Below are 54,881 nucleotides of genomic sequence, written 5' to 3'. Positions count from 1 at the left end.
GATCGACTTCCTGCAGGGCGCGCAGGATCGGCGGCCCTTCCCCCCATCCCGTGGCCTGGCCGATGCGTTGCCACAGCGTGGCCGGGCGGCCGAATTCCTTGCTGACACCGCGCAAAGAGACAATGGCATTCATGCCGCGCCCTCCGCCCAGGGTAAAAGCGGGTGGTTGCAGCGCAGGCTGCGTCCCCCCTGTTCCATGAGAGGCGGCGCGTGCTGGTGGCAGTCTTCCCGCACGGCCGCGCAGCGGGCCGCGAAGGGGCATCCCGGTGGAAGCGCCAGCAGGGAAGGCGTCGCGCCCGGAATCTGCCGCAGATCCTGCCCTGGCTCCGCGCGCGAGGGCAGCGAGTCCAGAAGGCCGCGCGTGTAGGGATGGCGCGGCATGGCAAGAACCTCGCGCGTCGGCCCGGATTCGACAATGCGGCCGGCATACATCACCGCGATCCGGTCAGCCAGGGCGGAGACGGTGGCCAGGTCGTGGCTGATCCAGATCATCGCCGTGCCTGTCTCCCGCACGAGCTGCTGCATTTCCGCGAGGATCTGCGCCTGGATCGAGACATCGAGCGCGGTGGTCGGTTCATCGGCGATGATCATGGCCGGGCTGTGCAGGAGAGCGATGGCCAGGGCCACGCGCTGGCGCATGCCGCCGGAGAATTCATGCGGATAGGATTCCAACCGGCGGGCCGGATCGGGGATTCCGACGCGCTCCAGCGCGGCGATGCAGCGGCGCACGGCCTCGCTGGTGGAGAGGCGTTCATGCGCCGCCAGCGCCAGCATCATCTGCCGCTTCACGGAGAGCACCGGGTTGAGCGTCATCGCCGGGTCCTGGAAGACCATGGCGATGCGGCGGCCGCGCAGGCCGCGCAGTGTGGCCTGGGGCTGGCTGACCAGTTCCTGCCCCATCAACCGGATGGAGCCGCTGACAATGCGGCCGGGTGCGTCGATCAGACCCAGCAGCGAAAAGCCCGTGATACTTTTCCCCGATCCAGATTCGCCGACGAGGCCCAGAACCTCGCCCGCGCGGAGGGAGAAGGAGACGCCATCAACCGCTTTCACCACGCCGGCGCGGGTGAAGAAATGCGTGGCAAGGTCACGAACTTCGAGCAGGGGCGTGGTCATCGGCGCAGCCTTGGGTTGAGCTGGTCCCGGATCTGGTCGCCCACCAGATTGATGCCGACGATGAGGATGATCAGCGCGATGCCCGGATAGATCGAGATCCAGTAGCGGCCGGACAGCATGTATTGGAAGCCGTTGGAAATGAGCATTCCGAGCGAAGGTTCCGTAGGTGGCAGGCCAACGCCGAGGAAGGAGAGGGTGGCTTCCAGCGAGATCGCGCTGGCGACCTGTACCGTGGCCACCACGAGAAGGGGCGGGAGGCAGTTGGGTAGGATGTGGCGCCACACCACCAGGCGCGCCGGAAGGGGGGTGGAGAGGGCGGCCTCCACATAATCCTTCTGCCGTTCGGCCACGGCGGCGCCGTGTGCGGTGCGGGCGAAGTAGGCGTATTGCGCGGCGACCAGTGCGGCGATCAGCGGCCCGCGCCCCTGGCCCAGAAGGGCGGCCAGGACGAAGGCGAGCAGCACGGCGGGAAAGGAAAGCTGGAGATCGATGAGGCGCATCAGGAAGGCTTCCACACGGCCGCCCACATAAGCGGCGAGGGTGCCGATGGTGGCGCCCAGGGTGAGTGCGATGGCACCGGCCACCAGCCCCATCTGCAGCGAGATGCGCAGGCCGTAGAGAATGGCCGAGAACAGATCGCGCCCCTGGGCGTCCGTGCCGAGCCAATGGCTATAGCCTTTGCTGCCGACATATCCCGGCGGGCGGCGTGCGTCACGCAGGGTCAGGCTTGCGAGGTCATAGGGATCCTGTGGCGTCACCAGCGGGGCGCAGATGGCCAGCAGCACGATGGCGAGCACGATGATGGCGGCTGCCAGAGCCACGCGGTTCTCGGCGAATTCGGAGAGGAAGCGCTTCATCGTGCGTGCCCGCGCCGGATGCGTGGGTCGAGCACCGCATAGGCGATGTCGACCAGCAGGTTGATCGTGATGAAGAGCAGCGCGACGAGGACGAGATAGGCGACCATCACCGGGCGGTCGAGCATGCCGATGGATTCGATGATGAGCTTGCCCAGGCCCGGCCAGGAGAAAATCGTTTCCGTCACGACGGCGAAGGCCAGTGTCGAGCCGAGTTCCAGACCGAAGACCGTGACGATGGGCACCAGGATCAGCCGCAGGACATGGTGGCGGAGCACGGCGGATTCCGAGAGGCCCGCGGCGCGCGCAAATTTCACCGTATCCGACAGCATGACCTCGCGTGTGCCGGAGCGAGCCAGGCGGATCATCATCGACATCTTGAACAAGGCGAGATTGAGGGCCGGCAGAAGGAGATAGCGCCAGCCATCGGCGGTGAGCACGCTCCATTCCACGCCGAGAAGGGAGGCTGTCTCGCCCCGCCCGCCGGCAGGCATCCAGCCCAGCGTGACGGCGAAGGTGAGGATGAGTACGAGCCCCACCCAGAAACTCGGCACGGAGAAGCCGAGGATAGAGAGGCCCATGACCAGCCGGGCCAGCCGCCCCTGCGGGCGATAGCCGGCATACATGCCGAGCGGCACGCCAAGCAGCGTGGCGGCGAGAACGGCCACCAGGGTGAGTTCCAGCGTTGCCGGCAGGCGCGAGAGAATCAACTGGAGAACAGGCATGTTGAAGACGAAGGAATTGCCGAAGTCGCCATGCAGGAGGCGCAGCAGGAACCGCCCGTATTGTTCCCATAGCGGCCGGTCAAAGCCGTAGAGGGCGATGGCCTGGGCGCGGATCTCCTGCGTGGCATCGGGGGCCATCATGACATCAATCGGGTTACCAATGGCGTGGACGCCAAGGAAGACCAGCACCGACATGGCGAGCATGACCAGCACGGCCTGCAACAGGCGGCGGAGGATATAGCTCAGCATCGGCTCATCCCCAGCCTTCGGCGATGACAGAACGGGTTTCCGCGACCGCGACGTTCCAGATGGCCAGCATCTCTTCGTCCGGGCGCTGGTAGCGGCCGTGGAAATTGCCATCGCCCAGCACGGCGCGGCGGCCGGCGGGCGGCAGGCGCGCCATGCGTTCCAGGTCGGCACGCGGCTTCACCCCGTCCGGCGCGGGCCGGCCTGGAAGGCGCGTCCAGGGGAAATTCTCCATCCAGGAGCCGTGCGAGGCCTCGGGATCGGTCGCCAGGACCTTGGCCAGCGTGGCCGGGGCGCGCCACCAGTCATGCAGTTTCACCTGCGCCTCTGTCCGCTGGCCCATCCACTCGGTGAGGAAGGTCGCGACGGGGCTGTTGCCGCCATGCCCGTTGACCACGGTGATGCGCCGGAAGCCACCACGGTAGAGGCTCTCCAGCAGATCCTCGAAGACGCGCACATAAGTGGACATGCGCAGCGACAGGGTGCCCGGATAGGCGGCAAAGCCTGGCGTCATGCCATAGGGCAGGACGGGAAAGACCGGCACGCCGAGCGGTTCCGCGGCTTCGGTGGCCACGCGTTCGGCCAGGATCATGTCGGTGCAGAGGCTGAGATAGGCATGCTGCTCGACACTGCCGATGGGCAGCACGCAACGGTCGTCCCGCGCGGCCTGCGCTTCCGCCTCCATCCAGTTCATCTCAGCGATGCGCATGGGTGCAGCTCCCCATTGGCATGCGGCGGAGCGCTGCCTTGTGGCCAGGATCGGTCGAGTTCGCGGGCGAACCGTTGCGGAAGATTGACGAATGCGGCGGCGCAGTGTCAAGTTCCATACGGAACCATTCCGTATTCCCACGGAAGCCAGTCAGGAGGCGGCGGGCGGGCATGGCAGGCAGCGGGCCGGCGGCATGTGGAGAGGGCAGGGAGGCGGCCGAAGCCGCCGGGCTGCATCCGCTCGTCGCTGTCAAGCTCTGGCAGAATCCCTGTTGGCTCTCGTTCCGGATGAATTTCCTGAGTTCGAAATTCAACCATCCAGTGTATGCCTGGGTGGAGCGCCAGCATGGGCTGACGCGGCCGGAAATGGTGGTGCTCTACGCGCTCGGCCTGAAGGATGGGCTGGCGGCGAAGGATGTCAGCCAATCCTCGGCTTTTCCCAAGAACACCATCAGCCGCGCGGTGCAGGTTCTGGAGGAGCGCAGGCTGATCCGGCGCGCCACGGATGCGGCGGACCGGCGCAGCTTCGTGCTGCGGCTCACGCCGCGCGGCCGCGCCATGGTCGATGAGGCCCTGCCGCTCATGATCGAGCGCGAGCGGGAGATGCTCGCGGCCCTGACGCCGGCGGAGCAGCGCCAACTGCACGCCCTGTTGACCAAGCTTGTCGTCGCGTCGCCCGGCTGGAACGCGGCCTGTGATGCAGAGGAGAGTTCATGACCCGCCTGACACTCCGTGCCACCCTGCTGGCCTGCGCGCTGGGCGCCCTGCCCGGCCCGCTCCTGGCGCAGACGCTGACCGTTGGCGTCCGTGCCGGCCCGCTGTCGATCGACCCGCATTTCACCGCCAGCGCCGTCTCGGCCGAGGCGCTGAAGCATGTCTTCGACACGCTCGTTGTCTCCGGCAACAACCTGGAACTGCTGCCGGGTCTGGCGGAAAGCTGGAGCGCGATCGACAGCACCACCTGGGAGTTCCGCCTGCGCCGGGGCGTGAAGTTCCACGATGGCAGCGACTTCACGGCCGAGGATGTGAAGTTCTCCATCGAGCGCATCCCCAATGTCACCGGGCCGAACCCGGCGACGATCTATGTGCGCCGGGTGAAGGAGGTGCAGATCATCGATCCGCACACCATCCGCATCGTCACCAATGGCCCGGCGCCGACGCTGCCGAATGATTTCGTGCGGCTCTTCGTCGTTTCCCATGTGGCGGCGCGCGATTTCTCGACGCGCGAGACGGCGAATGAGGGTTTCAACAGCGGCAAGGCGGCGGTCGGGACGGGGCCCTATCGCTTCATCTCCTGGACGCCCAAGGAGCAGATGGTCGTCGAGCGCAATGACGGCTATTGGGGTGGAGCAGAGCCGTGGGAACGCGTCATCCGCAAGGAACTGCCGAACGACACCACGCGCGTGGCGCAGCTGAAGGCAGGGCAGGTGGACATCATCGCCCGCGCGCCGGCGGCGGATGTGCCGACGCTGGAGCGCGACCCGAAGATCCAGGTGGTGCGCACCGACAGCGCCTATATGTTCTACCTGGAACTCGACTTCCGTGAGCAGACGCCGCGCATCACCGCGCGCAATGGCGCGCCCCTTGCCGCCAACCCGCTGCGCGACCCGCGCGTGCGCGAGGCGATCGATATCGCCATCGACCGCGAGGCGCTGGCCGAGGTGGCGATGGAAGGCATGGGCAAGCCGGCGACGCAGCTCGTGACGCCGAACATCTTCGGCTATAACACGCGCCTGCCGGTGACGAAGCCCGACCTGCCGCGCGCGCGCGCGCTGCTGGCCGAGGCCGGTTATGCCAGTGGCTTCCGCGTGCCGTTCAACTTCACCAATGACGGGCTGCCGGGGGATCGCGCCATTGGCACCTCGATCTCGCAGATGCTGTCCGCCATCGGCATTGATGCGCAGGCCAATGCGCAGCCGGGCGCGGTCTGGGCGCCGGCGCGGACGCGGGGCGAGTTCAACTTCGCGATGGGCGGCTGGGGCACGCTGACGGGCGAGGCGAATTACACCCTCTCCTCGCTGGTGCACACCAATGACCCCGCCTCGCGGCTCGGCGCCTTCAACTTCCGTGGCTACAGCAATCCGGAACTGGACAGGCTGATCGAAGCGGCCGGCGTGGAAATGGATGAGACGAAGCGCCGCAGCCTGCTGGAGGAAGCGGCGGCGGTGGTGGCGAAGGACCGGCCTTCCCTGCCGGTCACGGGCATCGTCACCGCCTGGGCGATGCAGAAGGGCCGTGTCATCATCACGCCGCGTGCCGATGAGGATACGCTGGCGATGAATATCCGCCGCCCGGCGCGCTGAGCCGGGAAGGGGAGGGCGGATGCCGCATCCGCCCTCCGCGCTGCCTCAGGGCCGGCTGCCCTTCACGAGTTTCGGCGTGCGGCGGCCCAGGGCCTGCTCGACGCGCAGGATCATGCGCTGCAGGCCACCGAGGCGGCTGGCGCTGGCGGGCGGATTGGTGGCGCCGAGCGTCTGCGCGATGTGACGGCGGCGTGCTTCCAGCGCGCTGCTGCGCAGCATGCGAAGCTTGTCCATGTCGGACATGGCTTTTCCTCCTGTTCTTGCTCTGGCACCGCAGATGCGCGTTTCGCCGGGCAACCGCAAGATGCTTTTTCCGGCATGCAGGGGAGCCATGCCGGGGAGGGGGCGCGGGTGCTATTCCGCCGCCGGGTCGCCGCGCGTGCTCAGGATTTTCCAGATGCCATCGGCGGCCAGCACGGCGCGGTCCCCCACGCTCAGCACGCCGCGGATGAAGACGACGCTGCGCGTGCGGCGCAGGATTTCCGCGCGCGCCTCGATGAAGTCGCCAGGCTCGGCGGAGGCGAGGAAATGCGTGTTGAGCTGCATCGTCACGGCCGGCAGGCGTCCGATGCGCTCCCACACCGTCATGCCCAGGGCGTTGTCCGCCAGCGTCACCAGCAGGCCGCCATGGATGATGCCGCGGCCATTGGCGTGGTGCGGCTTGGTCTGCAGGCCATAGGCCCAGCCCTCGCCCTCACGCCGCACCCAGAGCGGGCCGACGAGGTCGAGGAATTCATTGCCCTGCGCCAGACGCCATCCCGTCGCGGCGGCGCCGCTTGCCATCGCGGGATCAGCCGGCATGAGGGGACAAGCCGTGGGCCATCCGGCGCACTCCTCTGTCGTCTTCCAATCGGTATTCTGATGCGCGGCGCGTTGCATATTCCGCTGAGTGGAATAGCATTCTGTGCCTTTCCCAGTATGATCCGGCTGCCCGCTGCGTCAAGCGGCGGGGTGGTTTGACGGGGTGGTTTGACGGGGTGGTTTACGGGGCCGCCCCGCATGCCTAGATCGGGCCATGCCCTTCGCCCCGCATTACCAGCCCCGCCAGATCCATGCCGAACTCGGCGAGGATTTTCATGACCCCGTCGCCGCGGCGGTGTTTCCCGCGCAGATCCTGCGCTACCGCAACCAGCGCTGGGCGGAGCGGCTTGGCCTCGGCGGCTTGAGCGATGCGGAGTGGCTGGCGCATTTCGCCGGCTTCGCGCCCTTGCCGGGCAGTTTTCCGGTGCCGCTGGCGCTGCGCTATCACGGCCACCAGTTCCGCCAGTTCAACCCACAGTTGGGCGATGGGCGCGGCTTCCTGTTCGCGCAGCTCATGGATGACGGGCAGCGCGTGCTCGACCTCGGCACCAAGGGCAGCGGGCAGACGCCGTGGTCGCGCGGCGCGGATGGGCGGCTGACGCTGAAGGGTGGCGTGCGCGAGGTGCTGGCGGCCTCGCTGCTGGAGGCGCTCGGCGTCGACACCTCGAAACCGTTCAGCCTTGTCGAGACGGGTGAACAGCTGGTGCGGCATGACGAGCCCTCGCCCACGCGCAGTTCCGTGCTGGTGCGTTTGAGCCACTCGCATCTTCGCATCGGGAGTTTCCAGCGGCTGGCCTACCGGCGGGACGAGGCGGGGCTGCGCCGGCTGATCGCGCATTGCCTGCGCCACTACCTGCCGGAGGCCGGGGCCGCGGCGGATGAGGAAGGGCAGGCGCTCGCCTTCCTCACCGCCGTGACGCGGCGCGTGGCGCGGGTGGGGGCGCAGTGGATGGCCGCCGGCTTCGTGCATGGCGTGCTGAACACCGACAACATCAACATCACCGGCGAGAGCTTCGATTACGGCCCGTGGCGTTTCCTGCCGCATTACGATCCCGGCTTCACCGCCGCCTATTTCGACCATGGTGGCCTCTATGCCTATGGCCGGCAGCCGCAGACGCTGCTGTGGAATCTCGCCCGGCTGGCGGAGTGCCTGCTGCCGCTGGCGGCGATGGAGAAGCTGGAGGCCACGCTGGAGGGCTTCGCCCCCGCCTTCGAGGAGGCGTGGCGCGCGGCCTGGCTATGGCGCCTCGGCCTGCGCCCGCTGGGGGCGGAGCCGGACCGCCATCTGGCCGCCCTGTTCGAGACTTTCCTCCAGGACAGCCAGGCGCCTTTCGAGCAGGCGGTGTTCGACTGGCAGGGCGGGCTGGCGAGCGCGGAGCGGGCGGCGCGCAGCCCCGCCGCCGCGCATTACACGGGCGCTGCCTTCGACACGCTGCGCGCGCATCTGGCCGCCTACCATCCGCGCGATGCGGCGCGGCTCGACCACCCCTATTTCCGCCGCACCCGCCCCTGCACCCTGCTGATCGACGAGGTCGAGGCGCTGTGGGCCCCCATCGCCGCCGCCGATGACTGGTCCCTGTTCCACGCGAAGATGGCGGAGATCGCGCTCCTGGCCGAAGCCATGGCGGACTGAACGCGGGGTCCGGGGAGGCCGCGCCTCCCCGGCGGGGTGCGGGGCGGCGCCCCGCCGCTTCCGCTGACTCCGCAGCTTACCACATGGGCCGCCCCCCCGTGACCGGCAGGATGGCCCCGGTGATATAGCTCCCTTCCTCCGAGGCGAGCAGCACATAGGCCCCGGCCAGTTCCGCCGGCTGTCCCGCGCGGCCGAGGGGGGTGTTGCTGCCGAAATCCCGCACCGCCTCTTCCGGCAGGGTGGAGGGGATGAGGGGTGTCCAGATCGGCCCCGGGGCCACGCTGTTGACGCGGATGCCCTGCTTCGCCAGCAGCCGCGCGAGGCCCACGGTGAAGTTGGCGATGGCGCCTTTCGTGGTGGCGTAGGCGAGCAGGCTGGGCGAGGGGTCCTTGGCGTTGATCGAGCTGGTGCCGATGATGGCGCTGCCCGGCTGCATCACCCGCGCCGCGGCCTTGGCCAGGAAGAAGTGCGCGTGGATGTTGGTGCGGAAGGTGGCTTCCCATTCCTCCGCGCTGATGTCCTCGATGTTCTCGTGGGAGCGTTGCAGGGCGGCGTTGTTCACCAGGATGTCGAGCCGGCCGAATTCACGCATCGCGCTGTCCACCAGGGCGCGGCATTGCAGTTCGTTGCTGATGTCGCCGGGCAGGAGCAGGGCGCGGCGGCCGGCGGCGCGGACCCAGCGGGCGGTTTCCTCGGCGTCGTCGTGTTCGTCGAGGTAGGAGATCAGCAGGTCGGCGCCCTCGCGGGCATAGGCGATGGCGACGGCGCGGCCGATGCCGGAATCCCCGCCGGTGATCAGCGCGACGCGGCCGGCAAGGCGGCCATGGCCGTGATAGCTCTGCTCGCCATGGTCCGGGGTGGGGCGGAGCGCGGCGGTGCGGCCGGGCGGGGTCTGCTGCTGCGCCGGCTGGGGCGGGGTGGGGTGGGCGGTTGGGGGGCTCGGTCGCGTGTCGGGCGGCATGGCGGCATCCTTTCTGGCGGGCTTGGGCGGGTGTTTGGGGCGGGGCCGGTGGCCCTTGCCCTGTCCAACCGGGGGAGGGGCGCGGGGTTGCCGCATCCCGGGTCGGCGCATCCCGGGTCGGCGCATCCCGGGTCGGCGCATCCCGGGTCGGCGCATCCCGGGTCGGCGCATCCCTGGGGGGCCGCCGCGCATTCTCCCCCTGGCGGCCCGGTGGAGTGGCCGCGCCAGCAGCAAGGAGAATCCGCATGAAGAGCCATGGCAGCGCCCTCTGGCAGGGTGGCCTGAAGGATGGGCGGGGGGAGATTTCGACCGGCAGCGGCGCGCTGCGTGCCGCGCCCTATGGCTATGCCGCCCGCTTCGAAGGGCAGCCCGGCACCAATCCGGAGGAGTTGATCGGCGCCGCGCATGCCGGGTGCTTCACCATGGCGCTGTCGATGATGCTGGGGGAGGCGGGGCTCACGGCGGAGCGGCTGGAGACCCGCGCGGAGGTCACGCTGGCGAAGGGCGGGGAGGGGTTCGCCATCACCGCCGTGCATCTGGTGCTGCGGGCGCGCATCCCCGGGGCGGAGGAGGCCGCCTTCCAGGCGCTGGCGGCGCGGGCCAAGGCGGGGTGCCCGGTCTCCCGCCTGCTGAAGGCGGAGATCACCCTGGAGGCCCGGCTGGAATGAGGCCGGACTGGAACAAGACCGGGCGGGCGGGGGCTGCCTGACCGGTTTTACATGACATTGCGGACATTTTTGCCGCCCGGTGGCCTTTCCTGCGGCCTTCCAGGCGCTGGCGTGCTTGACCGGCCGGGGGAGGTTGTGTCTCTCCTCCCGCCGCAAACACAGTTCAATGTGGAGTACGCCTTTTGTCCGACGAAACCCGCCCGCTCAGCCGCCAGGACCTGGTTGACGCCGCCGCCGCGGCCACCAGCCTGCCCAAGACCCAGGCCGACGCCGTGCTGAAGGCCGTGCTGGCCGCGGTGGGTGAGGCCCTCGGCGCCGGCCGCGAGGTTCGCCTCGCCGGCTTCGGCAGCTTCGCCGTGGCCGAGCGCGCCGCCCGCCAGGGCCGCAACCCGGCCACCGGCGAGGTGGTGCAGATCGCCGCCAGCAAGTCGGTGAAGTTCAAGCCGGCCAAGGATCTGAAGACCCGCCTCGGCGCCTGACCGGCCCCGCTGACGGTCCACCCGGCACGGTTCTCCGTGCCGGGTTTTTTTTTAGCCTTTCGCCTCTTCCGCCGGGAGGAGCACGAGGCGGCCGTGCTTCACGCCGCGCTCGGCCATCACGTGTTCGGCGAAGTGGCGCAGCTCGCCCGCCTCGCCGCGCAGCACGGCGACTTCCAGGCAGGTCTCGTTGCTCAGGTGCAGGTGCAGCGAGGAGACGGAGAGGTCGTGGTGGTGGTGGAAGGCGCCGGTCAGGCGCCGGGCCAGATCGCGCTGCTCATGGGCGTAGGTATAGACCAGGGCGCCCAGGCTCGGGCCTGATTCGCCCTCGGCGGCGGCGCTCTGCTGGAGGCCGGCGCGCAGCAGGTCGCGCACCGCCTCGGAGCGGTTCTGATAGCCCCGCCGGGCCGCCACGGCGTCCAGCTCGGCGGCCAGGGCCTCGTCGAGGGTGATGGTCACGCGCTGCATCGTCTCTCCGCCGGGCAGGATGGGCGGGGCACCATGAGGCCGGGGCGGGGCGCTGGTCCAGCCCCCCGACGGTCCGATGCGGCCGATGCGGGGGGGGGAGCTGGCGCGGGCGGTTGCGGGCGCGGGGGCGGCGTGGCTTGATGCGGGCCCCGCCCGGATGCCAAGGCCACCCCCCATGCCGCATGACCACCCGCACCACCACGACCACCCGCATGACCATGGGCACGACCATGGGCACGGCCATGAGGGCAGTGAGCTTTCGCCGATGGATCTGCGCGTGCGCGCGCTGGAATCGCTGCTGGTCGAGAAGGGCTATGTGCAGCCCGCCGCGCTGGATGCGCTGATCGAGACCTACGAGACGAAGATCGGCCCGCGCAATGGCGCGCAGGTGGTGGCGAAGGCGTGGAGCGACCCCGGCTTCCTCGCCTGGCTGCGGCGCGATGCCAGCGCGGCCATTCATTCGCTGGGCCATACCGGCCGGCAGGGCGAGCATATGGTGGCGGTGGAGAATACGCCGGAGGAGCACAACATGGTCGTCTGCACCCTGTGCTCCTGCTACCCCTGGCCGGTGCTGGGGCTGCCGCCGACCTGGTACAAGTCGCCCGCCTACCGCTCCCGCGCGGTGATCGACCCGCGCGGCGTGCTGGCTGATTTCGGCGTGACGCTGCCGGAGGGGACGCGCATCCGGGTGTGGGATTCCACGGCGGAGACGCGCTACCTCGTCATCCCGATGCGTCCCGCCGGGACGGAGGGGTGGAGCGAGGCGCGGCTGGCCGGGCTGGTCAGCCGGGATTCGATGATCGGCACCGCCCTGGCGCGGCGGCCGGAGGAGGTGGCGGCATGAATGGGGCGCAGGATCTGGGCGGCATGATGGGCTTCGGCCCCGTCGTGCCGGAGCCTGAGGGCGAATTGTTCCATGCCGGCTGGGAGCGCCGCGCCCTGGCGGTGACGCTGGCCGCCGGCGCCCTGGGGAAGTGGAATATCGACACCTCCCGCCATGCGCGCGAGACGCTGCCGCCCGCCGATTATCTTTCTTCCAGCTATTACGAGATCTGGATCAAGGGGCTGGAGAAGCTGCTGGTGCAGGGCGGTCTGGTCTCGCTGGAGGAAATCCGGGCCGGGCGCGCGCTGGCGCCGGGCCTGCCGGTGCGCCCGCTGGCGGCGGAGCAGGTGGCGCCGGTGCTGGCGCGCGGCACGCAGTATGACCGCCCGGCGCAGGCTCCCGCGCGTTTCGCCGTGGGGGATGCGGTGCGCACGCGCAATGTCCATCCCGCCACCCATACGCGCCTGCCGCGCTATGCCCGTGGCAAGGCGGGGGTGGTGGACAGGGTGCATGGCGTCTTCGTCTTCCCGGACAGCCATGCGCATGGCCAGGGCGAGGCGCCGCAATGGCTCTACACCATCCGCTTCCGCGCGGATGAATTGTGGGGGGAGGGGGCTGATCCGGCCCTGACTGTCTCCATCGATGCCTGGGAGAGCTATCTTGTCGGTCTGTGACATCACGCCGGGGCTGCCGCAGGCGGAGGGGGAGCCGGTGTTCGAGGCGCCGTGGCAGGCGCAGGCCTTCGCCATGGTGCTGGCGCTGCATGAGGCCGGTTGCTTCGCCTGGACCGAATGGGCGCAGACCCTGGGCGGCGAGATCGCGCGGGGCGGCAAGCCCTATTACGAGCACTGGCTGGATGCGCTGGAGCGGATCGTGGCCGAGAAGGGGATTGCCTCCTCGGCGCTGCTGGAGGCGCGGCGTGCGGCCTGGGCGCGCGCCGCGGCGCTGACGCCGCATGGCCAGCCGATCGATCTGGCGAAGGGTCTATAAGCCGCTTTCTGAAAAAGTCTTTTTGCTTCTTTTTCTTCAGAAAAAGAAGTTTCTTTCAGTTCCTGATCGCCTCCAGCGCCGGCTGCACCCGTCCTCCCGCCAGGGAGAGGCCGCAGCCGCGCAGCACCAGTTGCAGCACGGTGGCCGTGCCATCGGCGAATTCGCGCGGGCCGAGGCTGGGGACATCGAGCACCGCCTCGATCTGCGGGGCGAAATCCGCATAGGTCTGGGTCATGGCCCAGATGGCGAAGAAGAGGTGGCGCGGCTCGGTGGGGGCCATGCGCCCGGCGGCGATCCAGCCCTCGATGACGCGGGATTTTTCCTCGACCAGGGCGCGCAGCGGCCCGGCGAAATGGGGCGCCAGATGCGGCGCGCCGCGCAGCACCTCGTTGGCGAAGAGCTTCGAGGCGCGCGGCCTTTCCCGCGACCATGCCATTTTCGCGCGGACATAGGCGGCGAGGGCCTCGGCCGGGTCGCTTTCGGGGCGGATGCGGTCGGTGGCCGAGAGCCAGAGGTCGAGCAGGTCGTTCAGCAGCGCCGCATAGAGCGCTTCCTTGGTGCCGAAATAGTAGTGCAGATTCGCCTTGGGCAGGCCGGCGGCGGCGGCGAGGGCGGCCATGCTGGCGCCTTCGAAGCCGGTTTCGGCAAAGACGCGCTCGGCGGCTTCCAGGATCTGCCGGCGGCGGGCGGCGCGCTGGCGGGCGCGTGGCCCGGTGGCGTCGCTCTCTGCCTCTGATGAACTCATTTTGCCTCGCAATGCAGCAATTTCGGAGCGCAAAAAAGCCCCGATAAGAAACTTGACCAAATGGTCAGCATAAATCTAGCCTGCTTCCACAGCCGCACCAAGCCATCCCGGCCTGGGCCGCGCCTCCCGACGAGGTGGAACCCGCGACGATGACCACCCTGAACCGCCTGCGCGACGGCAAGGGCGCCGCTCCCCGCCCGATCATCCTGACCTCGCACCCGAAGCCCGGCGCCTCCACCGCCCCCGCCCTGCGCTGGGGCGCGGCCGATGCGCAGGAGCGCGGGCCCGTGGTCGCCACGCTGCAAAATCCCGCCGCGCGCAATGCCATCGGCACCCATGCCGGCTCCTACGCGCTGTATCGCGCCCTGGCCGTGGCCTCCGGGCAGCTCAAGGCGGACCATAAACCGGATTTCCACAACACCCGCCCCGCCGCCACCATCGGCCCCTTCCCCGCCTGGGGCGACCCGGAGAAGATCGTCTCCCTCGACCCCTTCGGCCACCTGGTGCCGGAGGCCTATGCCGAGGCACTGGCGGGCGGCCTCGACATCCGCCCGAGCATCGCCGTCACCCGCGCCCATATCAACATGCCGGAACTCACCGCCGCCATGCAGGCCGGCCGGCTGAAGCCGGATGGCGAGGTGCTGCTGGAGAATGGCGATGCGCGCGTCACCAAGATCGCCATCGAGCCGGTGTGGTGGCTGCCGGGCATCGCCAGGCGCTTCGGCGTCTCCGAGACGGAGCTGCGCCGCAACCTCTTCGAGCAGACCGGCGGCATGTTCCCGGAACTGGTGACGCGGCCGGATCTGCGCGTCTTCCTGCCGCCCATCGGCGGCATGACGCTCTATCTCTTCGGCGACACGGACAAGCTCGGCAAGACAGAGACGCAGATCGCCTGCCGCATCCATGACGAGTGCAATGGCTCGGACGTGTTCGGCTCCGATATCTGCACCTGCCGCCCCTATCTGGCGCATGGCATCGAGGCCTGCATCGGCATGGCGCAGGAAGGCGGCGTTGGCATCATCGTCTATAACCGCAAGGAGGGCCGGGCGCTGGGCGAGGTGACGAAATTCCTCGTCTACAACGCGCGCAAGCGGCAGGAGGGCGGTGACCGCGCGGAGGCTTATTTCACCCGCACGGAATGCGTCGCCGGCGTGCAGGATATGCGCTTCCAGGAATTGATGCCCGATGTGCTGCACTGGCTCGGCATCACCCGCATCGACCGGCTGGTGTCGATGAGCAACATGAAATTCGCCCCGATCGTCGAGAGCGGCATCGCCGTGGTGCAGCGCATCCCCATCCCCGACGAGCTGATCCCCGCCGATGCGCGGGTGGAGATGGATGCGAAGAAGGCCGCGGGCTACTTCACCGAAGCCGTGCCGGATGCGGCGGAACTCGCCATCGCCAAGGGGCGCGCCCTGTGAGTGATATGACTTTCAGCGAAACGGCCGTGCGTGAGGCCCCCGTGAGCGCGGCGGTGGCCCTGCTGCGGCGGCCGGAGACGATCCGCGCCCGCTGCCACGCCCTGCTCGGCCTCGCCGAGGGCGATGCCCTGCCGCATTTCCGCTACGACGCCGCGAAGCTGCCGGCGGCGGCCGACTACGTGGCCGAGACCATCCGGCAGAACTACCCGGATCTGCGCATCCCCTACCATGCCCGCTGGCGGCATTTCGCGGCGGGCGGCAAGGATCGCTGGGCCGCCCTGGCCGCCGGCCTCGCGGGGGAGGACCCGGCCGAGACCGCCCGCCGCCGCTTCGACCTCTGCGTCGTCTCCGTGCTGCTCGATGCCGGGGCGGGGCCGGACTGGTCCTTCACCGAGCCGGATGGCAGCGTCCTCGCCCGCTCCGAGGGGCTGGGCGTGGCCAGCCTGCACGCCTTCGCCGCCGGGCTGTTTTCGGCCGACCCGGCGAACCCGCTGCGTGTCGATGCCGCCGCTTTGCGCGCCCTCGATGCCCCCCGCCTCGCCGCCGCCTTCCAGGTGACGGACAAGAATCCGCTGGAAGGGGTGGAGGGGCGCGCCGCCCTGATGCGAAACCTGGGCGAGGCCCTCGCCCTATCCCCCGCCCTGTTCGGGGCGGAGCGGCCGCGCCCTGGCGGCCTCTTCGATGCCCTGCGCGCCCGCGCCACCCCCGCCGGCCTGCCCGCCGCCGCCATCCTGGAGGCGCTGCTGGAAGGGCTGGCCCCCATCTGGCCCGCCCGGCTGGCGCTGGATGGCGCGAATCTCGGCGATGTCTGGCGCCACCCCCTGGCCGCGCCGGAAGGGCCCGCCCCGGGCCTCGTGCCCTTCCACAAGCTCTCCCAGTGGCTCAGCTATTCCCTGGCCGAGGTGGTGGAGGATGCCGGTATCCCGGTGCTCGATCTCGATGCGCTGACCGGCCTGCCGGAATACCGCAATGGTGGTCTGCTGCTGGATCTGGGCGTCCTGGCCTTGCGCGACCCCGCCCTGGCGCGGCAAACGCTGCCCGTGGACCATCCGGCGATCGTCGAATGGCGCGCCCTGACGGTCGCGCTGCTCGACCGCCTCGCGGAGCTGGTGCGCGACCGGCTGGGCCTCGATGCCGCCGCCATGCCGCTGGCCCGCGTGCTGGAGGGGGGCAGCTGGGCCGCCGGCCGCCGCATTGCCCGCGCGTTGCGCCCGGGGGGCGGGCCGCCCCTCAGCGTCGCCAGCGATGGAACCGTGTTCTGATGGAAAGCCTGACCATGACCGACCTGCCGCACGGCACCCGTGACGTGACCGTGATCCAGCACCCGCTGGTGCAACACAAGCTGACCCTGATGCGGCAGAAGGACACCTCGACCGGCGAGTTCCGCCGCCTGGCGCGCGAGATCAGCCTGCTCATGGCCTATGAGCTGACGCGCGACCTGCCGCTGGAGACCACCGCCATCGAGACGCCGCTGGAGCCGATGGAAGCCCCCATCCTGGCGGGCAAGAAGCTCTGCATCGTCTCCATCCTGCGCGCCGGGGATGGCATCATGGAAGGGATGCTGGACCTCGTCCCCTCCGCCCGCGTCGGCCATATCGGCCTCTACCGCGACCCGGAGACGCTGGTTCCGGTGGAATACTACCTGAAGCTGCCGGATGACATCGCCGAGCGGCTGGTGATCGTGGTGGACCCGATGCTGGCCACCGGCCACTCCGCCGCCGCGGCCCTCTCCCGCCTCAAGCAGGCCGGGGCCACGCAGCTGCGCTTCGCCTGCCTGCTCACCGTGCCCCAGGGCCTGCGCGTGCTGACCGAGGCCCACCCGGACGTGCCCGTCTACACCTGCAGCATCGACCGCGAGCTGGACGACCACGCCTATATCCGCCCCGGCCTCGGCGACGCCGGCGACCGCCTCTACGGCACCAAGTAGTTTTTTTTTCAGGCTGCCGCCGCCGGGTGGGGAAGCGGGACGCTTCCGGCCCGGCGGCGCTCCGTCATGGGCGAGGATCAGGAAGGTCATGGTCATTCTTCCGGGAGGGTGAGGAGAAATGTTCTTTTTTAGAAAAAAGAACCAAAAAATTTTTCTCCGCTGGCGTCCCGCCTCAGGCCAGAAGCGCGACGCCAACTGAAAGAAGTTTTTTGGTTCTTTTTTTTTCAAAAAAGAACGAGACTCTTATATCCCCAGATAAGCCCGCCGCACCTCGGGATTGTCCCGCACCTCCGCCGCCGTGCCGGCGAGGCTGACGCGGCCGGTCTGCAACACATAGGCGCGGTCGGCGATCTCCAGGCTCTCGGCCAGCCGCTGCTCGACGATCAGCACCGTCACCCCCGTGGCGCGGATGGTGGTGACAGCCTGGAAGATCTCGTCCACCAGCTTCGGCATGATGCCCTGGGAAGGCTCGTCGAGCATCAGCAGGCGCGGGCGGGTCATCAGCGCGCGGCTGATGGCCAGCATCTGCTGCTCGCCGCCGGAGAGGGTACCGGCCCGCTGCGCCAGCCGCTCGCGCAGCCGCGGGAAGAGGGCGAAGACCTGCTCCAGCGGCGCCTCGCGATCCGCCCTGTGGCGGTGCAGATAGCTGCCGAGGCGGAGATTGTCGGCCACCGAGAGGCGCGGGAAGAGCCGCTTGTTCTCCGGCACATAGGCCAGGCCGCGCGCGGTGATCTCATGCGCCGGCAGGCTCTCGATGCCCTGGCCGTCGAAGCGGACATGGCCGGCGCGCGGCCGCTCCATCCCGGCGATCGACTTCAGCAGGGTGGACTTGCCCGCGCCATTCGCCCCGGCGACGGCAACGATCTCCCCCGGCGCCACGGCGATGGAAATATCGGAAATGGCGATCAGCCCGCCATAGGCGGTGGTCAGGCCCTCGACCTCAAGCAGCACGGTGACGCTCCCCGAGATAGGCGGTGATGACGCCGTCATCGCGCACCACCTGTTGCGGGCTGCCCTCGGCCAGCACCTCGCCGAGATGCAGCACCACGGCGCGGTCCACCAGCGGCATGACGACTTCCATGACGTGCTCGACCATGACGATGGTGACGCCGGCCTCGCGCACGCGGCGGACCAGCTCGACACCCTTCTGCGCCTCGGAGGGGGTGAGGCCGGTCATCACCTCGTCCAGCAGCAGCAGGCGCGGGCGGGTGGCGAGGGCGCGGGCCATTTCCAGCCGGCGCTTCTCGGGCGGCGTCAGCTCCCCCGCCGGGGCGCCGGCGCGGGCGGCGAGGCCGACATAATCCAGCGTCTCCAGCGCCGCCGCCTGCGCCGCATGGGCGCGCGGGTGGCGGACGAAGGCGCCGACCATGACATTCTCCAGCACCGTCATGGAATCGAAGCTGCGCGGCACCTGGAAGGTGCGGGCGATGCCGAGGCCGCAGCGCGCCGTGCCGGGCAGGGTGGTGATGTCGCGCCCCTCCAGCAGGATCTGCCCCGCGCTCGGCGGGAAGGCGCCGGCGATCAGGTTGAACAGGGTGGACTTGCCCGCCCCGTTCGGCCCGATCAGGCCCAGGATCTCGCCCTGGCGCACTTCCATGCTGACATGGCTGTTGGCGACGAGGCCGCCAAAGCGCCGCGTGACATCGCGGACTTCGAGGAGGGGCGCGCTCATCGCCCGCCCTCCCCGGCCGCGCGCGGGCGCGGCAGCAGGCTGAGCAGCCCTTCCGGCCGCGCCAGCGCCACCAGCATGATCAGCACGCCATAGATGACGAGATCCAGCCCGCTGCCATTGCCGCCGAGATAGCTGCGGGTGATTTCCGTCAGCGGGATCAGCACCGCCGCCCCCACCGCCGGGCCCCAGAGCGTGCCGATGCCGCCCAGCACCGCCGGCAGGGCGAAGAGCAGGGAGAAGCGGAAGCTCATCACGCTTTCCGGGTCGATATAGGAGACGAAGGCGGCATAGAAGGCGCCGCCCACGGCGGTGAAGAAGGCGGAGACGGCGGCGGCGGCCATCTTGGAGCGGAAGACCTCGACGCCGAGGCTCTGCGCGGCTTCCGTGTCATCCTTCACGGCGCGCCACCAGAAGCCCCAGCGCGAACCCTCGATGACCCAGGTGACCAGCCAGGTGATGGCGAAGAGGCCGAGCGCCAGGTGGAAATAGGGCACCTTGTCGCGGGCGAATTGCAGCGTGGCCCAGCTATCCGGCCCGAAGGGCCACTGGATGCCCATGGCGGCGCCGACATAGTCCCAGTTGTGCACCAGCAGCAGGCCGATCTCGGCGATGACGATGGTGGCGATGGAGAAGTAGTGCCCGCGCAGCTTGAAGCAGGGATAGCCGAGCAGCAGCGCCACCAGCACCGCCAGCACGCCCCCCGCCAGCATGCCGCCCCAGGGCAGGATGCCAAAATTGACGAAGAGCACGCTGGTCGTATAGGCGCCGATGCCGAAATAGAGGGCATGGCCGAGCGAGATCTGCCCGCAATAGCCGCCGAGGATGTTCCAGCTCTGCGAGAGCGCGGCATACATCAGCGTCAGCACCAGCACGTTCTGGAGATAGACGTCACGCACCAGCAGCGGCAGCAGGGCGAGGAGTGCGAAGACCGGCACGGCCAGCAGCAACTGCCGGCGGCGGCGCGCCAGGAAGGGGCTGGGTACCGTGGCAAGCGGCAGGGCCTTGGCGATGGCCATCGTCACAGCCTCCCGAACAGGCCGCGCGGGCGCAGGAAGACCACGGCGAGGTAGAGCGAATAGATGCCGATGGATTTCAGCGCGGGCGGCAGGATGGTGGTGGCCAGCGCCTCGATCAGCCCGACGATGACGCCGGCGACGAGGGCGCCGAAGATGCTGCCGAAGCCGCCCAGGGCGACGACGACATAGGCGATGGTGGAGAAGGGCCCGCCCACCTGCGGGTGGACATAGTAGAAGATGGCGAGCACCGCGCCCGCCAGCCCGACCAGCGCGGCGCCAAGGCCCCAGCCCAGGGCGAAGACGCGGTTGCGGTCGATGCCGACGAGGGCGACGGCGCCCTGGTCCTCGCGCGTCGCTTCCAGCGCCTTGCCGAAATCGGTGCGCGACATCAGCAGGTAGAGGGCGGCGAAGGTCAGCACCGAGACGACGCCGCCATAGACCTGCGGCAGCGGCAGGAAGAGGCCGCCGAGATTGATGGTGCGCTCGCCCAGCCAGGACTGGCCGATGCTGCGGTAATCCGGCGTGAAGAGGAACTGCGCCAGGCCCTGGATGGTGATGGCGAGGCCGAAGGTGGCGAAGATCTGCACCATGCCGGCATTGCTGCGCGCGCGCATGGCGAAGCGCACCACGCCGAGATAGGCGAGCGCGCCCAGCACGAAGAGCAGCCCCGTCACCAGCGGCGCGGCCAGCAGCGGGTCCAGCCCGGTGAAGAACCAGAGCCCGAAGGCCGCGTACATGGCGACCATCAGGAAATCCCCATGGGCGAAGTTCACCACATCCATGAGGCCGAAGATCAGCGAGAGGCCAACCGCGATGAGCGCGTAGAGCAAACCCATGAGGAGACCGCTCGCAAGCACCTGCAGCAGTGCTTGCGTTGTCATGGTCGGAATATCCGGTCGTGCGGCGGGGTCAGCCGTTCATCGGCCAGACGGGGGCGGCGATGGCGGCGGCCTCGGGGAAGATCGTCACCCACTTGCCGCCGACATACTGCACCAGCACCGGATCGGCGGAGGTGTTCTGCCCGTCGGCGCCGAAGCGGATGCGCGACCAGGGCATGATGGTCTGCTCGCCCGGAATGTCGGTGGCCGCCAGCGCCTCGCGGAGCTTGGCGCCATCGGTGGACTTGGCGCGGTTGATGGCATCCGCCAGCACCAGCAGGGCCATCACCTCGCGCGCCGTGTTGTCGTTCAGGTCGCGGTTGGCCTTGGCGCGGTAGATCTCGTTGACGCGCGCCACGGCGGGGCGCTTCGCCGCGAGGTCGATCGAGAAGCTGGAGCGGGTGATGACGCCGCCGAGCCGGTCGCCCACCGCGTCATACAGGGCGCGCTCCGAGAAGCCGGCGGCCTGGGCGATGATGTTGCGCGGCCTGTAGCCCAGCTCCGCCATGGTCTTGACCAGGAGGATGGCGTCGGTGGTGTAGCTGGAGGGCATCAGCACATCGGCATCGGCGCTCTTGAGCTGCTGCACCTCGGCGGTCAGCGAGGGGGAGTTGGCGCGGTACTTGATGTCGGCGGCGATGCGGTAGCCGCGCTCCTGCGCCAGCTTGGTCTGCGTCGCGGCGGAATCGGTGCCGAAGATGGTGTCCTCGTGGAAGAGGGCGATGGTCTCGATCTTCACGCCCTTCTTCCGCTGGGCGTCCATGAAGTCGAACATCGCTTCCGAGAACATCTCGTCATGCGCGGCGGGGCGGAAGAAATAGCTCAGCTTGCGGCGGTGCAGGCTGGGGGAGGAGGAATCGGCGGCGATGAAGGGCACGCCGTAGCGCTCGCAGGTGACGCTCGCCGTGGTGGCGACGGAGGAGTGGTAGGCGCCGACGATGGCGCAGACCTTGTCCTGGGTGATCAGGCGCTCCGCCTCGGAGCGGCCCTTCTGCGGGTCCGCCTGGTGGTCGGCGAAGATCAGCTTGAGGCGCGCGCCGCCGAGGCTCGGGATGCCGACGCTGCGCGCCATCGGCAGGTCGAGATCCATCGCCGTGTTGATGACCTCGGCCGCCGTCTCATAGGCGGCGCGGGCATCGGCGGCGATCTGCGCATTGGCGCCCGACATCGGGTAGATGAGGCCGACCGGCACCTCCGCCGCCTGGGCGCGGGCGCGCGGCGCGGCGGCGAGGGAGAGGGCGGCGGCGCCACCCAGGAGAAGCTCTCTGCGGTTCATGGTGTTGTGTCCTGTCTGCCCGATCTGACTGAAGCCGTGTGGTCGCTCTGAGAAAGGCGGGGCTCTTGCCGGCCCCGGCCCGCGTTCCGTGGAGACTCAGAGGATAGCGTATTCACAGTTGCGCCGGTCCGTCACCAGCATGCAGCCCGGCGCGTGGGTGATGGCGAAATCCGGCTTCGCCGCGGCGATCACCGCCTGCGGCGTCACGCCGCAGGCCCAGAAGACCGGCAGCTCGTCGGGGCGGATGTCCACCGCCTCGCCGTAATCCGGCCGGGCGAGGTCGGCGATGCCGATCTCCCCCGGCAGGCCGAGATGGAGCGGCGCGCCATGCACCGCCGGGAAGCGGCTGGTGATCTGCACGGCGCGGATGGCCTGCGCCGGGCGCAGCGGCCGCATGGAGACCACCACCGGCCCGTGGAAGGGGCCGGCCGGAAGGGTCGGCAGGCTGGTGCGGTACATGGCGACATTGCGCCCCTGCTCGACATGGCGCAGGGCCATGCCATCCTCCATCAGCGCCGTCTCGAAGGTGAAGGAGCAGCCGATGGCGAAGGCCACGAGGTCGTCGCGCCACCAGGCGGTGATGTCGGCCGGCTCCTCCACCAGCTCGCCATGCCGCCAGACGCGGTAACGCGGCAGGTCGGTGCGCAGGTCGAGATCCTCGCCCAGCTCCGGCAGGCGCGGGCTGCCGGCCTCGGAGACGCCGAGCAGCGGGCAGGGCTTGGGGTTGCGCTGGCAGAAGCGGAGGAAGTCACCGGCCAGGGCGGCGGGGAGGATGGCGAGGTTGGCCTGCACATGGCCGCGCGCGAGGCCGGCGGTATGCCCGGCGAGCGTGCCGGCGCGGCAGGCGTGCCGCACCGCCCGCCCCGTGGCGAGCCCCGTGTCGAGCCCCGTGGCAGGCTCCGTGGCAGGCCCGGCGGCGAAGGCGCCGGCGGCCTCCCCGGCATCATTCCATGCATCATCCTCGCGGCGGGAGAGAAGCAGGGTTTCCTGCGGCATGGCGGTCTGACCTCTCTGGGGCTGTGACGCGATCAGGGCATGGGCCAGGGATACAATCCAACTTTGATTTCAAATCGAAAGCAATAAGCTTTGCTTATCGTCCTCCTCCGCCGCCAGGGCGCAGGCCAGCCGGGCCAGGCGCTGGGCGGGGGAGCTGTCGGGCGTCAGCGGCGTGGTGGCGGTGAAGGCGAGGTCCGGCAGCCCGACCTCGGTGCGCACCAGCCGCAGCTCGCCGCGCGCCAGTTCCGCCCCGATGACGGCGGCGGGGATGACGCTGACGCCAATGCCATCCAGCGTCATGCGCACGATGGTGGAGAGGGAGGAGCTGGAATAGATGCGCGGCGGCGCCAGGGCGGGCTGCATCAGCATCTGGCGCAGCTGGATATAGGGCAGCGTCGTCTTGGGGTAGGTGATGACCGGCCAGCGCACCAGCCGGTGCAGCGGCACCGGCTCCGGCCCCAGATCCAGCCCCGGCCCGGCCACGAAGGAGAGCGGATAGGAACAGAGCGGCAGGTTCAGCATATGCGGCTCGCTGACCGGGCCGAGCAGGAAGGCGAGGTCCAGCCGGCTGGCCAGCAGCGCCTCGCTCAGATGGGGGGAGACATCCACCTCGATCTCCAGCGTGATGGCCGGGTGGGTGGCGTGGACGCGCTCGATGAAGCGGGCGAGCCAGGTGTGGACGATGGTCTCGGCGACGCCGAGGCGGACAATGCCGCTCAGGCTCTCCGGCGTGGCGATGGCGTCCAGCATCTCGGCATGCAGGCGCAGCAGGCGCTCGGCATAGTCGAGGAATTCCCGCCCCTTCGGCGTCAGCCCCGTCAGCCGCGCCCCGCGCTCCAGCAGCCGGACGCCGAGGCGCTCCTCCAGCCCGGCGATGCGCAGGGAAATGGCGGGCTGGGTGGTGTGCAGCCGCTCCGCCGCGCGGCGGAAGCCGCCCAGCCGGGCCACCCAGTAGAACACCTCCAGATCCCGGATATCCGGCATGGGCTCGCCCCGCGCAACGACTCTGGCCCTGGCCTAGCATGTGGCGTGCCGCGGCCCATCCCGCCGCGCGCGCCCCCCGGTTCTGTTTCCCCGCTGGCCTGTTCCCCCGCTGCCCCGGGCTCTTTGCGGTGGTGAGGCGGAATGGTCCGGATCATATCTTGCGAATGATTCTTAGTATTATTATCAAGCGGCGACCGCGTTCCAGCCTCAGGACCTCCCCCATGACGTCACGCCTCGGATTGCTGATGGCCAGCTCTGCCATCGGGCTCGCCCTCGCCGCCACCCAGGGGGCCGCCCTGGCCCAGAGCAGCGGCGCCGCCAGCACCCAGCTGCCCGCCGTGCAGGTGCAGGGTGACAAGCCGGCCGATACCACCACGCTCGACCGCAACCAGATCGTCCAGGAAGGCGGCAACTCCCTCGACGACCTGCTGCGCGGCGTCAGCGGTGTTTTCACGCGCGAAACCTCGCAGCAGCCGGGCGTGGCGGTGAATATCCGCGGTTTCGAGGGCCAGGGCCGCGTCAACATGATGATCGACGGCGTGCGCCAGAGCTTCCGCTTCACCGGGCATGAGGCGGCGGGCTTCACCTATGTGGACCCCAACCTGCTGGCGGGCATCGACATCACGCGCGGCGCGGTGCTCGATGCCGGCGGCGGCGCCCTGGCGGGCACGGTGAATTTCCGCACCCTCGGCGTCGATGACGTGGTGGCACCGGGCCGCAGCTTCGGCGCGCTCTCCCGCCTCTCCTGGGGCAGCAATGGCGTGGGCTTCCAGGAGATGCTCGCCGCTGGCGCGCGCATCGGCGGCACCGGGGTGATGGGCGCCATCAGCCAGCGCAATTCCGACAACTACCATGACGGCTATGGCAACAGCGTCGCCGGCTCCGGGCAGGAACTGACCTCGGGCCTGGTGAAGATGACGACGGACCTCGGTGGCGGGCACAGCCTCGGCCTGGGCGCGGTCATCTACGACAATGATTTCTATGCGAATTCTTTTTACCAGACGGTCAACAACAAGACCTTCACGGCGAATTACCGCTACAATCCCGGCAACAACCTGATCGATCTGCGCGTCAACGCCGCCTACAACGACCTGGTGATGAAGTACACCGACGGCGCGACGAAGAGCACGATCGGCCGCGTGATCGAGGATAAGGGCGCGGGCTTCGACGTTTCCAACCTCTCCACCTTCACCTGGGGTCCTTTCCGCGTCCGCAGCAACAACGGCATGGAGTATTTCCATGACGAGGTCAGCTCCGAGAATGGCGGCGTCAACCCGGCGGATGGCACCAGCAGCCTGCTCGGCGTCTTCACCGACACCACCTTCAGCTATGGCATCTTCGACCTGACGCCCGGGCTGCGCTACAACCGCTATACGCTCGACGGCTCCAGCCAGCCGAGCCGGACGGCCAGCCGCGCCGATGTCGATCTCACCAAGGACTCGCTGGACCCGAAGCTGACGCTGGCGGCCAATGTCACCAGCTGGCTGCAGCCTTATGTCACCTGGTCGCGCTCCATGCGCGCGCCCACGCTGCAGGAGACGATGCTGGGCGGCGACCACCCGGGCAACACCAGCGCCAGCTTCATCCCCAATGCCAACCTCCGGCCGGAGACGCAGCAGGGCTGGGAATTCGGTGTCAACGTCAACCGCCATGGCCTGTGGCGCGCGGATGACGTCTTCACCGCCCGCGCCAATTATTTCATGATGGATGTGGATGACTACATCGTCGCCCGCTACGTCTCCTCCGCCCGCGCCTACCGCTATGAGAATGTCACCGGCACCAGCAAGGTCAGCGGCTTCGAGCTGGAGATGAGCTACGACCCGCGCATCGTCTTCGCCCGCGCCAGCTTCACCCACACCAATTCGGATCTGGCGACGCAGCAGCCCGGCGCGGGCGCCAGCCAGTACCTGCCGGACAATATCGGCTCCGTCACCTTCGGCGCGCGCTTCCTGGATGAGCGCCTGACGGTGGGCAGCCGCTATGACTATGTCTCGGATGGCAAGCAGGCCACCTTCACCGGCACGACGACCCAGGGCGGCAAGCCCTATCACCTGCTCGGCCTCTTCGCGAGCGCCAAGGTGACGGAGAATGTCGAGGTCAATGCCCGTGTCACCAACCTGATGGACGTGGCCTATACGCCCTTCCTCAGCACCATCGGCACGGGCCAGGGCCGCACCATCTATCTCGGCACCGAAATCCGCTTCTGAAACAAGACCCCCTGAAGGCGGGTGCAGGGGGCCCTGCCCCCTGCTGGGGGTGAGGGGGCAAAGCCCCCTCAATCCGGCCGCGCCTCCTGCTCCGCCAAAGAGCAGGAGATGCTTATATTTCAAGGCGCCGCCACGAGACTTGCGCCCCGCCGGGCTTTGCGGCAAGCAAGCCGGGAGAAGAAAGGCCGGGGCCATGCCCCCCGGCCACGGGGAGGTCCCGGCCCATGCGCTTCGCCGTCCTGGCCGATATCCATGCCAACCGCCAGGCCTGCGAGGCCTGCCTCCGCCATGCCGAGGGGCAGGCGGTGGACCGCTACGTCTTCCTGGGCGACCTTGTCGGCTATGGCGCGGATCCGGACTGGGTGGTGCGGATGGTGCGCGCGCGCCTCGCCGACCCGGCGGCCCCCGCCCTGGTGGTGCGCGGCAATCATGACGAGGCGGTGGGCCGCGGCGACACCGCCGGCATGACCGGCCACGCCGCCGCCGCCGCGCTCTGGCACCATCAGCGCCTCTCGGCGGAGGACCGCGCCTTCCTCGCCGGCCTGCCGCTGGAGGTGGAGGCGGAGGGCGTGCATTTCGTCCATGCTGATCCCGCCGACCCGGCGCGCTGGACCTATGTGACGGATGCCGAGATCGCCCGCGCCAGCCTGGAGGGCGGCCATGCCTGGCTGACGCTCTGCGGCCATGTCCATGCACCCATGCTCTATGGCCTGACGGCGACGGCGAAGCTGGCGGCCTTCCGCCCGGCGCCGGGGGTGGCGGTGCCGCTGCTGCGGGCGCGGCGCTGGCTGGCGGTGATGGGCTCGGTGGGCCAGCCGCGCGATGGCGACCCGGCGGCCTGCTATGCCGTGCTCGACACGGCGGCGGCGGAATGCACCTGGCACCGCGTGCCCTATGACGCCGCCGCCGCCGCCGCCGGCATCCGCGCCGCCGGCCTGCCGGAGCGGCTGGCGAGCCGGCTGCTCGAAGGCCGCTGAGGGTGGCGCTGCCCCGCCTCGCCCCGGGCACGGTGCTGGATGGCTTCGTGCTCGGGCCGCTGCTGCACCGCGGCGGCATGGCGGCGCTGCACGAGGCCAGCCACCCGGACCACCCCGATACCCCCCTCCTGATCAAGATCCCCCGCATGCAGGAGGGGGAGGACCCGGCCGCCATCGTCTCCTTCGAGATGGAGCTGATGATCCTGCCGCGCCTCTCCGGCCCGCATGTGCCGCGCTTCGTCGCCGCCTGCGGCTTCGAGGCGCAGCCCTATCTGGTGATGGAGCGGATCCCGGGCGAATCCCTGCGCCCCCTGCTGGAGGCCCTGCCGCGCCCGCCGGAGGAGGTGGCGGCGCTCGGCGCCCAGGTGGCGCGGGCGCTGGACGCGCTGCACCGCCAGCATGTGGTGCATCTGGACATCAAGCCCTCCAACATCCTGCGCCGGCCGGATGGGCGGGTGGTGCTGGTGGATTTCGGCCTCTCCCGCCACGACCTCTTGCCGGACCTGATGGCGGAGGAATTCCGCCTGCCCTATGGCACCGCCCCCTATATGGCGCCGGAACAGGTGATGGGCCTGCGCGGGGATCCGCGCAGCGATCTCTTCGCGCTTGGCGTGCTGATGTATTTCTTCGTGACCGGGGAACGCCCCTTTGGCGACCCGCAGCGTCTCTCCGGGCTGAAGCGCCGCCTCTGGCGCGACCCGCACCCGCCGCGCGCCCTGCGCCCGGATTGCCCGCCCTGGTTGCAGGAGATCATCCTGCGCTGCCTGGAGGTGGACCCGGAGCGCCGCCACCCGAGCGCCGCGCAGCTGGCCTTCGACCTCGCCCATCCGGCGCAGGTGCCGCTCACGCCGCGGGCGGGCAGGGCGGGGCGCGATGGGTGGGCGGCGGTGACGCGGCGGCGCTTCAACCCGGAGGCGCGGCCGGTCTTCCGCCTGCCGGGTGCCGCGCGGCAGCAATCCCTGGCGCCGATCCTGGCCGTGGCGCTGGACGTGGCGGAGGAGGAAAGCCACCAGGGGGCGCTGCGCGCGGCGGTGGAGCGCATCCTGGCCACGCTGCCCGGCGCGCGGCTGGCCTGCCTGCATGTGCTGCGGCAGAACCTCGTCACCCCCGACAGCGGCCTGGACAGCGAAGGGCGCAACCGCCACGCCGTGTCCCTCGCGCGGCTGAAGCACTGGGCTGCGCCGCTCGGCCTGCCGGAGGAGCGCGTCACCTACCACGTGCTGGAAGCGGTGAGCGTGGCGGCGGCGCTGCTCGAATATGTCACCGTCAACCCGGTGGATCATATCGTGCTGGGCGCGCGCACGCCCTCGCTGCGGCGGCGCTGGCTGGGCAGCGTCTCGGCGGAACTGGCGGAGAAGGCACCCTGCTCCGTCTCCGTGGTGCGGCCACGCCGCACCGGGCCGGAAGAGGAAAACTGAAAAAGATGAGGGGGCTTTGCCCCCTCAACCCCCCCTTTCTTTCCCTTGGGCAGGGGACGGGGTCCCCTGCACCCGCCTTCCGTTGGGTTTCCAAAGGCCTCAGGCCTTTGGTCGGGAGAGTTTGAGAGGGGCGAAGCCCCTCTCAAGAGGGCGCGGCGAAGGCCCTGGCCTGGCGGGCCTCCAGCCGGCAGGGCTGGCCGGGGCGCAGCAGGCCATGCGGTGCCTCCGCCTCGATCACCTGCCCGGCGAGGTCGAGTTCCACATGGGCATGGCCGCCGGCGGGGCGGCTGCTGCGCACGCGGGCATTGCCCTCGCCCTCGGCGGCGGGGGAGAGCGCCCATTCATGCGGTCGGACGAAGGCCAGCGCCGCGCCCTCGGGCGGCGCCGCGCCGCGCAGCGCGGCGGCGGAGAGCGGCGGCAGGGGAAGGCCGGAGAAGGCCAGAACCCCGCCCGAGAGATGCGCCGGCAGCCGCGCCGCGCCGCCCAGGAAGCCGGCGACGAAGGCCGCCGCCGGCTGCTCCACCAGGGCCAGCGGCGTGTCGAACTGCACCACGCGCCCGGCCTGCATCACCGCCACGCGGTCGGCCAGTTCCAGCGCCTCCTCCTGGTCATGCGTGACGAAGAGGCTGGTGAGGCCCATCTCCGCGTGCAACTCGCGCAGCCAGCGGCGCAGGCCCTTGCGCACCTCGGCATCCAGCGCGCCGAAGGGCTCATCCAGCAGCAGCAGGCGCGGCTCGATGGCCAGCGCGCGGGCCAGCGCCACGCGCTGCCGTTGCCCGCCCGAGATCTGTTCCGGCAGGCGCTTCTCCAGCGCACCGATCTGCATCCGCTCCAGCAGGGCACGCACGCGGCGGGCGATCTCGGCCTCCGGCGGGCGGCTGGCGCGCGGGCGGACGCGCAGGCCGAAGGCGACATTCTCAAAGACGCTCATATGCCGGAACAGCGCGTAGTGCTGGAAGACGAAGCCGATGCGCCGCGCCCGCGCCGGCACGGCCGACATGTCGTGGCCATCGATCTCCACCGTGCCGGCATCGGCGAAATCCAGCCCGGCGAGCATGCGCAGCAGCGTCGTCTTGCCCGAGCCGGAAGGGCCGAGGAGGGCGACGAATTCGCCGCCGCGCACCGCGAGATCGACGGAATCGAGGGCCAGGGCCGGGCCGAAGCGGCGCACCAGCCCGCGCACCGCGAGGCTCATGCCATGCCCCCCCGCCGCGCGCCGAGGCGCTCCAGCAGCGCCTTGGCCGCCAGCGTCACCAGCGCCAGCAGCGCCAGCAGCGCCGCGACGGCGAAGGCGCCGACGAACTGGTATTCGTTGTAGAGGATCTCGACATGCAACGGCATGGTGTTGGTCTCGCCGCGGATATGGCCGGAGACGACGGAGACGGCACCGAACTCCCCCATCGCCCGCGCATTGCAGAGCAGGACGCCGGAGAGCAGCGCCCAGCGGATCTGTGGCAGCGTCACGCGCCAGAAGCTTTGCCAGCCCGAGGCGCCGAGGGTGGCCGCCGCCTCCTCCGCCGCGCGGCCCTGCTCCTGCATCAGCGGGATCAGCGTGCGGGCAACGAAGGGGAAGGTGACGAAGAGCGTGGCCAGCACCAGCCCCGGCACGGCGAAGACGATCTGCACGTCATGCGCCTGCAGCCAGGGGCCGAACCAGCCATGCGCGCCGAAGAGCAGCACCCAGACCAACCCCGAGATGACGGGGGAGACGGAGAAGGGCAGCTCGATCAGCGCCAGCAGCAGGGCGCGGCCGGGGAAGGTGAAGCGGGCGATGCACCAGGCCCCGGCCAGCCCGCCCAGCGTGTTCACCGGCACGGCGATGGCGGCGACCAGCAGGGTGAGGCGGATGGCGGCCTGCGCATCCGGGTCCGCCAGCGCGGCCACCACCGGCCCCCAGCCGCGCCGCAGCGCCTCGGTGAAGACGGCGGCCAGCGGCAGCAGCAGGAAGGCGCCGAGCAGCAGCACGGCGAGCGCGACCAGCAGCCAGCGGATGGCGCGCGGCTCGGCGGTGGCCGGCGTCATGCGCGGCGCCACAGGCGGTTCATCAGGCTCAGCCCCAGCAGCATCAGGAAGGAGAGCGCCAGCATCGCCAGCCCCACGGCGGCGGCGCCGGCATAGTCGAACTGCTCCAGCCGCACCACGATCAGCAGCGGGGCGATCTCGCTCCACATCGGCGTGTTGCCGGCGATGAAGATGACGCTGCCATATTCGCCGATGGCGCGCGCCGAGGCCATGGCGAAGCCGGCCAGCAGCGCCGGCGCCAGGGCGGGCAGCACCACGCGCCACCAGGCCTGCCAGCGCGTGGCGCCCAGGGTGGCGGCGGCTTCCTCCGCCTCCAGCGGCAGGTCGCGCAGCACCGGCTCCACCGTGCGCACGACGAAGGGCAGGCCGACGAAGCCCATGGCCAGCGCGACGCCGAGCGGCGTATAGGCCACCTTCACCCCGAGCGCCGCGAGCGGCGCGCCGAGCCAGCCATTCGGCGCGTAGAGCGCGGTGAGGGCGAGGCCGGCCACGGCGGTGGGCAGGGCGAAGGGCAGGTCCACCATGCCATCGAGCAGGCGGCGGCCGGGGAAGCGGTAGCGCACCAGCACCCAGGCCACCAGCAGCCCGAGCGGCAGGTTCACCGCCGAGGCCGCCAGCGCGCCGAGGAAGGAGAGCCGCAGCGAGGCCAGCACGCGCGGTTCGGTGACCGAGTGCCAGAAGCCGAGCGGGCCGAGTTCCAGCGGCCGCAGCAGCAGCGCCAGCAGCGGCACCAGCACGAGGCCACCCAGCCAGAGCAGGGTGATGCCCAGGCTGAGGCCGAAGCCGGGAAGGGGGTCGCGGCGGCGCGGTCGCTTCATCGTCCGGGCTGGTAGATCCGGTCGAATTCGCCGCCATCGTCGAAATGCGTGGCCTGGGCCTTCTTCCAGCCACCGAAGATGGGGTCGTCGATCGTCGTCATCTCGATGCGGGGGAAGCGGCTGCCGGCGGCGGCCAGGGCGGCCTCGTCGCGCGGGCGGTAGAAATGCTTGGCCGCCAGCGCCTGCCCCTCCGGCGTGTAGAGCGCCTGGAGATAGGCCTCGGCCACGGCGCGGGTGCCGCGGCGGTCCACATTGCGGTCCACCACCGCGACGGGCGGTTCCGCCAGGATGGAGAAGCCGGGATAGACGATATCGAACTGGTCCGCGCCGAATTCGGCGAAGGCCAGATGCGCCTCGTTCTCCCAGGCCAGCAGGACATCGCCCTGGCCGCGCTGGACGAAGCTGGTGGTGGCGCCGCGCGCGCCGGTGTCGAGCACGGGCACCTTGCGGAACATCTCGGTGAGGAAGCTGCGCGCCGCCTGCTCGCCGCCGCTGGATTTCTTCACCGCCCAGGCCCAGGCGGCGAGGTAGTTCCAGCGCGCCCCGCCCGAGGTCTTGGGGTTGGGGGTGACGATGGAGACGCCGGGCTTCAGCAGGTCCGGCCAGTCCGCCAGCTTCTTCGGATTGCCCTTGCGCACCAGGAAGACGATGGTGCTGGTGTAGGGCGAGCTGTTGTGCGGCAGGCGCTGCTGCCAGTCGGCATTGATCAGCCCGCGCTCGGCGATGGCGTCGATGTCATAGGCCAGGGCGAGGGTGACGACATCGGCCTGGAGGCCGTCGATCACCGCGCGGGCCTGGCGGCCGGAGCCGCCATGCGAGGCATTGGCGCGGATGCCCTGGCCCGTCTTCGCCTTCCACTGCTCGGCGAAGAGGCTGTTGAACTCGCGGTAGAATTCCCGCGTCGGGTCATAGGAGACATTGAGGAGCTGGCCGGCCCCCTGCGCCCGGGCTGCCAGGGCCACGCCTCCGCCGAGGGCAGAACCCAGGACCGCGCGGCGGGACAGGCTGGAAAGGGTCATCATGACCTCCTCTCTCTGGGTGGGATCATCCGGCCTCGGCAGGCCGGATGCAACGCTCCTGTTGGCGGGGATTCGCGGCGGCGGGGTTCAGCCCAGCAGGTCGGCGTGGTAGCGCCGGGCCACATCGGGGTGGGAGCGCAGCCGCCCCTTCAGGTAATTGGCGCCGACCGTGCGGAAGAGCGGATTCTCCGGGTCGCTCGCCGGCCCCTTGGCCTCGGCGGCGAGTTCGGGCGGCAGGGCGAGCAGCGGCACCTCCGCATCGAGCCGGGCGCCGAGGAAGAAGGCGATGGAATAGCGGTCCCGCCCCGCCGGCGGGCTGACGACGCGGTGGACCGTGGCCTTGAGGTAGCCATTCGAGGCCAGTTCGAGCAGTTCCCCGATATTGACCACGAAGGTACCGGGCAGGGGCACGGCATCCACCCAGCCTTCCGGCTTCTCCACCTGGAGGCCGCCCACATCGTCCTGCAGCACGAAGGTCAGCAGGCCGCTATCCTTGTGCGAACCCACGCCCTGGTCCGCCGCGCCCTGTTCCACGCCCGGGTAGCGGATGATTTTCATCGTCTGGTTCGGCCCGCCCTCATAGATGGGGCGCAGCGCGTCCGGGTCGCCCAGCAGGGCTTCGGTGAAGGCGCGGACGAGGCGGATGGCCACCTCGGTCAGCCGCGCCTGCCATTCCAGCAGGATCGGCTTCAGCTCCGGCAGCGCCGCATCCGGCCAGAGGTTGGGGCCCTGGAGCCGCGCCCAGGGCGGTGTGCCCGGCCCGGTCGGCAGGGGCTCCCGCTCGGCATGGATGTCGAACTGCTCGCGCCAGTCGGGCTTGCCGCGCGTCAGCTCCAGGCCGGCGCGGTTATAGCCGCGGAAATGCGGCGAGTGGATCATCTGGACCTTGAGTTTTTCCTCCTCGGGCAGCTCGAAGAAACGCCGCGCCACCTCGCGCAGCCGCGCCTCCAGCTCCGCCGGAACCCCGTGGCCGGTGAGATAGAAGAAGCCCACATCGCGCGCCGCGTGGCGCAGCTCGGCGAGGAAGGCGGCGCGTTCCGCCGGGCCCTGCTCCAGCCGGCTGATATCGAGCAGCGGCAGGTTGGTGCGGGCGGGGGCTTCGAGCGTGGCCGTGGTCATTTTTGATGTGTTCCACTGACAGAAAAAAGAAAGGGGGTCCGGGGGAAATTCATTTCCCCCGGTCTTGTCGTGCTCATGCCGCCTGTCGCAGCGCCGCCGCATCGAGGCCGCGCCGCAGGTCGGCCAGGATATCCTCCGGATGCTCCAGCCCGATGGAGAGCCGCACATAGCCGGGCGTCACGCCGCTGGCTTCCTGCTCGGCGGGCGAGAGCTGGGCATGGGTGGTGCTGGCCGGATGGATGGCGAGGCTGCGGGCATCGCCGATATTGGCGACGTGATAGAAGAGCTTCAGCGCATCGATGAAGCGCGCGCCGGCCGCGTGGCCGCCGGCCAGCTCAAGGCCGACCAGCCCGCCGAAGCCGCCGCGCAGATAGCGTTCCGCCCGTTCCCGCTGGAGCCCGGATTGCCGCGAGGGATGAATGACGCGGGCCACTTCCGGCTGCCGCGCCAGCCACCCGGCGACCTTGCTGGCCGTCTCGCTGTGGCGCTGGATGCGCAGCGGCAGGGTTTCGATTCCCTGCAGGATCTGGAAGGCATTGAAGGGCGAGAGCGGCGCGCCGAGATCGCGCTGGAGCGAGGAGCGCACCGCGGCCAAATAGGGCTGCACGCCGAGGCGCTGCGCCACCTCCGTCCAGATGGTGCCGTGGTAGCTCGGATCCGGCTCGGTGAGGGCGGGCTGGCGCGCGGGGTGGGCCGACCAGTCGAAGCGCCCGGAATCGATGATGGCGCCGGCGATGCTGGTGCCGTGCCCGCCGAGATACTTGGTGGCCGAATAGACGATGATGGCCGCGCCGTGGTCGAAGGGCCGTGCCAGCAGCGGCGCCGCCGTGTTGTCGAGGATGAGCGGGATGCCGAGCGGCCGGCCGAGTTCCGCCACCTCGGCGATGGGGAAGACGGCGAGCTTGGGGTTGGGCAGGGTCTCGCCATACCAGGCGCGGGTGCGCGCATCGCTGGCGCGGGCGAAGGCCGCCGGGTCGGCGGGATCGACGAAGCGCGTCTCGATGCCGAAGCGCTTCAGCGTGTTGGCGAAGAGGTTCCAGGTGCCGCCGTAAAGATCGGTGGAGGAGACGATATTGTCCCCGGCGCGGGCGAGGCCGAGCACGGCGAAGGCGGAGGCGGCCTGCCCTGAGCCGAGGGCCAGCGCCGCGGCGCCGCCCTCCAGCGCGGCGAGGCGTTTTTCCAGCACATCCACCGTCGGGTTGCCGGTGCGGGAATAGGTGAAGCCCAGTTGCTCCAGCGCGAAGAGGGCGCGGGCGTGCTCGCTGCTGTCGAACTGGTAGGAGGTGCTCTGCACGATGGGCACGGCGACGGCGCCATGGCCCGGCGCGGCGCGCCAGCCGGCATGCAGGGCCAGGGTTTCGGGGTGCGCCGTCTCACCGGCGGCGGGGAGCGCGCGGGGCGGGGTCGGCGGCGTGGTCTGGCCCTGGGTCATGGCGGCTCCCGTTATAATCCGCGATATAAAATCGCATTTTTCGCGGGATCATTTGAAATTCACGAATTTAATCGTGTCAACACTTTCCTCTCCCGTGAATTGGCACGGGACGCGAAAGGGGGGCCGGCGAACCGGCCCCCCCCCTCGTCCCTCTCCCCCGCGTCCTTCCCCGCGCCGCTCCGCACCCCTGGCGGGGGGCGCGGCGCTCAGGCGGCGCGCACGGCGGTGCCGAACTCGCCCACATGGCCCGTCAGCGCCTCCGCCTGGCGCGCCAGCTCGGAGGCCGCCGCCAGCACCTGCTGCGCCGCCGCCCCCGTCTCCGCCGAGCCATGGCGCAGCGCGCCGACATTGCTGCTCACCGCCTCGGTCGCGCGCGCGGTGTGCTGCACGGTGCGGGCGATCTCGGTGGTGGCGCTGCTCTGTTCCTCCACCGCGGCGGCGATGGCGACGGCGATGCTGCTCACCTCCTCGATGGTGCGGGAAATGCCGGCGATGGCCGTCACCGCCTGCGCCGTCGAGGCCTGGATCTGCGCGATCTGGCTGCCGATCTCCTCGGTGGCGCGGGCGGTCTGGCCGGCCAGGCTCTTCACCTCCGAGGCGACGACGGCGAAGCCCTTGCCGGCCTCGCCCGCCCGCGCCGCCTCGATGGTGGCGTTCAGCGCCAGCAGGTTGGTCTGCCCGGCGATGTCGGAAATCAGCTGCACCACATCGCCGATCTTCTGCGCGCCGGCGGCCAGGGTCTGCACCGTGGCGTCGGTGCGCTGCGCATCCTCCACGGCGCGGCCGGCGACGCTGGTGGCCTGCCCGACCTGCCGGCTGATCTCCTGGATCGAGGCGGCGAGCTGCTCGGCGGCGGCGGCGACGGTGCGCACGCCATTGCTCGCCTCGCCGGCGGCGTCCGCGACATGCCCGGCCTGCTCGTTGGTCGCGCCCGCCGTGCCGCTCATGGCGCGCGCCGTGGCCTCCAGCTCGCTGGAGGCGGAGGAGACGATGCCGGCCATCTCCCCCACCTGCGCCTCGAAGCCGCGCACCAGCTCTTCCAGCCGCGCGGCGCGGCGGGTGCGCTCCGCCTGGGCGGCGGCGGCGGCGGCCTCCATGCGCTGGCGCTCGACCGAGCCGGCGCGCAGCACCTCGATGGACTGCGCCATCTCGCCCACCTCGTCCGCGCGGGCGCCGTGCGGCACCGCCTGCTCCAGCGCGCCGCCGGCGATGGCGGTGACGCTCTCCGTCAGCGCGCGCAGCGGGGCGATGAGGCGGCGCAGCAGCAGCAGCAGCCCGGCCAGGGCGAAGGCCAGCGCCAGCGCGGCGATGCCGAGATGCAGCACCAGGGCGCGGCGCGCCTCGGCGGCCAGGGCGTCGCCCTCCTCCACGGCGCTGACCAGCGTCTGGTCGCGCATGGGGATGAGGGTGGCCAGGGCCTGGGTCGTCCAGTCCGGGTAGCCCTGGAAGCCCGCGGGCCAGTCCTGGGCCGCAGCGCCCGGCGCCGCCATGGCCCGCGCCTGGGCCGTGGCGACATAGCCGCGGTAGAGCGGCTCCGCCGTGCTGAAGAACCCGGCCTCGACGCGGGCCAGGGCGGCGGAGAGCGCGGCATCCTCCATGCCCTCCACCTGGCGGCGCACATTGGCCCAGGCCAGGGTGATGCGCCCGCCCAGGTCGATCGCCCGCGCCACGACATCGGGCTGCGGCGCCTGGCCGGACAGCCAGGCATTGATCAGCAGGCTGCGCGCGCCCGCCTCGTCCCGCACCCGGTTGATCTGCTGCGCCACCTGCACCAGCAGCGCCACGGAGGGGGCGGACTGGCTGATCTGCGCCTCGGCATGGCGCGTCACGCCATCGATCTCGCGCGAGATGCGGCTGCGCTGCTCCAGGATGGAGGCGGCCAGCGCCATGTCCTGCTGCCCCGGCCGGCGCGCCACGGTTTCGGCCACCTGGGCGCGCAGCCGCGCCACGGTCTGGATCGCCTGTTCCATCTGCGCGGTGGGCACCTGCCGGCTGCGCAGCAGGGCCAGCGCCTCGTTCAGCGCCGCATCGGTGATGCGCGCGCTCTCGGCGGCGCGGGCCTGGTCAAGCTGCCCGCTGCGCGCGGCGGCGCTGAGCACGCCGCTTTCCACCACCAGCCGCGTGTAGCCGCGCATGGTGGCGTTGATGATCCGGGCGAAGACGGTGGCCTGTTCCGCCTGCTGCCAGGTCTCCCAGGACTGGCTGGCCTTCCACCCCAGGCCGGCAACGCCGGGCAGGGCGGTCAGGGTGAAGCCGGCGAGCAGGAGAGTACGGATACGCATATCGACAGAGTCCCTTCAGACCCTGGCAAGGTGCGGTGATTTCGTTAATCGAAGTTGAATGACATGGAATAATTTTAGTGTTTTTTTAATGGTTTGCTGATGTTGCATATTGCATTGCAGCAAGAGCGCCCGCTTCCCCCGGATTGCCCGCCCGCGCCCCTTCGCCTAGGGATGGCTTCCAGGCCCTGCCCACCCCAGCGGCACATCTGGAGAAAATCCCATGCGCGCCATCTTCGTCGATGCCGGCGCGGCGCTCGGCGCCGTCATGCAGCGGCTGCGCCGCGACAGCGACATCCCCGTCACCATCAACCTCCAGCCCGATGTGACGCCGGAGGAACTGCCCGCCCTCGCCGCCGGGCATGAGATCATCATCATCGACCACACCGCCCTGCCGACGGCGATCGCGAAGCGGATCCCCTCGCTGCGGCACGTCGTCTTCCTCGGCACCGGCGCGCGCAGCTACATGAACCCGGAGGAACTCGCGGCGGAATGCGGCATCGCCGTGCACATCATCAAGGGCTATGGCGACACCGCCGTGGCCGAGATGGCCTTCGCCCTGATGTGGGCCGCCGCCAAGGGCCTCGCCGCCATGGATGGCGGCATGCGCGCCGGGCGCTGGCTGCGCACCGATGGCGTGGAACTCACCGGCAAGACCGTGGGCCTGCTCGGCTATGGCGGCATCGGCGCCGAGATGGCGCGGCTCTGCCACGGCGCCGGCATGAAGGTGCTGGCCTGGAACCGCACGCCGCGCCAGGCGGAGGGCGTCACCTTCGTGCCGCTGGAGCGGCTCCTGGCGGAGAGCGATGTGCTCTCCGTGCATCTGCTGCTGAATGACGAGACGCGCGGTTTCCTCTCGGCGGCGCGGCTGGCGCGGATGAAGCCCTCGGCCATCCTGGTCAACACGGCGCGCGGCGCGGTGGTGGACGAGGCCGCCCTGGTCGCCGCCCTGCGCGAGAAGCGGCTGGCCCATGCGGCGCTCGATGTCTTCGAGATCGAGCCGCTGCCGGAGGGGCATGTGCTGACGACGCTGGAGAATGTCACCCTCTCCGCCCATTCCGCCTTCCGCACGCCGGAGGCCAGTGACAATCTCATCGAGGCGGCGCTGAACCACTGCCGGCGCATCGCAGGGCCGTAAGCCGGGCGCGGCTCCGCCCCGCGCACCGCCGGAGGGACAGGGGAAGGGGTGGGGCAAAGGGGGGGGAGGGGCCCCCTGGACCCCGCCTCCGTGACGTCCTGCCAGGGGGAAGCCCCTTCAATGGAGGGAAGGAAAGGGGATAATTTTTAGCCCTGTCAAAAAACCGTCTTGTGGCTGCGGGCGTGCCATGCGGTGATGCGGCGCAGGCGGCGAGGCGCCGCCCTCCATGGAGTGGAACCGCGATGACCCTCTCCCGCCGCGCCATCCTCGGTGGCGCCGCGCTGGCCCTCGGCACCCCCGCCCTGGTCCGCGCCCAGCTTCCGGTGCTGAAGGTGGGCTCCACGCCCACCGGCGTGCCCTTCACCTTCCTCGACACCAAGAGCAACACCATCACCGGCTTCATGGTGGACCTGATCACCGCCATCGGGAAGGATCAGGGCTTCGGCGTTGAGGTGCAGAGCACGCCCTTTGCCGCGCTCATCCCCTCGCTCACCACCAGCCGTATCGACATCATCGCCGCCGCCATGACCGCGACGCCGGCGCGGCGCGAGCAGATCGATTTCTCCGAGCCCGTCTATGCCTATGGCGAGGGCGCGGTGGTGAAGGAGGGCGAGAGCCTGCCGGGTACCAGCATGGCGGCGCTGAAAGGGCTCTCCGCCGGCGCGCAGCTCGGCACCACCTATGCCGAGGCGGCGAAGAATGCCGGGCTCGATGTGCGCACCTATGACAGCGTGGCCGACATCATCCGCGATGTCTCCCTAGGCCGCATCAAGGTGGGCTTCGGCGACGGGCCGATCGTCGGCTACCAGATCGGCCAGGGCGTCTTCCGCGGCGTGAGGCTGCTGCCGGGCTACAAGCCCTCCGTCGTCGGCAGCATCAACATCGGCACCCGCAAGGGCGACCCGGTGATGGCCAGGATCAATGCCGGGCTGGCCAGGCTCATCGGCGATGGCACCGTCCAGCGGCTGATCGAGACGTGGAACCTGCCGCCCGCCGTGCAGGGATGAGCTTTTCCGGCTTGCTGGCCGCGGCACGGGATTTCCTGCCGATCCTGCTGCAGGGCGTGTGGGTGACGGTCGCCGTCACCCTCTGCGCCCTGGTCATCGCCACGCTGCTCGGCCTCGTCTGGGCCCTGATGCGCACCTCCGGCACGCGCTGGCTGGAATGGCCGGCCAAGGCGGTGGTGAACACGCTGCGCGGCATCCCCATCCTGGTGCAGCTGTTCTACATCTATTTCGTGCTGCCGGATCTCGGCATCGATCTCACCGCCTTCCAGGCCGGCGTCATCGGCCTCGGCATCGCCTATTCCGCCTATATGGGGGAGGTGTTCCGCTCCGGCATGCTGGCGGTGGACCCGGGCGCGGTGGAGGCGGCGGAAAGCCTCGGCCTCTCGCGCCCGCGCATCCTCACCCGCGTGATCCTGCCGCAGGCGACGCGCATCGTCCTGCCGCCCTATGGCAACATGCTCATCATGATGCTGAAGGACAGCAGCCAGGCCAGCGTCATCACGGTCGCCGAGATCTCGGCGCAGTCGCGCATGATCGCCTCCTCCACCTTCAAGAACCAGGAGGTCTTCACCCTGGCGGCGCTGCTCTACCTCGCCCTCAGCGTGCCGCTCATCCTCCTCGTCGGGCGGTTGGAAAAAAGGTTCGGCCGGCGATGATCGAGATCGACAGGCTGGAGAAGAATTACGGCCCGCTGCGCGTGCTGGACGGGATTTCCTTCCGCGTGCCGGAAGGCAAGGTGGTGTGCATCCTGGGGCCGTCCGGCTCGGGCAAATCCACCCTGCTGCGCTGCGTGAACGGGCTGGAGAGCTACGAGGGCGGCACCGTGCGCGTCGATGGCGTCACCGTCGCGCGGGCCGACCGAGCCCGCCTGCGCGCCGTGCGCCAGCGCGTCAGCATGGTGTTCCAGCGCTTCAACCTCTTCGCCCACCGCACGGCGCTGGAGAATGTGACGGAGGGGCCGATCTACGCCCTCGGCCAGGAGCGCCGCGCGGCGGAGGCGCTGGCGCGCGATCTGCTCGCCCGTGTCGGCCTCGCCGGCCGGGAGGGCGCCTATCCCGCGCAGCTCTCGGGCGGGCAGCAGCAGCGCGTGGCCATCGCCCGCGCCCTGGCCATGCGCCCGCGCGCCGTGCTCTTCGACGAGCCGACCAGCGCGCTGGACCCGGAACTGGTGGGCGAGGTCCTCACCGTCATGCGCGACCTCGCGCGCGAGGGGATGACGATGATGGTCGTCACCCACGAGATCGGCTTCGCGCGCGAGGTCGCGGATCATGTGGTGTTCATGGACCGCGGCAGGGTGGTGGAGGAAGGCCCGCCCGCCGAGGTGCTGGTGGCGCCACGCCAGCCCCGCACCCAGGATTTCCTCCGCCGCGTGCTGCGCCCGCTGGAGACAACGCCATGAGCAAGCTTCTCCCCCCGAGCCTCTATGCCGAGACGGCCATCCCCGCCCATCCCGCCCCGCCGCTCTCCGGCGAGCACCGGGTGCCGGTGGCCATCATCGGCGGCGGCTTCACCGGCCTGTCCACCGCGCTGCACCTGGCCGAGCGCGGCGTGGCGGCCACGCTGATCGAGGCGGCGGAACCCGGCTGGGGCGCCTCCGGCCGCAATGGCGGGCAGGTCAATCCGGGCCTCAAGCCGGACCCGGACGAGGTCGTGGCCAGCCATGGCGAGGATCTCGGGCAGCGGATGCTGGCGCTGTCCTATGGCGCGCCGGACCGGGTCTTCGACATCATCCGCCGCCACCAGATCACCTGCGAGGCGCGGCAGAACGGCACGCTGCGCGCCGCGCTGCGCCCGGCCAATGCGCGCGCCGTGGCGGCCACCGCCGAGCAGTGCGCGCGGCGCGGCATGCCGGTCGAATTCCTCGATGCCCGCGCCACCACGGAACTGCTGGGCACGCCGCTCTATGCCGGGGCGATGCTCGACCGGCGCGGCGGCGATGTGAACCCGCTTTCCTATGCGCGCGGGCTGGCGCGGGCGGCGGCACAACTCGGCGCGCGCATCCATGGCGGCACGCCGGCGCTCTCCCTGGCGCGGGAGGGCGCGCTGTGGCGCGTCACCACCCCTGGCGGCATGCTGCTGGCCGAACAGGTGGTGCTGGCCACCAATGGCTATACGGAGGATCTCTGGCCGGGGCTGCGGCGCAGCCTGGCGCCGGTCTTCTCCTCCATCACCAGCACCGAGCCGCTGCCGGAGGAGGTGGCGCGCCAGATCGTGCCGCTGCGCGGCGCGGTCTATGAAAGCGGGCGGATCACCGTCTATTACCGCATCGACCAGGGCAACCGCCTGCTGATGGGCGGGCGCGGCCCGCAGGCGCCGATCCAGGGGCCGGAGGCCATCCGCTACCTCATCACCTATGCCGAGCGCCTGTGGCCGGTGCTGCGCGGGCGGCGCTGGACGCATGGCTGGAACGGCCAGCTGGCCATGACCGCCGACCACTACCCGCATCTGCACGAGCCCGCCCCCGGCCTGCTGGCGGCGCTGGGCTATAACGGGCGCGGCGTCGCCATGGCCACGGCCATGGGCGCGCAATTGGCGCGGCGCCTGGAGGGGGCCGCGCCGGAAGCCATCGACATGCCCTTCAGCCCCATCCGCCCCATGCCCTTCCATGGTTTCTGGAAGCTCGGCGTGGCGGCGGCGGTGTGGAAGGGCCGGGTGCTGGACGCGCTGGGGGTTTAAGCGCGCGGGGCTAAGCGTGGGGGGCGTCTCACGCCCTCTTCCCCGGGAGGCGGAGAAGAGGGCGAAAGCCGCCTTCAATCCGCCAGCCCGAGCAGCCCCAGCGCCTCCCGCCGCAGCGCGACCAGGTGCGGGTCGTCGCGATGGCGGGGATAGGGCCGGTCCACCACCAGCTCCGCCGTGATGCGCGCCGGCCGCGGCGAGAAGACGAGGACGCGCTGCGCCAGGATCAGCGCCTCCTCGACATCATGGGTGACGAGAAGGGCGGTCAGCCCGCTGCGCTGCCACAGCCGCACCAGCTCCGCCTGCATGGACAGCCGCGTCAGGCTGTCGAGCTTGCCCAGCGGCTCGTCCAGCAGCAGCAGGCGCGGGTCGTTCACCAGGGCGCGGGCCAGCGCCACGCGCTGCGCCATGCCGCCGGAGAGCTGGTGCGGATAGGCGCTCTCGAATCCCGTCAGCCCGACGAGGTCGATCGCCTCCTGGATGCGGTGGCCGCGCGTGCGCAGCAGCCCGCGCGCCTCCAGCCCCAGCGCCACATTGGCGCGCACCGTGCGCCAGGGGTAGAGCGTCGGGTCCTGGAAGACCAGCACGCGCGAGGGATCGGGCGCGGTGATGGCGCGGCCATCGCCCAGCACCTCGCCCCCCGTCGGCTGGTCCAGCCCGGCCAGCAGCCGCAGCAGGGTGGACTTGCCACAGCCCGAAGGCCCCAGCAGGGCGATGAACTCACCCGGCCGGGCACTGAAAGAAACATTGTCCAGCACGGGCAGCGGGCGGCCCTCCAGCTGGAACTGCTGCGAGGCGTTGCGGATCTCCACCGCCATGCCGGCGGCATCGGCGCTGTCGCGCAGGGCAGGGCTCACCACCGGACGGTCCCCTTCTGCCAGGCCAGCACGCGGTCCCGCCCCTTGAAGAGCAGCGTGACCAGGGTGGAGCACATCACCGCCATCACCAGCAGCGCGGCATACATGTTGCCATAGGCCGCCCAGCCCTGCGCCCATTGCAGGTACCAGCCGAGCCCCGCCTTCACCCCCAGCATCTCCGCCACCACGAGGACGGAGAAGGAGGCGCCCAGGCCCATGAAGAGGCCGACGAAGACCTGCGGCAGCGCCGCCGGGATGGCCACCTTCAGCACCAGGAAGCGCGGGCTGGCGCCAAGGGTGCGGGCGATGTCGTAATAGGCCTTGTTGACCCCCGCGACCCCGGACCAGGTGAGCACCGTGACCGGGAACCACGCCGCCAGCGCCACCAGGAAGGTGCTGGCGCTGCCGCTGCTGGGGAAGGCGAAGAAGGCGATGGGCAGCCAGGCGGTGGCCGGCAGCGGGCCGATCAGCCGCAGCACCGGGTGCACCCAGTAGCCGATGGCGCGCGACCAGCCGAGCGCCACCCCCGCCACGAAGCCGGCCGCGGCGCCCAGCGCATAGCCGCTGGCCAGCAGCCAGAGCGAGCGCAGCACGCTCTCGCCGAGGCGCGGCCAGTCCTCCAGATAGACCTCCAGCAGCCCCTGCGGCGAGGCGAAGAAGGGCAGCGGCAGCAGGGCGAGCTTGGCCGTCAGCAATTCCCACACGGCGAGGGCGAGGCCGAGCACGGTCAGCCACGGCCCGGCGGCGCGCAGCTTCTGCCCGGCGCGGCCGAGCCAGGGCGCGCCAAGCGCGGCCAGCACCAGCGCGGCGCCGAGCAGCGCGGCGCCGAGGCCGAGTTCCTGCGTGCGCCCCACCTCGATCTCGTCCGGCAGCAGGCCGGTCAGCAGGCCGGCGCCGCCCCAGGACAGCGCCGCCAGCAGCCCGCCCCACCACAGGCCGGGCAGCGTGCCGGCAGAGGCGGGGGCGGCGGTCAGGGTGGTGCTGCTCATGCGGGGATGCTCAGCACATCGGCGGTGACGCGCTCGGCGAAGCGCTTCGGGTCGGTATTGGCGCGCATCACGCCGACGGCCTTCAGCTCCTGCGCGTAGTATTCGATCTCGCTGCGGATATTCGGGCCGGCCGGGCTGTGGCCATGGGTGTGGCTCTGCAGCATGGCCACCAGATCCTCGCGCGTCACCCGCCCCGGCGCGTAGTCGAGGAAGGCATCGGCCGCCACATTGGGATCATGCGCCACCACATGCTGCGCCTCGATCAGCGCGCGCGTCAGCGCGGCGACGGTGCGCGGCTCGCTCTTCAGCAGACTGCCCGAGACGCCGATGATGCAGCAGGCGAGGTTGGCCCATTCGCCGGAGAGGTTGGTCGCCACCTCGACCAGCTTCTGGTCGCGCACCAGCGTCCAGGCGATCGGGTCGCCGGCGGCGAAGGCATGGGCCTCGCCACGCTCCAGCGCCAGGCCGAAGACATGCGCGGGGAAGACGCGCCAGGTGACATCCTTGTCCGGGTCGATGCCCTTGCGCTTCAGCAGCATCGAGAAGAAGTTCTTGTCGGCGCCGCCCATGTCGGAGACGGCGATGGTCTTGCCGCGCAGCGAGTTCAGGTCGGCGCTGAGCCCGGCCGAGGCGGGGCCGGCCAGCCGCATGCAGCCGCCATGCGTGCCGCCGGTGATCTTCACGTCGAAGCCCATTTCCAGCGGCTTCAGCCAGCGCAGCGCCATGCCGACGCCGGCATCCGCCTTGCGGGTGGCGATGGCCTCCAGCAGCGCCTCGGTGGAACCGCCGAAATTCACCAGCTCCACCTCCAGCCCGTGCCGGGCGAGGATGCCGCTGCGCCGCGCCACCTCGACGGGGGAGGTGCAGATGGAGGTGGCGTTCCAGGCCAGCGTCAGCTTGCGCAGGGGCTGGCCGGGGTCAGCGGCGCGCAGCGGGGTGAGGCAGCGCCCGTCATTGGCCAGCATCGCCTCGAAGGCGCGGCGCTCGGGGCTGAGCGCGGTGAAGCCGGCCAGCGGCACGGCCAGCCCGGCCGTGCCAAGGGCGCCCAGCAGGCGGCGGCGGGAGAGGCGGCCCGGGGAGGAAGGGGCGGAAAGGGGCATGGTGGACTCCTGGCGGTGAAACACGAAGTGGAATCGCTGTTTCATTCCGAAACCAGTCAAAAAGCACGATTGATTGTGAGTCAATATAAAAACGGCCCCACCCACCGCCGGAAATCCACGCCGCGCCAACCCCGCCCCGCGCAGGAGAAGGCGACTATAAGGACGCGAAAAGAGAGTATAATTTTCCCCGCCTTGCCGCGCCCACCCCGGGGGCTCCCGGCTCGCGGCCCCTCCGCGCGCATTGCCCGCCCGCCGCCCCCGCTCTATCCAGCCGCGCATGATCCCGCAGGAGTGCCAATCCATGCCGCAGCCCCTTCTCATCCTGGATGGCGGCATGAGCCGCGAGCTGATGCGCCTCGGCGCGCCCTTCCGCCAGCCGGAATGGTCCGCCCTGGCGCTGATCGAGGCGCCGGATTTCGTCCGCCAGGCCCATGCCAACTACATCGCCGCCGGCGCCGAGGTGGTGACCACCAACAGTTATGCCCTGGTGCCCTTCCATATCGGCGAGGCCCGCTTCGCCGCCGAGGGCCGCGCCCTGGCCGCCCGCTCCGGTGAACTGGCGCGGCAGGCGGCCCAGGCCGCGCCGCACCCGGTGCGCGTCGCCGGCTCCCTGCCGCCGCTCTTCGGCTCCTACCGGCCCGATCTCTTCGATGCCGCCGCCGCCCCCGCCCTGCTGGCCGAGCTGATCGCCGGCCTCGCCCCGCATGTCGATCTCTGGCTGGCCGAGACGCAAAGCTCCATCGCCGAGGTCGAGGCCGTGCGCGCCGCCCTCGCCGGGGATGACCGCCCGCTCTGGATCTCCTTCACCCTCCAGGACGAGCCCGCCGCCGCCGCCGGGGTGATCGCCGGCACGGCGCCGGCGCGGCTGCGCTCGGGCGAGGCGGTGGGGGAGGCGGTGGCCGCCGCCCTGCGCCTCGGCGCCGCCGCCTTGCTGTTCAACTGCAGCCAGGCCGAGATCATGCTGGCGGCCCTGCGCGAGGCGCGGCAGGCGCTGGACGCGGCGGGCGCCGCCGCGCTGCTCGGCGTCTATGCCAATGCCTTCGTGCCGCAGCCCAAGACCGGCGCGGCCAATGAGGGGCTGAGCGCCATCCGCCCCGACCTCGACCCCGCCGCCTACCTCGCCATCGCGCAGGGCTGGGCGGAAGCCGGCGCCGGCATCATCGGCGGCTGCTGCGGCATCGGCCCGGAGCATATCGCCGCCCTGGCCACCGGGCTGCGGGCCTGACGAAGGGGTTTCCAAAGGCCTCAGGCCTTTGGTCGGGAGAGTTTGAGAGGGGCGAAGCCCCTCTCAAGACCACGCGGCCAAAAGCCTCACCCTGGCTCGGCCCCGATGGCCACCGGCCGGGCCGGGTCCGCGCTCCATGCGGACCAGGAGCCGGGATACATCGGCGCGCTGATACCGAGCATCATCAGCACCGCCACGTCATGCGCCGCCGAGACCCCGGCGCCGCAATAGACCCCCACCGGCCGCGTTCCGTCCGCGCCCTGCGCCGCATAGAGGGCGCGCAGCTCCTCCAGCGGGCGGAAATGGCCCGTGGCATCCAGGTTCTCCGGCGCGGGCAGGCTGCGCGCGCCGGGGATATGCCCGCGCGGCGCCTCGCCCGGTGCCACCGGGCCGCCGATGTAGTTGGGGCGGATGCGCGAATCCAGCAGCACGCCGGAGCGCGCCAGGGCAGCCGCGGCATCGGCCTCCATCACCGGCAGATGGCCGGGGGTGAGGGTGAGGTCACTCTCCGGCCGGGGGGCGGGAAGGCTGTGCTCCACCGACAGGCCGGCGGCGGCCCAGGCGGCGAAGCCGCCATCCAGCATCCGCACATGCCGCAGCCCGGCCCAGCGCAGCACCCACCAGGCACGCCCGGCCAGCAGATTGCCGTCATGGTCATAGACCACCACCCGCGTCTCCGGGCCGAGGCCCCAGCGCCGCGCCTTCTCCTGCAGGGCCTGGACCGGCGGCAGCGGGCGCGAGCCCTCGCGCGGCGAGGACGGGGCGGAGAAATCATCCGGCAGGCTGCTCTCCAGCGCGCCGGGCAGGCGGGGGGCCGCCTCATAGGGCGGGCGCAGGCTGGAATCCGGGCCACGCACCGCCAGGATCACCAGATCCTCCCCCGCCGCCCGTGCTGTCAGAATGTCCTGGGGCGTCGCCAGCACGGCGGCACGGGAGGATGCGGTCATGAAGCGGAGTCCTTGAAGGAAGCAGAGGAAGAGGTTCTTTTTTGAAAAAAAGAACCAAAAAACTTTTTCAGTCTATAGCCCCGCCGTGCCGGGAGACGGCGGCAGCCTGAAAAAGTCTTCAACTGCTGCGCAGCACCGCCTTCACGCCGCCGGAGCGGCCCAGCACATGCATGGCCACCTCGCCCTCCACCCGTTGGAAGCCGACATCCAGATGGCCTTCGCCCAGCCGCAGGTTGCGCAGTTGCAGCGCGCGCAGGAAAGGCGGCAGGACCGGCTGCTCAAAGGTCACGCAGCGCCCGGCGGGGTCGAAGCCCAGGCCCAGGCAGGCGCGCAGCAGTGCCAGCGGGGTGGTGGCCGCCCAGGCCTGGGGCGAGCAGGCAACCGGGTAAAGCACCGGCCCCTGGCCGCGCCGGCGGGGGAAGCCACAAAAAAGTTCCGGCAGGCGGCGCTGCTCCGCCGCCGCCGCCGCGTCGAACAGGGCGCTGAAAAGCTGCGCCGCCGCCGCGCGCAGGCCATAGCGCGCGAAGCCCTCGGCGATCAGGGCATTGTCGTGCGGCCAGACGGAGCCATTGTGGTAGCTCATCGGGTTGTAGCGCGCCTCGCCCGAGGCGATGGTGCGGATGCCCCAGCCGGTGAAGAAGGAGGGGTCCATCAGCGTCCGCGCCACCCGCTCCGCCCGCTCCGGCCGGGCGATGCCGGCGAAGAGCGCATGCCCGGCATTGGAGGCGCGCACCCGGCAGGGGCGCTTCGCCCCGTCCAGCGCCAGCACATAGGTGCCCAGCGCCTCGTCCCAGAAGGCGGCATCGAAGGCCGCGGCCAGGCGCTCGGCGCGGGTGTCATAGGCATCGGCCTCCGCCGGGCGGCCCAGGGCGCGCAGGATGCGGGCGGCGGCGCGCCAGGCGGCATAGGCATAGGCCTGGAGTTCCACCAGCGCGATCGGCCCTTCCGGCGTGCTGCCATCGGCGTGAAAGATGGCGTCGTGGCTGTCCTTCCAGCCCTGGTTCAGCAGCCCGTCCGGCCGCTTGCGGCGGTATTCCTGGAAGCCATCGCCATCGGCATCGCCCTCCGTCTCGATCCAGCGCAGCGCGGCGGCGATGCTGGGCCAGAGGTCACGCAGCGTCTCCACATCGGCGCTGCGGTCCAGATAGGCCCCGGCCAGCATGACGAAGAGCGGGGTGGAATCGGCGCTGCCGTAATAGCGGCGGAAGGGCACCTCGCCGAGCAGCGCCATCTCCCCCTGCCGCGTCTCGTGCAGGATCTTGCCGGGCTCGGCATCGGTCGCGGGGTCGGTGGTGGTGGCCTGGTGGGCGGCGAGGAAGCGCAGCACGCCGCGCGCGATGGCCGGGTCGTACCACAGCGTATGCCAGGCGGCGATCAGCGCGTCCCGCCCGAAGGCGGTGCTGTACCAGGGGATGCCGGCATAGGGGTAGGGGCCATGCGGCGTCTCTGTCACCAGCATGGCGAGGTCGGCGCCGGAGCGGCGGATGGCCTCGTCGAAAATATCGTTGCTGCTGGCGATGTGGACGCGCCGCGCCTCGTCCTGGCGCAGCCAGCGCCGCCCCTCGCGCAGCGCCTGCCCGAAGCCGAGGCGCGGGGCGCAGGGCCGGCCCTCCCCGGCGCAGCGGATCTCGAAGAAGAAAGCCTGCCGCGCGCCGGGGGCCAGGTCCAGCTCCCACACCGCGCGGTGGCCCTCCAGCAGGGAGGGGGCGGGGTCGAGGCGCAGCCGCGTCTGGCGCAGCACATGGTCCAGCCCGGTATAGGCGAGGGTGATGCCATCCACCCCGATGCCGGGGCGGTGCAGCAGGCCGCGCCGCGGCCGCCGGGCGCCGCGCGCCTCGAAGAGATCGGCGAAATCGGCGGCGAAGCGCAGCTCCAGCCGCAGCCGGTGCGCCACCTGGTCGAAATTGCGCAGCGCCAGCCGCTCATACCACGCGCCCTGCCAGAGGAAGCGGCTGCGGCGCAGGTGCAGCCGGTCATCCGGCACCCCCGCCCCGCCGGGCTCCAGCGCCGGCAATTCAGGGTTGGTGAGGTCGCAGCTCAGCGCCGCGTTGTTGTGGAGGAGCGACGCGCTCAGCAGCAGCGGCCGCTGCCCGTTCAGCAGCAGGCTGAAGCGTGAGAGATGGCGCGTGTCGCCATGGTACAGCCCTTCCGCCCCGCCGGTCAGGTCCCCCGCATGGTCGGCCAGGGCGAAGCTGTCCCCATGCTTGAGGGTGGTGGAACGGCCTTCCTGCAACGAGGCCGTGCCGGTGGCCGTCGTGGTGTCCTCGGGGGTGGTGCCCTCGGGCGGGGTGGCGGGGGCGTGCTGGTCCATGGCGGTGGCGCCTGTCAGCACGCCGTGAGAGCGGGAGGGAGGCAGGGCATTCGGCTTCTCCGTTGCTGTCTGGCCTGTTTATCCCTCGGTACGCATGACCAGTTGGTCAAGGCCGGCGCGCTGGCCGAAAGCTGTAGAAATTTAAAGATTGTTCTTTTTTGAAAAAAAGAACCAAAAAATTTTGGCCAGTTTGGCGTTGGGCCATGTCAGGGAGGAAACGGCAATCTGAAAAAATCCTTTCGATTATTTTTGCTTTGAAAGGAGGGATTTATATATATTTAATTTTAAGGCCAAGCTCCCGCCGTTGCGAAAATATCGCGCGCGCCGCCGAAATACAGATGTGCCCCTGAATTCCTGCCCATGGGGACAGAGGGCATGATATCACGAAAACGCGAGGCTCAGAGACAAGCACAGCCGCAGGAGGGCGGGCCGATGGTCGCGGGGGCGGATTGGTGGCGGGGGGCGGTGCTGTACCAGGTCTATCCGCGCAGCTTCGCCGATAGCGGCGGTGATGGCGTGGGCGACCTGCCCGGCATCACCGCGCGGCTCGGGCACATCGCCGCGCTCGGGGTGGACGCGCTGTGGCTCTGCCCCTTCTACGCTTCGCCGGGGCGTGATTTCGGCTATGACATCGCCGACCATCGCGCGGTGGACCCGCAGTTCGGCACGCTGGAGGATGTGGACCGTCTGCTGGCCCGTGCCCATGCGCTGGGGCTGAAGGTGCTGGTGGATCTGGTGTGCGGCCATACCTCGGACGCGCATCACTGGTTCCGCCGCAGCCGCGCCGGCCGCACCGCGCCGGAGGCCGATTGGTATGTCTGGGCCGACCCCGCCCCGGATGGCACCCCGCCCAACAACTGGCTGAGCGTCTTCGGCGGTGCCGCCTGGAGTTGGGAGCCGCGCCGGCGGCAATACTACCTGCACCATTTCCTGCCCAGCCAGCCCAGTCTCAACCTCGCCAACCCGGCGGTGCTGGAGGCGCTGCTGGCCGTGGCCGAGTTCTGGCTGAAGCGCGGTGTCGATGGCTTCCGGCTCGATGCGGTGGATTTCCTGGCGCATGACCCGGCCCTGCGCGCCAACCCGCCCCGCCCGCCGGCCGATGGCGTGGTGCCGGCGAAGCTCTTCGGCCTGCAATGGCACCGGCATGACATGATGCACCCGGAGACCTTCGCCATTCTCCGCCGCATCCGCGCCCTGGCGGAGCGCCATGGCGCCGTCACCCTGGGCGAGGTTTCCAGCCAGGATGGTGCCTTCGAGCGGGTGCTGCGCTACAGCGCGGGGGCGGATCTGCTTCACATGGCCTATACGCTGCGCCCGCTGCGCGGCGGCTTCGACCATGGCGCGGTGCAGGCCCTGCTCGCCGCCGCCGAGGGTGGGGCGGAGAGCGAGGGCTGGCCCTGCTGGTGCTTCTCCAACCACGATGTGGAGCGGGCGGTGACGCGCTGGAACCCCGCCGGGCGCGGGGCTCCGGCGGATCCGCGCTTCGCCCGCCTGCTGGCCGCCCTCCTGCTGACGCTGCGCGGCTCGGTCTGCCTCTACCAGGGCGAGGAGCTGGGCCTGCCCGAGGCCGAGCTGGCGCTGGAGGAAATCCGCGATCCCTTCGGCCTCACCTACTGGCCGGAGTTCAAGGGCCGCGATGGCAGCCGCACGCCGATGCCCTGGCAGGCGGAGGCGCCCCAGGCGGGCTTCACCACCGGCACCCCCTGGCTGCCCATCCCGGCCGGGCACCGCCCCCTGGCGGTGGACCGGCAGGAGACCGACCCGGGCAGCCTGCTGCAGGCCTGGCGCCGCCTCCTGGCGCTGCGGCGCTCGCAGCCCGCGCTGCTGCGGGGCGGGCTGCGCCGGCTGGATCTGCCACCGCCCTTCGCCGGGCTGGTGCGCGACTATGCCGGGCAACAGGTGATGGTGCTGTTCAACCTCTCCGGCGCGCCGCTGCGCTGCGCCGTCTCGCCGCTGCGCCTGCTGGCCGGGGGCTGCTCGGAAGGGTTGGAGGTGGTGCAGGGCGTGGCCACCCTGCCGCCCTACGGGGTGCTGATGGGAGAGATGGAGGCGGTGACGGTCAGGGAAGATGTGAGTTCAGGCGGGTAAGCGGTTCTTTTTTGAAAAAAGAACCAAAAAACTTTTCCAGTGCAGCGTCCCGCTGCGACGGGAGGCGGCGGCAGCCTGAAAAAAGTCTTTTTGCTTCTTTTTCTTCAGAAAAAGAAGCTATCTACCATAGACTTAAAAGCTTTTTCTCAGCCTCGCTGAGAGGCTGCGCCACCACGCGCTCCGGGATTTCCCAGATGATCAGTTTGGGCGGGGTGTCCCGGAAGGCCTCGCTGTCGAAATAGGCGGTGGCCGCGCCGCTGAAGCCACCGCCCGCCTGGGCGAAGCTGATGACGGTGCTGTTCAGCGCCTGTTGCAGGCTGCCCAGGAAATTGCCGTTCAGCGAATAGGAGGAGCCGAGCAGCACCACCTCCGGTGCCGGCGCCTCGTCCAGCAGGCCGCCGCCTTCCTGCGCCGCGCCTTCCACGGCGGCGGTATGGGCGCGGTGCTCGCGGTCCGGGCGCGGGCGGAAGGGGTTGGGCATGTGCTCCAGGCTCATCAGCCGCAGCAGGTCGCCCGGGCCGTTGGTCTCCTCATCGGCCAGGCTGGTGGCGAAGGGCTCGCCGCGCGCCAGTTCCACCTCTGGCGGCAGGGTGGCGGCAATGGCGGCGGCGGCGGCGGCGGCGCCCTCCTGGTTCCAGTGCGTATCCGTGCGGTAGAAGGCGGGGGAGACGCCGCGCAGAGCGGGCAGCAGGTCCACCACCGGCAGGTTCTGCGCGCCGAGCAGCGCCAGGAAGGCGTCATGCCGCGCCCGCGCCTGGGCGGACCACGGGGCGCCGCAGAGGTTTTCCGGGTGGCGCCGCGCCTTGTCCGGCACCACGGCCACCAGCAGGCGGATGCCGCGCCCGGCCAGGGCCTGCGCCGCGCGGCCCAGCCCGGCGGCGCGGGCGGCCATGTCGGCTTCCGCCGTGGGCCAGGGGCGCAGTTCCTCGGTGAGGTAGAGCCAGTCCGCGCAGCCGACGCGCAACTGCGGCCCGCCGGAGCGGAACAGCCCCCAGCGCCACAGCCCGCCCGCCGCGCGCAGCGTGGCATCGGCCGGTAGCAGATGCGCCAGCACATGGTTGACCGCGCCGGTCAGCCGCCCGTCGAGGAAGGCGGCACCGTTCAGCACGGGGCGCAGCCGCGTCTCGGCCTGGCGGGTGGCGAGGGCGGCGGCGCCCTGCCAGACGCCGAGGCCCAGCAGCAGCACCGCGGCGGCGCCCTGGAACCGGGCGGAGAGGCGCATCCAGCGTGGCTCGTCCGTCATCGCCGCCTCAGAACTGGAAATAGAGGAAGGGCACGGCGGCGCGGCTGTAGAGCAGCACGACGCCCAGCAGGAAACCCAGCAGCGGCGCCACGCTCCACACCGGCCGCCAGAAGGGGGAAAGCTCCGCCGCCGGGCGCAGGAAGGGCAGCCGCCCGCGCAGCAGGGGCAGATAGACCATCACCATCCCGAGGCCGATGGTGGCCCACTGATCCGGCGTCACCTGCCAGGCGAGTTCGTCGCTGAGGGCGGTGCCGTGCAGGCCGAGCATGCCGGCATACATGCGGAGGGCCTCGCCCATATGCGCGGCGCGGAACACCACCCAGCCGAGGATGACGGCGAGGAAGGTGAGCAGGTGCCCGGCCAGCCAGGGCATCGGCCCGTGGCTGGCGCGCCAGTGGCGGTGCAGCACCAGCAGCCCGCCCTGCCAGGCGCCCCAGAGCAGGAAGGTCCAGTTGGCGCCGTGCCAGAAGCCGCCGATCAGCATGGTCAGGAAGAGGTTGACCGAGGTGCGCGCATGGCCCTGCCGGCTGCCGCCGAGCGGGATGTAGAGATAGTCCCGCAGGAAGCGCGACAGCGTCATGTGCCAGCGCTGCCAGAAATTCTGGATCGAGGCGGCGAGGTAGGGGTTGTCGAAATTCTCCGGGAAGCGGAAGCCGATCATCAGCGCGAGGCCGATGGCCATGGCGGAATAGCCGGCGAAATCGAAGAAGAGCTGCAGCGTGTAGGCGATGGCGCCGGCCCAGGCATCGGCCAGCGTCGGCTGCGGCAGGCGGAAGACGGCATCGACCATCGGGCTCAGGGTATCGGCCAGGATGACCTTCATGGCGAAGCCCATCATGAAGCGCCGCGCGCCGATGCCGAATTTCGCCAGGGAATGGGTGCGGTTCTTCAGGTCGTCGGCGATCTCGGCATAGCGCACGATGGGGCCGGCGATGAGCTGGGAGAAAATGGCCTTGTAGGTGGCGTAGCGCAGGAAGCTGCGGCTGACCGGCACATCGCCGCGCCGCACATCCACGAGGTAGCTGACCGATTGCAGCACGTAGAAGGACAGGCCGATGGGCAGCGCGATCTCCGCCCAGCCGATGCGCGCGAGGCCGAGGCCATCGAGCAGCATGTTGAAGCTGTCCACGCCGAAATTGGCGTATTTGAACCAGCCCAGCACGGCGAGGTTGCCGATGAGGCCGATCTGCATCCAGCGCCTGCCGGCGGGGGATTGCGCGCCCACCCGCTCCATCGCGCGCGCGACAAAGTAGGTGAAGAGCGTGACGCCGAGCAGCAGCGCCAGGAAGTCCACCCGCCACCAGGCATAGAAGGCCCAGGAGAGCAGCAGCACCGGCGTGTTGCGCCAGCGCGCGGGCGTGAGGAAATAGACCGCGAAGAAGAGCGGCAGGAACAGGCAGAGGAACTCGAAGGAGGCGAAGATCATGCCGGCCTCACGCCACGCAGCGCCGGAGCGGGCCGGTCAGCGGCGGATCTCGCGCAGCTGCGGCAGGCTGGCCAGGGTGGTGGCCAGCGCCGTGCCATAGGCCTTGTAGCCATCCACCGTGTAGTGCTGGCCGTCGAAGGTCGGCCACTGGCCGGGCTGCGACAGCTTGGTGGAATCGACATAGGTGCAGGGCGCGACGATGGTCGAGAGCAGCTGCGACATCTGCTGCACGCGGGTGAAGGTCTTCATGAAGGGCCCGCCCTCGGTGCCCCAGCTCGGGCCGATCCAGACGCAGGGCATGTTCATGGCGCGCAGCTGGTCGGTCAGCGCCGTCACCTCGTCCTTCACCGTGTCGGTGGGGAGCTGGCGCTGGACATAGCCGGCCATGGTATCGCCCATGGCGACGATGACGAGGTTGGGCTTGTGCTGGCGAACCATGTCGGCCAGCGGGACCGTGCGGGCATCATTGCCGCGCTTGGTCTGCACCGGGCCGGACTGGATGCGCACCGCCGTGCCGCAGGAGGCGACACGCGCCGTCAGGAAGACGCTGGCGGGCGAGCCGCAGGCGGCATAGGTGGCGACCTTGGCGCCCTGCTGCACCAGCTGGTCCTGCAGCGTGGTGACGAGGTAGCCCTGCGTGGCGAAATGACTGTCCCCAAGGATCAGCAGGGAAAGACCGGCGAGCAAGGACTGCATCTGGAACCTATCCGATACGAGGAAGGAGGCGGCGCGGACAGCCAGGCCGGCGCGCCACCAGAATAGACTGACCGGCTTCGCGCACAAAGCCGCTATCATTTCGAAGTCATGTTTCTTTTTCCGGGATTAAGGCCTGTTAGAGCTTGAATGCTGTTCCCATGTTCTGGGCATGGTGGAGAGCAGCGACAATCAGGTTTTCA

53 protein-coding genes (1 of these 53 running past the window's edge) are annotated in these 54,881 nt (G+C 70.3%); 21 read left to right on the top strand and 32 right to left on the bottom strand.

Annotated features, from left to right (window positions below; genetic code table 11):
- The 5 genes in view from NON00_RS10675 to NON00_RS10655 are tightly spaced (at most 4 nt apart) and all read right to left on the bottom strand, a layout consistent with a single transcriptional unit that may run on beyond the window.
- Positions 1-133, bottom strand: partial view of an ABC transporter ATP-binding protein gene (locus tag NON00_RS10675; protein ID WP_256020522.1) — the 5' end (the start) only. Its footprint begins 857 nt before the window's first position; 133 of the gene's 990 nt are visible here — the first part of the coding sequence; the start codon lies at positions 131-133; the stop codon falls past the left edge of the window.
- Positions 130-1,116: an ABC transporter ATP-binding protein gene (locus NON00_RS10670; RefSeq protein WP_256020519.1), complete on the bottom strand. Its 987-nt coding sequence runs from the start codon at positions 1,114-1,116 to the stop codon at positions 130-132. The genes NON00_RS10675 and NON00_RS10670 overlap by 4 nt, the downstream gene beginning before the upstream one ends.
- Entirely contained in the window at positions 1,113-1,973 is an 861-nt protein-coding gene (locus NON00_RS10665; RefSeq protein ID WP_256020517.1) for an ABC transporter permease, read from the bottom strand. The genes NON00_RS10670 and NON00_RS10665 overlap by 4 nt, the downstream gene beginning before the upstream one ends.
- Positions 1,970-2,944 carry an ABC transporter permease gene (locus tag NON00_RS10660; RefSeq protein ID WP_256020514.1) on the bottom strand — a complete coding sequence of 325 codons (975 nt, stop codon included), beginning with the start codon at positions 2,942-2,944 and terminating at the stop codon, positions 1,970-1,972. Before NON00_RS10660 ends, NON00_RS10665 begins: the two co-directional genes overlap by 4 nt.
- A 4-nt stretch (positions 2,945-2,948) precedes the next feature.
- Positions 2,949-3,650 carry a creatininase family protein gene (locus tag NON00_RS10655; RefSeq protein WP_256020511.1) on the bottom strand — a complete coding sequence of 234 codons (702 nt, stop codon included), beginning with the start codon at positions 3,648-3,650 and terminating at the stop codon, positions 2,949-2,951.
- Positions 3,651-3,937: 287 nt separating this feature from the next.
- Here NON00_RS10655 and NON00_RS10650 point away from each other — a divergent pair, with 287 nt between their 5' ends.
- Positions 3,938-4,366: a MarR family winged helix-turn-helix transcriptional regulator gene (locus NON00_RS10650; protein WP_256020508.1), complete on the top strand. Its 429-nt coding sequence runs from the start codon at positions 3,938-3,940 to the stop codon at positions 4,364-4,366.
- Positions 4,363-5,952 (top strand): ABC transporter substrate-binding protein, encoded by a 1,590-nt coding sequence (locus NON00_RS10645; RefSeq protein ID WP_256020506.1) that lies wholly within the window; start codon positions 4,363-4,365, stop codon positions 5,950-5,952. The genes NON00_RS10650 and NON00_RS10645 overlap by 4 nt, the downstream gene beginning before the upstream one ends.
- A gap of 45 nt (positions 5,953-5,997) precedes the next feature.
- On the opposite strand, the gene NON00_RS10640 is transcribed toward NON00_RS10645, so the two are convergent.
- Positions 5,998-6,195: a hypothetical protein gene (locus NON00_RS10640; RefSeq protein ID WP_256020504.1), complete on the bottom strand. Its 198-nt coding sequence runs from the start codon at positions 6,193-6,195 to the stop codon at positions 5,998-6,000.
- A gap of 111 nt (positions 6,196-6,306) precedes the next feature.
- Positions 6,307-6,753, bottom strand: a complete 447-nt coding sequence (locus NON00_RS10635; protein WP_256020503.1) for a PaaI family thioesterase — start codon at positions 6,751-6,753, stop codon at positions 6,307-6,309.
- 214 nt (positions 6,754-6,967) lie between these two features.
- On the opposite strand from NON00_RS10635, the gene NON00_RS10630 reads away from it, so the two are divergent.
- Positions 6,968-8,386: a protein adenylyltransferase SelO gene (locus NON00_RS10630; RefSeq protein WP_256020502.1), complete on the top strand. Its 1,419-nt coding sequence runs from the start codon at positions 6,968-6,970 to the stop codon at positions 8,384-8,386.
- A 76-nt stretch (positions 8,387-8,462) separates the two neighbouring features.
- Here the strand turns inward: NON00_RS10630 and NON00_RS10625 are convergent, their stop codons facing one another.
- Entirely contained in the window at positions 8,463-9,347 is an 885-nt protein-coding gene (locus NON00_RS10625; RefSeq protein WP_256020501.1) for an SDR family oxidoreductase, read from the bottom strand.
- 245 nt (positions 9,348-9,592) lie between these two features.
- Here NON00_RS10625 and NON00_RS10620 point away from each other — a divergent pair, with 245 nt between their 5' ends.
- On the top strand, positions 9,593-10,015 hold the full coding sequence (locus NON00_RS10620; RefSeq protein ID WP_256020500.1) for an OsmC family protein: 423 nt from the start codon (positions 9,593-9,595) through the stop codon (positions 10,013-10,015).
- 182 nt (positions 10,016-10,197) lie between these two features.
- The gene (locus NON00_RS10615; protein ID WP_256020499.1) at positions 10,198-10,494 is read left to right on the top strand and encodes an HU family DNA-binding protein; all 297 of its coding nucleotides are present in this window, start codon (positions 10,198-10,200) and stop codon (positions 10,492-10,494) included.
- Positions 10,495-10,545: 51 nt separating this feature from the next.
- Here NON00_RS10615 and nikR read toward each other — a convergent pair whose 3' ends face one another.
- Positions 10,546-10,959, bottom strand: a complete 414-nt coding sequence (gene nikR / locus NON00_RS10610; protein ID WP_256020498.1) for a nickel-responsive transcriptional regulator NikR — start codon at positions 10,957-10,959, stop codon at positions 10,546-10,548.
- 175 nt (positions 10,960-11,134) lie between these two features.
- Here nikR and nthA point away from each other — a divergent pair, with 175 nt between their 5' ends.
- Genes nthA through NON00_RS10595 form a run of 3 tightly spaced genes read left to right on the top strand, consistent with a single transcriptional unit; the run spans position 11,135 to position 12,772 of the window.
- Entirely contained in the window at positions 11,135-11,803 is a 669-nt protein-coding gene (nthA, locus tag NON00_RS10605; protein WP_256020497.1) for a nitrile hydratase subunit alpha, read from the top strand.
- Positions 11,800-12,456, top strand: a complete 657-nt coding sequence (gene nthB / locus NON00_RS10600) for a nitrile hydratase subunit beta (protein WP_256020495.1) — start codon at positions 11,800-11,802, stop codon at positions 12,454-12,456. The genes nthA and nthB overlap by 4 nt, the downstream gene beginning before the upstream one ends.
- Positions 12,443-12,772, top strand: coding sequence for a nitrile hydratase accessory protein (locus NON00_RS10595; RefSeq protein ID WP_256020493.1), 330 nt, complete (start codon positions 12,443-12,445; stop codon positions 12,770-12,772). Before nthB ends, NON00_RS10595 begins: the two co-directional genes overlap by 14 nt.
- A gap of 55 nt (positions 12,773-12,827) precedes the next feature.
- Here the strand turns inward: NON00_RS10595 and NON00_RS10590 are convergent, their stop codons facing one another.
- Complete coding sequence (locus NON00_RS10590; protein ID WP_256020492.1) at positions 12,828-13,517, bottom strand: TetR/AcrR family transcriptional regulator; 690 nt, start codon at positions 13,515-13,517, stop codon at positions 12,828-12,830.
- A 149-nt stretch (positions 13,518-13,666) separates the two neighbouring features.
- Here NON00_RS10590 and NON00_RS10585 point away from each other — a divergent pair, with 149 nt between their 5' ends.
- The 3 genes from NON00_RS10585 to upp are packed head-to-tail and all read left to right on the top strand — an operon-like array spanning position 13,667 to position 16,865.
- Positions 13,667-14,938, top strand: coding sequence for a GTP cyclohydrolase II (locus tag NON00_RS10585; protein ID WP_256020491.1), 1,272 nt, complete (start codon positions 13,667-13,669; stop codon positions 14,936-14,938).
- 26 nt (positions 14,939-14,964) lie between these two features.
- Complete coding sequence (locus NON00_RS10580) at positions 14,965-16,200, top strand: DUF1688 family protein (RefSeq protein ID WP_256020488.1); 1,236 nt, start codon at positions 14,965-14,967, stop codon at positions 16,198-16,200.
- The gene (upp, locus tag NON00_RS10575) at positions 16,200-16,865 is read left to right on the top strand and encodes a uracil phosphoribosyltransferase (RefSeq protein WP_256020485.1); all 666 of its coding nucleotides are present in this window, start codon (positions 16,200-16,202) and stop codon (positions 16,863-16,865) included. Before NON00_RS10580 ends, upp begins: the two co-directional genes overlap by 1 nt.
- A gap of 243 nt (positions 16,866-17,108) precedes the next feature.
- Here the strand turns inward: upp and NON00_RS10570 are convergent, their stop codons facing one another.
- From NON00_RS10570 to NON00_RS10540, 7 genes are all read right to left on the bottom strand, one after another.
- Entirely contained in the window at positions 17,109-17,813 is a 705-nt protein-coding gene (locus NON00_RS10570) for an ABC transporter ATP-binding protein (RefSeq protein ID WP_256020529.1), read from the bottom strand.
- Positions 17,806-18,537: an ABC transporter ATP-binding protein gene (locus NON00_RS10565; protein WP_256020483.1), complete on the bottom strand. Its 732-nt coding sequence runs from the start codon at positions 18,535-18,537 to the stop codon at positions 17,806-17,808. Before NON00_RS10565 ends, NON00_RS10570 begins: the two co-directional genes overlap by 8 nt.
- Positions 18,534-19,553 (bottom strand): branched-chain amino acid ABC transporter permease, encoded by a 1,020-nt coding sequence (locus NON00_RS10560; RefSeq protein WP_256020480.1) that lies wholly within the window; start codon positions 19,551-19,553, stop codon positions 18,534-18,536. Before NON00_RS10560 ends, NON00_RS10565 begins: the two co-directional genes overlap by 4 nt.
- A 2-nt stretch (positions 19,554-19,555) precedes the next feature.
- Entirely contained in the window at positions 19,556-20,434 is an 879-nt protein-coding gene (locus tag NON00_RS10555; RefSeq protein WP_256020478.1) for a branched-chain amino acid ABC transporter permease, read from the bottom strand.
- Positions 20,435-20,462: 28 nt separating this feature from the next.
- Positions 20,463-21,707: an ABC transporter substrate-binding protein gene (locus NON00_RS10550; RefSeq protein WP_256020475.1), complete on the bottom strand. Its 1,245-nt coding sequence runs from the start codon at positions 21,705-21,707 to the stop codon at positions 20,463-20,465.
- A gap of 96 nt (positions 21,708-21,803) precedes the next feature.
- Positions 21,804-22,703 (bottom strand): putative hydro-lyase, encoded by a 900-nt coding sequence (locus NON00_RS10545; RefSeq protein WP_256020473.1) that lies wholly within the window; start codon positions 22,701-22,703, stop codon positions 21,804-21,806.
- Positions 22,704-22,772: 69 nt separating this feature from the next.
- Positions 22,773-23,687 (bottom strand): LysR family transcriptional regulator, encoded by a 915-nt coding sequence (locus tag NON00_RS10540; protein ID WP_256020470.1) that lies wholly within the window; start codon positions 23,685-23,687, stop codon positions 22,773-22,775.
- Positions 23,688-23,908: 221 nt separating this feature from the next.
- Here NON00_RS10540 and NON00_RS10535 point away from each other — a divergent pair, with 221 nt between their 5' ends.
- The 3 genes from NON00_RS10535 to NON00_RS10525 all read left to right on the top strand — a co-directional run bounded on the left by NON00_RS10535 (position 23,909) and on the right by NON00_RS10525 (position 28,289).
- Positions 23,909-25,894: a TonB-dependent receptor domain-containing protein gene (locus tag NON00_RS10535; protein WP_256020468.1), complete on the top strand. Its 1,986-nt coding sequence runs from the start codon at positions 23,909-23,911 to the stop codon at positions 25,892-25,894.
- A 224-nt stretch (positions 25,895-26,118) separates the two neighbouring features.
- Positions 26,119-26,871 carry a metallophosphoesterase gene (locus NON00_RS10530; RefSeq protein ID WP_256020465.1) on the top strand — a complete coding sequence of 251 codons (753 nt, stop codon included), beginning with the start codon at positions 26,119-26,121 and terminating at the stop codon, positions 26,869-26,871.
- Between the two features lie 2 nt (positions 26,872-26,873).
- Complete coding sequence (locus NON00_RS10525) at positions 26,874-28,289, top strand: bifunctional serine/threonine-protein kinase/universal stress protein (protein ID WP_256020463.1); 1,416 nt, start codon at positions 26,874-26,876, stop codon at positions 28,287-28,289.
- 142 nt (positions 28,290-28,431) lie between these two features.
- On the opposite strand, the gene NON00_RS10520 is transcribed toward NON00_RS10525, so the two are convergent.
- The 7 genes from NON00_RS10520 to NON00_RS10490 all read right to left on the bottom strand — a co-directional run bounded on the left by NON00_RS10520 (position 28,432) and on the right by NON00_RS10490 (position 36,981).
- A complete protein-coding gene (locus tag NON00_RS10520) occupies positions 28,432-29,484 on the bottom strand; it encodes a sulfate/molybdate ABC transporter ATP-binding protein (protein ID WP_256020461.1) in 1,053 nt (350 codons plus the stop codon).
- A complete protein-coding gene (gene cysW, locus NON00_RS10515; protein ID WP_256020460.1) occupies positions 29,481-30,311 on the bottom strand; it encodes a sulfate ABC transporter permease subunit CysW in 831 nt (276 codons plus the stop codon). The genes NON00_RS10520 and cysW overlap by 4 nt, the downstream gene beginning before the upstream one ends.
- Positions 30,308-31,129 carry a sulfate ABC transporter permease subunit CysT gene (gene cysT / locus NON00_RS10510; protein ID WP_256020459.1) on the bottom strand — a complete coding sequence of 274 codons (822 nt, stop codon included), beginning with the start codon at positions 31,127-31,129 and terminating at the stop codon, positions 30,308-30,310. The genes cysW and cysT overlap by 4 nt, the downstream gene beginning before the upstream one ends.
- Positions 31,126-32,148, bottom strand: a complete 1,023-nt coding sequence (locus NON00_RS10505) for a sulfate ABC transporter substrate-binding protein (RefSeq protein ID WP_256020458.1) — start codon at positions 32,146-32,148, stop codon at positions 31,126-31,128. The genes cysT and NON00_RS10505 overlap by 4 nt, the downstream gene beginning before the upstream one ends.
- An 87-nt stretch (positions 32,149-32,235) precedes the next feature.
- Positions 32,236-33,267, bottom strand: coding sequence for an isopenicillin N synthase family oxygenase (locus tag NON00_RS10500; RefSeq protein WP_256020457.1), 1,032 nt, complete (start codon positions 33,265-33,267; stop codon positions 32,236-32,238).
- A 73-nt stretch (positions 33,268-33,340) separates the two neighbouring features.
- Complete coding sequence (locus NON00_RS10495) at positions 33,341-34,699, bottom strand: O-acetylhomoserine aminocarboxypropyltransferase/cysteine synthase family protein (protein WP_256020456.1); 1,359 nt, start codon at positions 34,697-34,699, stop codon at positions 33,341-33,343.
- Between the two features lie 206 nt (positions 34,700-34,905).
- Positions 34,906-36,981 carry a methyl-accepting chemotaxis protein gene (locus tag NON00_RS10490; RefSeq protein WP_256020453.1) on the bottom strand — a complete coding sequence of 692 codons (2,076 nt, stop codon included), beginning with the start codon at positions 36,979-36,981 and terminating at the stop codon, positions 34,906-34,908.
- A 220-nt stretch (positions 36,982-37,201) separates the two neighbouring features.
- Between NON00_RS10490 and NON00_RS10485 the strand changes: the two genes are divergently transcribed.
- The 5 genes from NON00_RS10485 (at position 37,202) to NON00_RS10465 (ending at position 41,799) form a co-directional block, all read left to right on the top strand.
- Positions 37,202-38,116 (top strand): NAD(P)-dependent oxidoreductase, encoded by a 915-nt coding sequence (locus NON00_RS10485; protein ID WP_256020451.1) that lies wholly within the window; start codon positions 37,202-37,204, stop codon positions 38,114-38,116.
- 242 nt (positions 38,117-38,358) lie between these two features.
- On the top strand, positions 38,359-39,123 hold the full coding sequence (locus tag NON00_RS10480) for an ABC transporter substrate-binding protein (RefSeq protein ID WP_256020448.1): 765 nt from the start codon (positions 38,359-38,361) through the stop codon (positions 39,121-39,123).
- On the top strand, positions 39,093-39,779 hold the full coding sequence (locus NON00_RS10475; protein ID WP_256020445.1) for an amino acid ABC transporter permease: 687 nt from the start codon (positions 39,093-39,095) through the stop codon (positions 39,777-39,779). Before NON00_RS10480 ends, NON00_RS10475 begins: the two co-directional genes overlap by 31 nt.
- Positions 39,776-40,522 carry an amino acid ABC transporter ATP-binding protein gene (locus tag NON00_RS10470; RefSeq protein WP_256020442.1) on the top strand — a complete coding sequence of 249 codons (747 nt, stop codon included), beginning with the start codon at positions 39,776-39,778 and terminating at the stop codon, positions 40,520-40,522. Before NON00_RS10475 ends, NON00_RS10470 begins: the two co-directional genes overlap by 4 nt.
- Positions 40,519-41,799 (top strand): FAD-binding oxidoreductase, encoded by a 1,281-nt coding sequence (locus tag NON00_RS10465; RefSeq protein WP_256020440.1) that lies wholly within the window; start codon positions 40,519-40,521, stop codon positions 41,797-41,799. Before NON00_RS10470 ends, NON00_RS10465 begins: the two co-directional genes overlap by 4 nt.
- Positions 41,800-41,873: 74 nt before the next feature.
- Here the strand turns inward: NON00_RS10465 and NON00_RS10460 are convergent, their stop codons facing one another.
- From NON00_RS10460 to NON00_RS10450, 3 genes are read right to left on the bottom strand one after another with little or no spacing between them, the layout of a single operon-like run.
- Positions 41,874-42,617 (bottom strand): ABC transporter ATP-binding protein, encoded by a 744-nt coding sequence (locus NON00_RS10460; RefSeq protein WP_256020528.1) that lies wholly within the window; start codon positions 42,615-42,617, stop codon positions 41,874-41,876.
- 35 nt (positions 42,618-42,652) lie between these two features.
- Positions 42,653-43,645, bottom strand: a complete 993-nt coding sequence (locus tag NON00_RS10455) for an ABC transporter permease (protein ID WP_256020438.1) — start codon at positions 43,643-43,645, stop codon at positions 42,653-42,655.
- On the bottom strand, positions 43,642-44,745 hold the full coding sequence (locus tag NON00_RS10450; protein ID WP_256020436.1) for an ABC transporter substrate-binding protein: 1,104 nt from the start codon (positions 44,743-44,745) through the stop codon (positions 43,642-43,644). Before NON00_RS10450 ends, NON00_RS10455 begins: the two co-directional genes overlap by 4 nt.
- 301 nt (positions 44,746-45,046) lie before the next feature.
- Between NON00_RS10450 and NON00_RS10445 the strand changes: the two genes are divergently transcribed.
- Positions 45,047-45,970, top strand: a complete 924-nt coding sequence (locus NON00_RS10445; RefSeq protein ID WP_256020432.1) for a homocysteine S-methyltransferase family protein — start codon at positions 45,047-45,049, stop codon at positions 45,968-45,970.
- Positions 45,971-46,056: 86 nt separating this feature from the next.
- On the opposite strand, the gene NON00_RS10440 is transcribed toward NON00_RS10445, so the two are convergent.
- Together NON00_RS10440 and NON00_RS10435 are read right to left on the bottom strand one after the other, a co-directional pair.
- Positions 46,057-46,917 carry a sulfurtransferase gene (locus NON00_RS10440; protein WP_256020430.1) on the bottom strand — a complete coding sequence of 287 codons (861 nt, stop codon included), beginning with the start codon at positions 46,915-46,917 and terminating at the stop codon, positions 46,057-46,059.
- A 118-nt stretch (positions 46,918-47,035) separates the two neighbouring features.
- Positions 47,036-49,228 carry a glycogen debranching N-terminal domain-containing protein gene (locus NON00_RS10435; protein WP_256020428.1) on the bottom strand — a complete coding sequence of 731 codons (2,193 nt, stop codon included), beginning with the start codon at positions 49,226-49,228 and terminating at the stop codon, positions 47,036-47,038.
- Positions 49,229-49,603: 375 nt separating this feature from the next.
- On the opposite strand from NON00_RS10435, the gene NON00_RS10430 reads away from it, so the two are divergent.
- Positions 49,604-51,316, top strand: a complete 1,713-nt coding sequence (locus NON00_RS10430; protein ID WP_256020426.1) for an alpha-amylase family glycosyl hydrolase — start codon at positions 49,604-49,606, stop codon at positions 51,314-51,316.
- A gap of 121 nt (positions 51,317-51,437) precedes the next feature.
- Here the strand turns inward: NON00_RS10430 and NON00_RS10425 are convergent, their stop codons facing one another.
- From NON00_RS10425 to NON00_RS10415, 3 genes are read right to left on the bottom strand one after another with little or no spacing between them, the layout of a single operon-like run.
- Positions 51,438-52,559 (bottom strand): alginate O-acetyltransferase AlgX-related protein, encoded by a 1,122-nt coding sequence (locus tag NON00_RS10425; protein WP_256020424.1) that lies wholly within the window; start codon positions 52,557-52,559, stop codon positions 51,438-51,440.
- A gap of 7 nt (positions 52,560-52,566) precedes the next feature.
- The gene (locus NON00_RS10420; protein WP_256020420.1) at positions 52,567-53,985 is read right to left on the bottom strand and encodes an MBOAT family protein; all 1,419 of its coding nucleotides are present in this window, start codon (positions 53,983-53,985) and stop codon (positions 52,567-52,569) included.
- 36 nt (positions 53,986-54,021) lie between these two features.
- Complete coding sequence (locus NON00_RS10415; RefSeq protein WP_256020418.1) at positions 54,022-54,681, bottom strand: SGNH/GDSL hydrolase family protein; 660 nt, start codon at positions 54,679-54,681, stop codon at positions 54,022-54,024.
- Positions 54,682-54,881: the final 200 nt, after the last annotated feature.

The organism is Roseomonas sp. GC11 (genome assembly GCF_024437745.1).
Taxonomy (GTDB): domain Bacteria; phylum Pseudomonadota; class Alphaproteobacteria; order Acetobacterales; family Acetobacteraceae; genus Pseudoroseomonas.
This window is presented reverse-complemented; position numbering and strand designations above follow the sequence as displayed.

Excerpts from the sequence above, each read along its gene's own strand:
- NON00_RS10505 (WP_256020458.1), bottom strand. The coding sequence starts at position 32,148 with ATGACCCTTTCCAGCCTGTCCCGCCGCGCGGTCCTGGGTTCTGCCCTC.
- NON00_RS10460 (WP_256020528.1), bottom strand. The coding sequence starts at position 42,617 with ATGGCGGTGGAGATCCGCAACGCCTCGCAGCAGTTCCAGCTGGAGGGC.
- NON00_RS10520 (WP_256020461.1), bottom strand. The coding sequence starts at position 29,484 with ATGAGCCTCGCGGTGCGCGGGCTGGTGCGCCGCTTCGGCCCGGCCCTG.
- NON00_RS10530 (WP_256020465.1), top strand. The coding sequence starts at position 26,119 with ATGCGCTTCGCCGTCCTGGCCGATATCCATGCCAACCGCCAGGCCTGC.
- NON00_RS10660 (WP_256020514.1), bottom strand. The coding sequence starts at position 2,944 with ATGCTGAGCTATATCCTCCGCCGCCTGTTGCAGGCCGTGCTGGTCATG.
- upp (WP_256020485.1), top strand. The coding sequence starts at position 16,200 with ATGGAAAGCCTGACCATGACCGACCTGCCGCACGGCACCCGTGACGTG.
- NON00_RS10590 (WP_256020492.1), bottom strand. The coding sequence starts at position 13,517 with ATGAGTTCATCAGAGGCAGAGAGCGACGCCACCGGGCCACGCGCCCGC.
- cysW (WP_256020460.1), bottom strand. The coding sequence starts at position 30,311 with ATGACGCCGGCCACCGCCGAGCCGCGCGCCATCCGCTGGCTGCTGGTC.
- NON00_RS10640 (WP_256020504.1), bottom strand. The coding sequence starts at position 6,195 with ATGTCCGACATGGACAAGCTTCGCATGCTGCGCAGCAGCGCGCTGGAA.
- NON00_RS10555 (WP_256020478.1), bottom strand. The coding sequence starts at position 20,434 with ATGACAACGCAAGCACTGCTGCAGGTGCTTGCGAGCGGTCTCCTCATG.
- NON00_RS10430 (WP_256020426.1), top strand. The coding sequence starts at position 49,604 with ATGATATCACGAAAACGCGAGGCTCAGAGACAAGCACAGCCGCAGGAG.
- NON00_RS10560 (WP_256020480.1), bottom strand. The coding sequence starts at position 19,553 with ATGGCCATCGCCAAGGCCCTGCCGCTTGCCACGGTACCCAGCCCCTTC.
- NON00_RS10490 (WP_256020453.1), bottom strand. The coding sequence starts at position 36,981 with ATGCGTATCCGTACTCTCCTGCTCGCCGGCTTCACCCTGACCGCCCTG.
- NON00_RS10535 (WP_256020468.1), top strand. The coding sequence starts at position 23,909 with ATGACGTCACGCCTCGGATTGCTGATGGCCAGCTCTGCCATCGGGCTC.
- NON00_RS10630 (WP_256020502.1), top strand. The coding sequence starts at position 6,968 with ATGCCCTTCGCCCCGCATTACCAGCCCCGCCAGATCCATGCCGAACTC.
- nikR (WP_256020498.1), bottom strand. The coding sequence starts at position 10,959 with ATGCAGCGCGTGACCATCACCCTCGACGAGGCCCTGGCCGCCGAGCTG.
- NON00_RS10450 (WP_256020436.1), bottom strand. The coding sequence starts at position 44,745 with ATGCCCCTTTCCGCCCCTTCCTCCCCGGGCCGCCTCTCCCGCCGCCGC.
- NON00_RS10415 (WP_256020418.1), bottom strand. The coding sequence starts at position 54,681 with ATGCAGTCCTTGCTCGCCGGTCTTTCCCTGCTGATCCTTGGGGACAGT.
- cysT (WP_256020459.1), bottom strand. The coding sequence starts at position 31,129 with ATGAAGCGACCGCGCCGCCGCGACCCCCTTCCCGGCTTCGGCCTCAGC.
- NON00_RS10485 (WP_256020451.1), top strand. The coding sequence starts at position 37,202 with ATGCGCGCCATCTTCGTCGATGCCGGCGCGGCGCTCGGCGCCGTCATG.
- nthB (WP_256020495.1), top strand. The coding sequence starts at position 11,800 with ATGAATGGGGCGCAGGATCTGGGCGGCATGATGGGCTTCGGCCCCGTC.
- NON00_RS10625 (WP_256020501.1), bottom strand. The coding sequence starts at position 9,347 with ATGCCGCCCGACACGCGACCGAGCCCCCCAACCGCCCACCCCACCCCG.
- NON00_RS10420 (WP_256020420.1), bottom strand. The coding sequence starts at position 53,985 with ATGATCTTCGCCTCCTTCGAGTTCCTCTGCCTGTTCCTGCCGCTCTTC.
- NON00_RS10495 (WP_256020456.1), bottom strand. The coding sequence starts at position 34,699 with ATGACCCAGGGCCAGACCACGCCGCCGACCCCGCCCCGCGCGCTCCCC.
- NON00_RS10565 (WP_256020483.1), bottom strand. The coding sequence starts at position 18,537 with ATGAGCGCGCCCCTCCTCGAAGTCCGCGATGTCACGCGGCGCTTTGGC.
- NON00_RS10665 (WP_256020517.1), bottom strand. The coding sequence starts at position 1,973 with ATGAAGCGCTTCCTCTCCGAATTCGCCGAGAACCGCGTGGCTCTGGCA.
- NON00_RS10635 (WP_256020503.1), bottom strand. The coding sequence starts at position 6,753 with ATGCCGGCTGATCCCGCGATGGCAAGCGGCGCCGCCGCGACGGGATGG.
- NON00_RS10655 (WP_256020511.1), bottom strand. The coding sequence starts at position 3,650 with ATGCGCATCGCTGAGATGAACTGGATGGAGGCGGAAGCGCAGGCCGCG.
- NON00_RS10585 (WP_256020491.1), top strand. The coding sequence starts at position 13,667 with ATGACCACCCTGAACCGCCTGCGCGACGGCAAGGGCGCCGCTCCCCGC.
- NON00_RS10465 (WP_256020440.1), top strand. The coding sequence starts at position 40,519 with ATGAGCAAGCTTCTCCCCCCGAGCCTCTATGCCGAGACGGCCATCCCC.
- NON00_RS10455 (WP_256020438.1), bottom strand. The coding sequence starts at position 43,645 with ATGAGCAGCACCACCCTGACCGCCGCCCCCGCCTCTGCCGGCACGCTG.
- NON00_RS10445 (WP_256020432.1), top strand. The coding sequence starts at position 45,047 with ATGCCGCAGCCCCTTCTCATCCTGGATGGCGGCATGAGCCGCGAGCTG.
- NON00_RS10440 (WP_256020430.1), bottom strand. The coding sequence starts at position 46,917 with ATGACCGCATCCTCCCGTGCCGCCGTGCTGGCGACGCCCCAGGACATT.
- NON00_RS10500 (WP_256020457.1), bottom strand. The coding sequence starts at position 33,267 with ATGACCACGGCCACGCTCGAAGCCCCCGCCCGCACCAACCTGCCGCTG.
- NON00_RS10645 (WP_256020506.1), top strand. The coding sequence starts at position 4,363 with ATGACCCGCCTGACACTCCGTGCCACCCTGCTGGCCTGCGCGCTGGGC.
- NON00_RS10670 (WP_256020519.1), bottom strand. The coding sequence starts at position 1,116 with ATGACCACGCCCCTGCTCGAAGTTCGTGACCTTGCCACGCATTTCTTC.
- NON00_RS10480 (WP_256020448.1), top strand. The coding sequence starts at position 38,359 with ATGACCCTCTCCCGCCGCGCCATCCTCGGTGGCGCCGCGCTGGCCCTC.
- NON00_RS10550 (WP_256020475.1), bottom strand. The coding sequence starts at position 21,707 with ATGAACCGCAGAGAGCTTCTCCTGGGTGGCGCCGCCGCCCTCTCCCTC.
- NON00_RS10425 (WP_256020424.1), bottom strand. The coding sequence starts at position 52,559 with ATGACGGACGAGCCACGCTGGATGCGCCTCTCCGCCCGGTTCCAGGGC.
- NON00_RS10470 (WP_256020442.1), top strand. The coding sequence starts at position 39,776 with ATGATCGAGATCGACAGGCTGGAGAAGAATTACGGCCCGCTGCGCGTG.
- NON00_RS10435 (WP_256020428.1), bottom strand. The coding sequence starts at position 49,228 with ATGGACCAGCACGCCCCCGCCACCCCGCCCGAGGGCACCACCCCCGAG.
- nthA (WP_256020497.1), top strand. The coding sequence starts at position 11,135 with ATGCCGCATGACCACCCGCACCACCACGACCACCCGCATGACCATGGG.
- NON00_RS10540 (WP_256020470.1), bottom strand. The coding sequence starts at position 23,687 with ATGCCGGATATCCGGGATCTGGAGGTGTTCTACTGGGTGGCCCGGCTG.
- NON00_RS10650 (WP_256020508.1), top strand. The coding sequence starts at position 3,938 with ATGAATTTCCTGAGTTCGAAATTCAACCATCCAGTGTATGCCTGGGTG.
- NON00_RS10545 (WP_256020473.1), bottom strand. The coding sequence starts at position 22,703 with ATGCCGCAGGAAACCCTGCTTCTCTCCCGCCGCGAGGATGATGCATGG.
- NON00_RS10620 (WP_256020500.1), top strand. The coding sequence starts at position 9,593 with ATGAAGAGCCATGGCAGCGCCCTCTGGCAGGGTGGCCTGAAGGATGGG.